Below are 57,671 nucleotides of genomic sequence, written 5' to 3' on the forward strand. Positions count from 1 at the left end.
GACCCGCAGCAGCCGCCTCACGCGGTCACCTCGCGAGCCACGGGCCGCGCGGGGGCGTCGGCGTCCTCGACGATCGCGATGTAGGCGTCCTCCAGGGTCGGTTCGCGGGTGACGACGCGGCCGACGCGGATGCCGTCGAGCGAGGCGAGCACCTGTCCGTGCACGTCGGCGCCCCGGTCGGTCTGTACGGTGACGGCCTGTGCGGCGCCCCGTTCCTCGGCGGCGACGCCGCGCACCCCGGGCAGCCGCCGCAGCCGCTCAAGGGCCGCCTCGTCCGCGCCGTACGCCTCCAGCTCGACGACGTCCCGTTCCCGGATACGGGACTTGAGCTCGTCGGGGGTGCCGAGCGCCCGGATGGCGCCGCCCGCGATGACGGCGATCCGGTCGCAGAGTTCGTCGGCCTCGGCCATGTAGTGCGTGGTGAGCAGGACCGTGGTGCCCGCCGCCTTCAGGTCGGCGACGGTGCGGCGCAGGTCGCGCGCGGCGACCGGGTCGACGCCGATGGACGGCTCGTCGAGGAAGAGCACGTCGGGGCGGTGCAGCAGGCCGCGTGCGATGTGCAGCCGCTGCCGCATGCCGCGCGAGTACCCCTCGACGCGTTCGCGTTCGCGTCCGTCGAGTCCGACCAGTTCGAGCAGTTCGGCGATCCGCGCCTTCTGTTCGCGCGGCTCGACGCCGTACAGCTCGGCGAAGTACCGCAGGTTGTCGAGGGCGGACAGCCGCTCGTACAGGCCCCGGTCGCCGCCGAAGACGTATCCGATGCGTCTGCGGACGGCGACGGGGTCGCGGGCGACGTCGTGGCCGAGCACCCGGGCCGTGCCGGAGGTCGGCAGCAGCAGGGTGTTGAGCATCTTGATGGTGGTGGTCTTGCCCGCGCCGTTGGGCCCGAGCAGCCCGAACAGCTCCCCCTCTCCGACGTCGAAGCTGACCCCGCGCACCGCCTCGGTCTCCACCCGGCGGGGCCGCAGCCAGCCCGTACGGGAGGTGTACGTGCGGCGCAGTTCACGCACTTCAATCGCTGTCATGTCCGCGACGCTAGGGGCCCGTATCGCCCCCGGCCATTGATTCGGCGCGCCCCGAATCGTCGCCCGCGCGCGTCCTCAGCCGACCGCCCGCAGCACGTCCTCGCCCGACAGCAGGGCGAGCAGCGAGCGGCCCGTGTCCGTCAGCTGGTAGTAGACGCTGCGGCCGACCCGGTGCCGGGTGACCACCCCGGCCTCGGCCAGCCCGGACAGATGTTCCGAGACGGTGCTCGGGGCCAGCGAGAGCCGGTCCGCGAGCCCGGCCGTGGTCAGCGGGCCGCCCAACTGCCGCAGCACCGCCGCCCGGCCGCGCCCGAGGAGCATCCCCAGCCGGTCCTCGGCGGACGCCAGGGGCTCGGCCGGTTCCCGCAGCGCGCCCGCGCCGCGCGCCTGGAAGGAGACCGCCAGCACCTCGGGGTCGTCCGTCGAGTAGAGCCGGCAGCCCTCGGCGAAGACCAGCGGCACCAGGAGCAGCCGCCGCTCCCCGGCCCGGTACTCGGCGTCTATGTGCTTGGTCAGCTCAAGGACCGGCGGCTCCCAGCGGGCCCGTGACTCAAGACCGGCGAACAGCGCGTCGACGCCCTCGGTCGCGAACGTCCGGGCCCGGACGAGGACTTCGTCCTCGACGAGGCGCCGCATGGTCGGCCACAGGTCCGCCAGCGCCCCCTCCCAGTACGCCTCGTACGCGTCGGCGAGCGCCGCGCAGGCCGCCTGCGGGTCCTCGCGGTAGGGCCGCGCCACCGGGTGGTCGTCCAGGCCCGCGTAGTGCTCGGCGAGCTGCGCACGGACGACCTCCGGCGGGGTGGCCCGGACCTGGGCCGTCTCCTCGTACACCGAGTGGGTGCCGGTCGGCTGCGGCAGGATGAAATCGGGGAAGTTCAGCGGCCCCTCAAGGAGCTCGCGCAGCGGGCGCACGCGCTCGTCCTCCCGGATCACCTCACGCGCGCGCAGCGCCCACTCCTGGTACGGCCAGGAGGGCCGGCGGTGCGGCAGCAGGAGATGCAGGCTGCAGAACGCCTCCCACAGCGGGCTGACGGCTATGCGGGTGGCCCCGAGCGCCGCCTCGTCCAGCTCGATCCGGATCATGCGTGTCCCCTCCCGTCAGTCCGGCCTCGGTCCATCCCGTCGGTCCGCCGAGTCGGCCCGCCGCTCCCCCGCGCGGCCGCCCGTCAGTCGTCCATCGGCTCCAGGAAGCCCTGTCCGACCAGCATCCGGATCGCCTCCGGAGTGCGGTCGCGCAGCAGCACCGCGTCCTCGCCGAGCAGCTGGGCGATGGCGTCCAGGATCCGGCCCGCGTCCAGCTGGCCGTCGCAGACGCCCGCGAAGCCCGCGCCGACCGTGTCCACCGTGGTGGCCCGGCGCATGCCCCGGTTCTGCCGGAGCACCACGTGCTCGGGGTCCTCGGCGCCCGGCAGCCCGACCTGCTCCTGGACCACCTCGTCGGCGAGGCGGAAGCGGGAGGCGAGCAGCGCCGCGTCGTCGTGGGTGCGCAGGTACTCCTGGCGGGTGAAGTGGGTGCGCACGGTGTCGCCCAGCGGCTGCTCGACCGGGTGCGGCCACTCCTCGACCGTGATCGACGGCTGTTCGGAGCCCGACTTGTACAGGGTGATCCAGCCGAACCCGACCGCCTTGGTCTTGCGCGCCTCGAACTCCTCAAGCCACGCCTCGTAGCGCGCCGCGTACTGCTCCGGGTCGGTGCGGTGGTCCCCGGCGTCCCGCAGCCACAGCTCCGCGTACTGCGTGATGTCCTGGACCTCGCGCTGCACGATCCAGGCGTCGCAGCCGCGCGGCACCCAGGAGCGCAGCCGCTCCTGCCACTCCTCGCCCTCGACGTGCTGCCAGTTGGCGAGGAACTGTGCGTATCCCCCTTCGTTCAGCCGGGCTCCCGACTGCTGAACGATCGTGCGGCACAGATCGTCCCCGCCCATGCCGCCGTCCCGGTACGTCAGACGCGCGCCCGGCGAGATGACGAACGGCGGGTTGGAGACGATCAGGTCGTACGTGGCGGAGCCCACCGGTTCGTAGAGCGAGCCCTCGATGAGCTCCGCCTCGGGCGCGCCGGACAGGGCGAGGGTGAGCCGGGTGAAGGACAGCGCGCGCGGGTTGAGGTCGGTGGCGGTGACCCGGGTCGCATGCTGTGCCGCGTGCAGTGCCTGGATGCCGGAGCCGGTGCCGACGTCAAGGGCGGACGCCACCGGCGTACGCACGGTGAGCCCGGCGAGCGTGGTGGACGCGCCGCCGACCCCGAGCACCATCCCCTCGTCGCGGCCGCTCGCGCCACCGGCGCCGCCGACGGCGCAGCCGAGGTCGGAGACGATGAACCAGTCCTCGCCCGCCGGGCCGCCGTACGGACGCACGTCAACCGCGGCCCGCACCTCTCCACCCGTGCGGGTGATCCAGCCGTCCTCCAGGGCCTCGTCCCCGGGCAGGGCCGCGCGGGCGGCCTCGTACGCGACGGGCTGCTGGAGCAGGAAGAGCCGCACCAGCGTGTCGAGCGGCGATCCGCCGCGCGTGGCGCGCAGGGCGGGCACCGTCTCACTGCGGGCCAGCGCGGCGTAGGCGGGCGCGCCGAGCAGGTCGAGCAGCCCGTCGGCGGTGAAGTCGGCCGCGAGCAGGGCGTCGCGGAGCCGCGCGGCGCGGTCGGGCACGGGCAGGCCGGCGGGCGAACTGGCGGAAACACTGGTCGTACTCACCCGGCCATTGTGGCGGCTGGCACTGACAAACACCCACGGCCCGGCACCCACATGGGTCCGGGCCGTCCGAAAAGGGCGTGCGCGCGGGGCGTCGAGCCGCTCCACGCGCGCGTGGCGGCCGCCGCACAAGGCACGGGGCCGGCGCGGCGGACGCGCGCGTTGCGCTGGTCGCCGCTGGAGCTACTGGCCGCTCGACGAGGACGAGGGCTTCGCCGAGTCGGACGGCTTGGCCGACTCCGACGGCTTCGCGGAGTCCGAGGGCTTGGCCGACTCCGACGGCTTGGCGCCCTTGGCGGCGGAGGCCGCCGGGGACGCGTCCTTGGAGGCGCCGCCGCCGGCCGCGGGCGAGGCGGAGGAGGACGCGGAAGGCGTCTGCTTCTGGCAGCCGGGCTGCTTCTGCATCGCCTTGCCGAGGTCGCCCGACTCCAGCTTCTTGAGGGCGTCGTCACTGCTCTTGCTGATGGTGTTCAGCTGGTCGGCGACGCCCTTGAGGCCGTCGGCGAACTTCGCCTGGTCGCCGGTGTCGAGCGCGTCGACCTTCTTCTTGAGGTCGGCGTACGAGGCGGAGGAGGCGGCCAGCTCCTTGGCGGCCTCCTGCTGCGTCTTGTCGCCGTCCTTGACGGGCGGGGCACCGGCCTTGTTGATGCTGGCGGCCAGCTCCTTGTACGCGTCCGAGATCTGCTGGAAGGCCGTCGAGTCCGTCTTCTGGACATCGGCCGGCTTGCTCTCGTCCGCCGTCTGCTTCTCGATGGCGGCGTTGGCGTCAGTGATCTTCTTGATCTGCGGCTGGGCCTGGTCACAGAAGGTCTTGGCCCAGTCCTTCACCTTCTTGTCCGAGTCGTCGCTGCTGCACGCCGACAACGCGAGCACCAGTACCGCACCGCCGGACAGTGCGGCCGCAAGCTTCTTGTTCACCGGATCGGTCCCTTCCAAGGCTCTCGGCCCCGGAACATACACGCCAAGTGGGCGACAACCGCGTGTCGTACGCCGGATCTGCTGGCATTTGCAGCCATTTGCACCAAGGGAGACAAGGCTCACGGCCACAACGCGACGGGCGGACAGCGCGTCAATTCGCACTGCCCGCCCGCTCTTGCCGAGGTGTCGCTAGGAAACGACCGCAGGGTCAGGTGACTTGGCGGTCATCTCGTGGTTGCCCTCGTCGCCCACGGCCACTCCGCGCCGCTTGGACACGTACACCGCGCCGATGATGACGGCCGACGCGAGCACCGCGACGACCGCCCGCACACCGGCGCTGGCGTTCGCCCCGTAGCTGAACTTGACCACGGCGGGCGCGATGAGCAGCGCCACCAGGTTCATCACCTTCAGCAGCGGGTTGATGGCCGGTCCGGCGGTGTCCTTGAACGGGTCGCCGACGGTGTCGCCGATCACGGTCGCGGCATGGGCCTCACTGCCCTTGCCGCCGAAGTTGCCGTCCTCGACCATCTTCTTGGCGTTGTCCCACGCGCCACCGGAGTTGGCGAGGAAGACGGCCATCAGCGTGCCGGTGCCGATCGCGCCCGCGAGATACGAGCCGAGCGCGCCGACGCCGAAGGTGAAGCCGACCGCGATGGGCGCGAGCACCGCGAGCAGACCGGGGGTGGCCAGCTCGCGAAGCGCGTCCTTCGTACAGATGTCGACGACTCGCCCGTACTCCGGCTGCTCGCTGTAGTCCATGATCCCGGGGTGCTCGCGGAACTGGCGCCGCACCTCGAAGACCACCGCGCCCGCCGACCGGGAGACCGCGTTGATCGCGAGGCCCGAGAAGAGGAACACGACGGCGGCGCCCAGCATCAGGCCCACCAGGTTGTTGGGCTGTGAGATGTCCATGCTGAGCGTCATCGAGTCGGTCTTGGCGCCCACGTCGCTCACCGCGGTGGCGATGGCGTCGCGGTACGAGCCGTACAGCGCCGCCGCCGCGAGGACCGCCGTGGCGATCGCGATGCCCTTGGTGATGGCCTTGGTGGTGTTGCCCACGGCGTCCAAGTCGGTGAGGACCTGGGCACCGGCGCCCTCCACGTCGCCGGACATCTCCGCGATGCCCTGCGCGTTGTCGGAGACCGGGCCGAACGTGTCCATGGCGACGATCACACCGACCGTGGTGAGCAGACCGGTGCCGGCCAGCGCCACCGCGAACAGCGCGAGCATGATCGACGTGCCGCCGAGCAGGAAGGCGCCGTAGACGCTCAGACCGATCAGCAGGGCCGTGTAGACCGCGGACTCCAGGCCGATGGAGATACCGGCCAGGACGACCGTCGCAGGGCCCGTGAGCGACGACTTGCCGATGTCGCGGACCGGGCGCCGGGTGGTCTCGGTGAAGTACCCGGTCAGCTGCTGGATCACCGCGGCGAGCACGATGCCGATGGCCACCGCGACGAGCGCGAGGACGCGCGGATCGCCGCCGTGGTTCTTGATGGCGGCGTCGGAGACCCCGTCCAACTTGGCGTACGTCGACGGGAGGTAGACGAAGACCGCCGCGGCCACCAGGGTGAGCGAGATCACCGCGGAGATGAAGAAGCCGCGGTTGATGGCCGACATCCCGCTGCGGTCGGCGCGCCGCGGGGCGACCGCGAAGATGCCGATCATCGCGGTGACCACGCCGATCGCCGGAACGATCAGCGGGAAGGCCAGGCCCGAGTCGCCGAAGGCCGCCTTGCCGAGGATGAGTGCCGCGACCAGCGTCACGGCGTACGACTCGAAGAGGTCGGCCGCCATGCCTGCGCAGTCGCCGACGTTGTCGCCCACGTTGTCGGCGATGGTGGCGGCGTTCCTCGGGTCGTCCTCCGGAATGCCCTGTTCCACCTTGCCGACGAGGTCGGCGCCGACGTCGGCGGCCTTGGTGAAGATGCCGCCGCCGACACGCATGAACATGGCGATCAGTGCCGCGCCGAGACCGAAGCCCTCCAGCACCTTCGGGGCGTCGGCCGCGTAGACCAGGACGACGCAGGAGGCACCCAGCAGGCCGAGGCCCACCGTGAACATGCCGACCACGCCGCCCGTACGGAAAGCGATCTTCATGGCTTTGTGCGAGACGGCCGTGAGATCTTTTTCGGGTTCGCCTTCCCCGGGGGTCGCCTCGCGGGCGGCGGCCGCCACGCGCACATTCGCGCGAACGGCAAGACGCATGCCGACGTATCCGGTCGTCGCCGAGAAGAGCGCGCCGATCAGGAAGAAGGCCGAGCGGCCGGCGCGCTGCGACCAGTTGTCGGCCGGCAGCAGGAACAGCAGGAAGAACACCACGACGGCGAACATGCCGAGGGTGCGCAACTGCCGGGCCAGATAGGCATTCGCGCCTTCCTGTACGGCCGCCGCGATCTTCTTCATCGATTCGGTGCCCTCGCCTGCCGCCAGCACCTGACGGACCAGCAGTTGGGCCACGACCAGGGCCGCGAGGGCCACGGCCGCGATGACGATCACGATCAACCGGTTGTCGTCGGTCAGAACCGCGGCCGCGAGTGAAGTGGGGTGATCGAGTTCTTGTGGGTTGAAGAGCCCCGCCATTCGTCCTCCTTGACGCTCAGAGCTCAAGATGTGGACGGATTGTAGGGAGCGGAACACGATCAAAACAGGGCGCGGCCAGCGGAATTGACCTTCAGTTGCTACTCAGCAAATGATCGCGCCACACAAAGGCCCCCGAAAGCGGTAATGGGGCAAAAGCATTGACGCCTCATCCGGGATCGCGAAAATAATCTTTACAACAGAAAAAGGCCCTGCTCAGCAGGGCCTCCACAGTGGGGATCAAGAAAACGGTCGGGCAGGGTCAGGGCATGGCCGGGGCCGGAGTCGTCGGCCAGGTCATGCGGATGACGCCGCCGGACTCGTCCGAAGTGACCTCCACGTCGTCGACGAGGCCGCTGATGACCGCGAGGCCCATCTCGTCCTCGCCGGTGTCGTCCAGCTCGTCCTCGGACTCCCGCGCGCCGGGAGCCGCGCCCCCGGGGCCCGAACCGGGCACCTCGTCGCCGACCTCGATGGAGAACGCCTTCTCCTCCTCGGTCAGCACGACCCGCACCGGCGCGGACACCCCGTACGCACGGTGCAGCCCGACGGCGCGTGTGCACGCCTCGCCGACGGCCAGCCTCACCTCGTCGAGGACCGCCTCGTCCACTCCAGCCCGGCGCGCCACGGCGGCCGCCACCAGGCGGGCCGTACGGACGTGTTCGGGCTGGGCGCTGAAGCGGAGTTCAACGGTGGCCATGCGATCCCCCTCGGGCATACGGGCGTACGTCTCAGAGGCCCCGGGCCTTGGTGAGGCCCGGTGCCCCTGTCCTTCCTCCGGAGCCGTCCTGGGACGGCCGCCGTCAGTCGGTCGCGTTGACGGCCTCATCGACCGAGCTGTGGATCGGGAACACCTTGGTGAGCCCGGTGATCCGGAAGATCTTCAGAATGCGCTCCTGGTTGCAGACGAGCCGCAGCGAGCCCTCGTGGGCACGGACACGCTTGAGTCCGCCCACGAGCACGCCGAGACCGGTGGAGTCGAGGAAGTCCACGCCCTCCATGTCGACAACCAGGTGGTAGCTGCCGTCGTTCACCAACTCGACCAACTGCTCGCGCAGCTTGGGCGCGGTATACACATCAATCTCGCCACCGACCTCGACGACCGTACGGTCGCCACCAGGGCCGGACACATTGCGAGTCGACAGGGACAGGTCCACGGATCCTCCAGCACCTTGCTATCGAGCGGCCGCCCCCTGAGTCTCCCCGGCGGAGCCAGAGAACGGATCGCCAGCCGCGATGGCATTCAATCACTTACCAGCAGCCATGCACGACGCCTTCGGACCATTGTCCGTCACGCCAGTGACACACTCGGTGCCGATGGCCAGGAATCAGCACCCCAGAACACCCGCCACGGGCACGGGTGAACGACCCGACCCGGGCACGGTCCTGCACCGGCTCGCCGCGGGTGCGGACCGGGCTGCGCGCATCACTCATACGGAGCACTTGCCCCCGCGCGAGGGCCGCCATGCCGTCTGGCCCCACCGCATCCGCCCAGAAGTGATCAACGCCATTCAGCTGGCCGGTGTGGAGCACCCCTGGGCCCACCAGGCGGCCGCCGCCGAGCACGCCCTGGACGGCGAGTCCGTGGTCATCGCCACCGGCACCGCCTCCGGCAAATCCTTGGCGTACCTCGCCCCCGTCCTCACCGCCCTGCTCGACGGCTCCGAGGCCCCCAACGGACGCGGCGCCACCGCCCTCTACCTCGCCCCCACCAAGGCCCTGGCGGCCGACCAGCGCCGCTCGGTGAAGGCCCTCGCGGCGCCCCTGGGCAACGCGGTCCGGCCCGCCGTCTACGACGGCGACACCCCGGTCGAGGAGCGCGAATGGGTACGCCAGTACGCCAACTACGTCCTCACCAATCCGGACATGCTGCACCGGGGCATACTCCCCTCCCACCCCAAGTGGTCCTCCTTCCTGCGCGCACTGCGCTACGTCGTCATCGACGAGTGCCACACCTACCGGGGCGTCTTCGGCTCCCATGTCGCCCAGGTCCTGCGCCGCCTTCGCCGCCTGTGCGCCCGCTACGGCGCCGATCCCGTCTTCCTCCTCGCCTCCGCGACGGCGGCGCAGCCCTCCGTCGCCGCCCACCGCCTCACCGGCCTGCCCGTCGTCGAGGTCTCCGACGACGCCTCCCCGCGCGGCGAACTGGTCTTCGCCCTGTGGGAGCCGCCGCTCACCGACCTCCACGGCGAGAAGGGCGCGCCGGTACGCCGCACCGCCACCGCCGAGACCGCCGACCTCCTCACCGACCTGGCCGTCCAGGGCGTACGCACGGTCGCCTTCGTACGCTCCCGGCGCGGCGCCGAGCTGATCTCCGTCATCGCCCAGGAACGGCTGTACGAGGTGGACCGCGCCCTCGCCCGCCGGGTCGCCGCCTACCGGGGCGGCTACCTCCCCGAGGAGCGCCGGGCCCTGGAGCAGGCCCTGCACTCCGGGGAGCTCTTGGGCCTCGCCGCCACCTCCGCCCTGGAACTGGGCATCGACGTGTCGGGCCTCGACGCCGTGATCATCTCCGGCTACCCCGGCACCCGGGCCTCCCTGTGGCAGCAGGCGGGCCGGGCCGGACGGTCGGGCGAGGGCGCGCTGGCCGTACTGGTCGCCCGCGACGACCCGCTGGACACCTACCTCGTCCACCACCCCGAGGCGCTGTTCCAGCAGCCCGTCGAGTCGACCGTGCTCGACCCGGACAACCCCTACGTCCTTGCCCCGCACCTGTGCGCGGCCGCCGCCGAACTCCCGCTCACCGAGGCCGACCTTGAGCTCTTCGGCCCGGCGAGCCCCGGACTCATGCCGCAGCTGGAGGCCGCGAAGCTGCTCCGGCGACGGGCGTCGGGCTGGCACTGGACCCGCCGCGAGCGGGCCGCCGACCTCGCCGACATCCGGGGCGAGGGGGGCCGCCCGGTCCAGATCGTCGAGGCCTCGACGGGACGGCTGCTCGGCACGGTCGACGCGTCCGCCGCCCACACCACCGTCCACGACGGCGCCGTCCACCTCCACCAGGGCCGTACGTACCTGGTGAAGCATCTGGACCTGGAGGATTCCGCCGCCCTCGTCGAGGAAGCCAATCCGCCCTATTCGACTGTCGCCCGGGACACCACCTCCATCTCCGTCCTCGAAACCGACACCGAGATCCCATGGGGAGCCGGCCGCCTCTGCTACGGCTCCGTCGAGGTCACCAACCAGGTCGTCTCCTTTCTGCGCCGCAAACTCATCACCGGCGAGGTGCTCGGCGAGTCCAAGCTGGACCTGCCGCCGCGCACACTGCGCACCCGGGCCGTGTGGTGGACGGTCACCGAGGACCAGCTCGACGCCGCCCGGATCAACCCGGAGATCCTGGGCGGCGCCCTGCACGCCGCCGAGCACGCCTCCATCGGGATGCTGCCGCTCTTCGCCACGTGCGACCGCTGGGACATCGGCGGCGTCTCGGTCCCGCTCCACCCGGACACCCTGCTGCCGACGGTCTTCGTGTACGACGGCCACCCCGGCGGCGCCGGGTTCGCCGAGCGCGCCTTCCACACCGCGCGGGAGTGGCTGACCGCGACCCGCGAAGCCATCGCCTCCTGCGAGTGCGAAGCGGGCTGCCCGTCGTGCGTGCAGTCCCCGAAGTGCGGCAACGGCAACGACCCCCTGCACAAGCGGGGCGCGGTGCGCCTGCTCACCGAACTGCTCCGGGAGGCCCCGGGCCCAGAGCCCGTTCCGCGAGCCGGTACGGGGGCGGAGCCGCCGGGCCCGCCCGGGACCTGACCGCCGGGCCGTACGGGCCGAACCTCGCCCGTACGGTCACATCGGCGATCTCCCCGGTCACCGCGCACCGCACCACCTCGCCGCCCTGCGCACCGGCGACCCGGGCCGCCGCGCCGCACGCGTCGGTCGTGCCCCACAGCGCCCGGTCGGCCGCAGCCAGCGCGGCCAGGTCCGCGGCGCCACCCGCCCGGTGCCGGGCCGCGACGGCCTGCCCCAGCGCGAGGACGCCCGCGAACACCACACAGAGCGCGGAGACGGCGACAGCCACCCAGACGGCCGCGAAGCCCTGGTCGTTGCGGCGGGGGCCGGGGCGAGCGTGGTGGCGGGAGCCGGGAAGGATGCGGTGGCTGCGGCGGTTCCGCTCCCGGCGCCAAGACCAGCGCCAGAGCCGGTGCCAGGACTGGTGCCACGGCCAGTGCCAGGGCTGGTGCCAGGGCTGGTGCCAGCGCGTTCGCCGAGCCGGATCCGGATCACGGCCCCGGCAGCGGTTCCGGAATCCGCTCAGTGCCCGGCGCACCCCCGCCCTCATTGCTCCTCCCCGACCGTGTCCTCGGCAAGGGCGGCGGCATCGGCCCTCAGCGTGAGGGCCAGCGCGCCGGGACCGGGCGTCGGCGCCTCCACCCGCACGCGCCACAGGTCGCCGCTCCGGTCGAGCGTGACCCGCGCCCCGTCCGGCGCCGCCGAGCGCGCGGCTGCCAGCACCGCGCCCTCGGCCTCGGACCGCGCGGCCGCCCGCGCCCCCGCCCGGGCCGCGTCCACGCACTCGATCTGCGCGGCGGCCGCCATCACCGCCCAGAGCAGGGCCAGGGCGAACACCGCCAGCGCTGGTATCGCCACGGCCGCCTCGGCCGTCACAAAGCCCCGGTCAGCTCCTCGGCCCGGTTCGGCCGAATGGGCGCGCCCATCCTCAGAACGGGACATGGAGCGCCCTCTCCACCACCGACTGGAGCGCCGAGGAAACAGCCCCGCTCGTCACCACCTTGTAGAGCACCGCCGCGAAGCCGCACGCGGCGATCGTTCCCACGGCGTACTCACTGGTCGTCATCCCGGCGTCCCCGCGCAGCCCGTGCGCGGCACGCCACATCCATGCCTTCATCTCAACTCCCGTGTCGGTTCGTGTTGTGGAGTGCTTGTTCGCTTGCCTGTTGTTGCTTGTTCGCTTGCCTGTTGCTTGCTTGCCTGTTGTTGCTCGCGTGCGGTGAATCGCCCGCTGGGGGGGTGCTCGCCGTGGATTGCCCGCCGCGGACTGCCGTCGCGTATCCCGTTCGAGCGACCGTTCGCGTCGCCCCGCTCAGTGCTTGAGCAGCCCGCTCGCCAGGCCGATGACCACCGGGGCCACCCCGGCCGCGAGAAACGCGGGCAGGAAGCAGAGCCCCAGCGGGCCGGTGATCAGTACGCCCGCCTGTCTGGCCCGGGCCGCCGTCTCCCGGGCCCGCTCGGCCCGGCAGCGCTCGGCCACCCGCCCGACCGGACCCGCCGCGGGCGCCCCCGACGAACCGGCCCGCTCCAGACAGCGGGCCAGCCCCGCCGCGCCCGGTATCTCCCCCAACCTCCCCCACGCCTCGGCCGGTTCGCCGCCCAGCCGCAACTCCGCGGCGATCTGCGCCAGCCGCCGTCCCACCGGGCCGTCCAGCGACTCCCCGACCGCGCCCGCCGCCTCGCGGGGTCCGGCCCCGGCGGAGAGGCAGGCGGCCAGCAGGTCGGCGGCGAGCGGTAGTTCGGGGTCCGGCGCCCCGGACCCGGCACGCGGCCCCTCCGGCTTTCGGCGCCGCCCCCAGCGCCTCACCCCGTACGCCCCCGCCAGCCCGGCCAGCGCCCCGGCCGCCCCGCCGATCAGTACGTACGCGCCGGCCAGGACCCCCAGGGGCTCGATCCAGTTCCGCAGCGGCATCGACCGCCCCGACTCCCGGCCGGGCAGCCACACCCGCAGCCGGTCCCATGCCCGGCCCCGCCCCCTGGACATCGGCGCCGCGTCCCCGGTCGCCGCCAGCAGGGCCGCGCCCCTTCGCCGGACCGCCCGTTCACGTTTGCGGCTTGCCGCCTCCAGCCCTGTCCACAGGAGCAGGGCAACGATCGCCGTCACCACCCCCAGCCTGTGGAAAACATCCCGCAGAACTTCCTCACCCGAGCCCGCGAGCCCGGCACTCGCGAGCCCGGCGCCGACGAGTCCGGCACCCCCGCCGCCCCCTGGCCCGGCGGCGGCCGCCCACACCCCGCTCACCCCTTCTCCCCCGTCCTGACGATCCGTGCCGTCCAGCACAGCCCCGCGATCTCCAGCGCCCCGGCCACCACCAGGCAGCCGAATCCGGCCGGGGTGTGCAGCAGTACGCGCAGCGGGCTCGCGCCCATCGCCGTGCCGAGCAGCAGGCCGAGGACCGGAAGCAGGGCCAGCAGCACGGCCGTGGTGCGCGGGCCCGTCAACTGGGCACGCAGCTCCTCCTGTTGCTCCCGGTCGGCACGTAACGCGGCTTCCAGGCGCTCCAGGCCGGCCGCGAGTCCCGTGCCGCCGTCGACCGCCACCTGCCAGCACGCAGCCACCCCGGCGAGTCCTTCCGCACCCGGCTCCCGGGCCGCCACCCGCAGCTCCAACGCGACATCGCCGCCGAACCTCGCCGCCGCCAGCACCTGCGCCTCGGCCTCGCCCAGCGCTCGCGTGTCCCGCGCCGCCACCGCCAGCGCCTGGCCCGGCTGGCGTCCCGCCCGCAGCTCCCCGGCCACCACCCCGCACCACGCGACCACCTCGTCGCCGCGCCGCCACTTCGCCCGCTCGCGCTCCCGGGCCCGCAGCCACCGCCCCACCAGCGGCACCGCCAGCACTCCGGCGGCCAGCGGCAGCACCGAGTCCGCCAGCACCGCCACGATCACCGCGACCGGCAGGCACAGCCATTCCGGACGCGCCCGGCCGCGCAGCCGCTCCCGAAGCCGCCCCCACAGCGGCTCCTCCGGCTCGACCGCCGCCCCCACGAGCAACAGCCGTGCCCTGCGCAGTCCCTGGTCCCGCCCCACCGAGAGCCAGGCCGCCGCGAAGGCGCACACGGCCGCCGCCGAGGCCGGAGCGACCAGCGCTGTCGAGTCCGTCACCGTCCAGTTCGTCACCACGCACCTCCGAGCAGCGTCCGCAGCCGTTCCCAGCCGCGCTCCTGCGCGAAGCCGCCCATGGCCCAGCGCAGCGCCGGGACGGCGACCACCAGTCCCGCCTCGTCGCGCTCCAGCACCCGCACCTCGGCGACCCGGCGCCGCCCGGCCCGGTCCCGTACGAGATGGAGGACCACCGACAGCGCCGCCGCCAACTGGCTGTGCAGGGCCGCCCGATCGAGCCCGGCCGCCGTGCCCAGCGCCTCCAGGCGGGTGGGCACATCCGCGGCCGTGTTGGCGTGCACCGTGCCGCAGCCGCCCTCGTGCCCGGTGTTGAGCGCGGCCAGCAGATCGGTGACCTCGGCGCCGCGCACCTCGCCCACGACGAGCCGGTCCGGGCGCATCCGCAGGGCCTGGCGCACCAGGTCCCGCAGGGTCACCAGTCCCGCGCCCTCCTGGTTGGCGGGCCGCGACTCCAGCCGCACCACATGCGGATGGTCGGGCCTCAACTCGGCCGAGTCCTCCGCCAGTACGATCCGCTCGCGCTCGCCGACCAGGCCGAGCAGGGTGGACAGCAGGGTCGTCTTGCCCGTGCCCGTGCCCCCGCTCACCAGGAACGAGACCCGGGCCTCGATGAGCGCCCGCAGCACCCCGTCCCCGCCCGGCGGCACCGTCCCGGCGGCGACCAGTTCGTCCAGCGAGAACGCCCTGGGCCGCACCACCCGCAGGGAGAGACAGTCCGCCCCGACGGCGACCGGCGCGAGCACCGCGTGCATCCGCGTCCCGTCCGGCAGGCGCGCGTCCACCCACGGCCGGGCGTCGTCGAGGCGCCTGCCCGCGACCGCCGCGAGACGCTGGGCCAGTCTGCGCACCGCGGCCGTGTCGGTGAAGCGGACCCCGGTGAGTTCCAGTCCGGAGCCCCGGTCCACCCACACCCGGTCGGGCGCGGACACCAGGACGTCGGTGACGGCGGGATCGGCGAGCAGAGGCTCCAGCGGCCCCGTCCCGACCAGCTCGGAACGCAACCGCTCGGCGCCGCCCAGCACTTCCGCGTCGCCGAGGAGCCGGCCCTGGGCCCGCAGCGCGGCCGCGACGCGCGCGGGGGTCGGCTCGGCGCCGCTCTCCGCGAGCCGTCGGCGCACCGCGTCGAGGAGCGGCCCTGGCGAGCCTCCGAGCCCGCTCGCGGTGCCGTCCGGGGACACATCGGCAGTCATGAGACCGCACCTCCCGTCAGCGCCTGCTCCCAGAAGGCCGTGCAGAAGCGGGAGAGGGGTCCGCGTGACTGGCTGCCCGGCGGCGCCCCGTTCTCCTGGGACTCCAGGAGGCCGTACTCCATGGGCAGTTCGCCTGCCAGGGGCAGGCCCAGCGCGGCCGCCACCCACTGTTCGTCGAGGCCCGCCGCGTACGGACCGCGCACCACCGCGCGCAGGTCCCGCAGGACCATGCCGACCGAGGACGCGACCCGGTTGGCGGCGGCGACCGCGCGCAGTTCGCCGGGGACGACCAGCAGGCCGAGGTCGAGCTGGGCGAGCGCCTCGGCCACCGCGTCGTCCACCCGCCTGGGCAGGTCGACGACCACCACACCGCCGCGTCTGCGCGCGGCCGCGAGGACCGCCCGCATCGCCTCGGCCGGGATCACCACCGAGTCGCCCCGGTCCCAGCTGAGCACCCGCAGCGAGTGCAGCCAGGGCAGGGACTCCTCAAGGGCGCCCCCGGCGACCCGGCCCCGGGAAGCGGCGAAATCCGGCCATCGTCTGCCCTCGGCCTGCTCGCCCCCGAGCAGCACGTCCAGACCGCCGCCCAGCGGGTCGCCGTCGACCAGCATGGTGCGCCGACCGGCCTTGGCGGCCGTCACCGCGAGGGCGCAGGCCAGCGTGGACGCGCCGGCGCCGCCCCGCCCGCCGATCACTCCGACGGTCAGCGCCTGGCGGCCCACACCCTCCGCCGCGTCCGCGATCCGGTCGACGAGCCACTGCTCCGCGTCGGGCAGCCGCAGCACATGGTCGGCGCCGATCTCCACCGCGAGCTGCCACACCCAGGGGTCGTCCTGGTCCCGCCCGACGAGCAGTACGCCGCGCCTTCGGGCGGCGCCGCGCACCCGGGGCGCCGCGTCGTCCCCGACCAGAATCAGGGGCGCGCTCTCCCATCCGGCACTGCGCTCGGGGACCGCGTGGCGCACCTCCGGCTCGGCGCCGGCGGCGGCGCACAGCCGCAGCAGATCGTCGAGTAACGCCTCGTCCTCGGTGACGATCAGGGGCCTCGCGCGGCGCCCCTCCGCGCCCGCCGACCGGTCGGACGTCATGGGTCCGTCCATGATGTCCGCCTCCTCTCACTGCGATTCCAGGCGTCCGCGGACTTCGCGAACTGGAATCACGGTGGAGGCGTTCCGGAAATAAAGTGGATCTTGGTCAAAAGCTGTGGATAACTCGCCGGTTGTGAATATTCCGTTCACCTATACCGGTGACTTCCAGAGCGCACCGGAACCGTTACGCTCCGTGACGAGTCAGACCATGCGGAGGGAGGAGCCATCGCGGCCCGACAGAGGGGGGAATGATCATGCGCGGGACCCGAAAATGCATCCGGACATGCGACGACCCCCGCCGGGGGGGAGAGCGGGGGTCGTCTCTCCGGCCGACTCGGGGGGGGAGGAGCCGGACCGGGTTAGCACGGTCGCGAACGATCCGTGACTTCCATGGTGTACCCGAGAGCCTTCTCAGGCAAACCCACACGCCCCAGCGTACGCCGAATGGTGGGCGCCTATGCTCGCCTTCGTGGAAAACCACTCCTTGCCGCGGACCGCCGCCTTCTTCGACTTGGACAAGACAGTCATTGCCAAGTCGTCGACTCTCACGTTCAGCAAGTCCTTCTATCAAGGAGGGCTCATCAACCGCCGGGCCGTGCTGCGCACGGCGTACGCACAGTTCGTGTTCCTCGCCGGTGGCGCGGACCACGATCAGATGGAGCGGATGCGCGAGTACCTGTCGGCGCTCTGCAAGGGCTGGAACGTCCAGCAGGTCAAGGAGATCGTCGCCGAGACCCTGCACGATCTGATCGATCCGATCATCTACGACGAGGCCGCCTCCCTGATCGAGGAGCACCACACCGCGGGCCGCGACGTCGTGATCGTCTCGACCTCGGGCGCCGAGGTCGTCGAGCCGATCGGCGAGCTGCTCGGGGCCGACCGCGTGGTGGCCACCCGTATGGTCGTCGGCCCGGACGGCTGCTTCACCGGAGACATCGAGTACTACGCCTACGGCCCCACCAAGGCGGAGGCGGTCAAGGAGCTCGCCGCGTCCGAGGGGTACGACCTGGCGCGCTGCTACGCGTACAGCGACTCGGCAACCGATGTGCCGATGCTGGAATCGGTGGGCCACCCCTTCGCGGTCAACCCGGACCGGGCGCTAAGGCGCGAAGCGGCCATTCGGGATTGGCCTGTTCTCGTCTTTAACCGACCCGTTCGGCTCAAGCAGCGGCTCCCCGCGATCTCCATGCCGCCCCGCCCGGCACTGGTCGCGGCGGCGGCCGTCGGAGCGGCGGCCGCCACCGCCGGGCTCGTCTGGTACGCGAGCCGTCGCCGCGCGGGCGCCGCGAGCTGACTCGCGTGGGCCGCGCGCGCCCGGCCCACGGATACCGCTGAACACCGCCGGATACGGCCGCTCGACCAGACGTGACCGTTTAGTCCTGTTTGAAGGTAAAAGTAAAGAAGTGCAGCCAGGGGTTCCGCTTCACCGCGGTCAGGAGTACAAATAAGGCAACGGCCCGCGAGACCTGGGACATCCGAGAGGATCACCTTCTACGCAACACGGCCCCACGGACCGAGCATGAACATCGAGCACCCACGCGACGTCGACCCGTCGATTACGGGCCAGCCGCACCAGGTGACGGGCAGAAGTTCCCGACCTGATGGGCAACTATCGAGGACGCTTGGTAACACGGTGGACATGCCAGCGGCGGTACCGATCCGGTACCGCCGCAACCCTTTGTGGGCTCTGCCTTCGCAGGCTGCCTTTCATGGCGCCCGCGCCGCAGACCCCCGCCCCGGCTCCTAGGCCGCTCCGCGCTGCAGCGCCTCGCAGACCGCCGTCGACTCCCGTACGCCGAGCTCGACCGAGCGGCCGCAGAAGGTGATCCAGGCTGCCATGCCCTCGGGGGTCCCCGACACATAGCCGTCGAGCGCCGCCGCGTACGCCGCGCGCCCCTGCTCCGCATGGCCGACCTCGGCCGGGCAGATCGCCTTCGGGTCGAGGCCGCTGCCGATCAGCACGATCCGCTCGGCGGCCCGCGCCACCAGCCCGTTGCAGGAGCCGAACGGGCGCAGCGCCAGCAGCTCGCCGTGCACCACAGCGGCGGTGACCAGCGCCGGGGCCGAGGATCCGGCGATGATCAGCTGGGACAGGCCCTCCAGCCGGCCTGCCACCTCGTCCGCGTCCGGAACCGGCAGTTCGATCAGCAGCTCGTCCACCGGCTCGCCGTGCAGCCGGGGCCGGCCCACCGTGTCGCCGGAGTCGGCGGCCGCGACCAGGTGCAGCCGGGCGAGCACCCGCAGGGGCGACTGGCGCCAGATGGAGAGCAGCTGACCGGCCTCCGCCGTCAGTCGCAGAGCCGCGCCGACCGTACGGGCCTCGGACTCCGAGCCGAAGTCGGTGCGCCGGCGCACCTCCTCCAGCGCCCAGTCGGCGCCGGAGAGCGCGGCGCTCGCGCGCGCCCCGCGCAGCGCCGCCTCCGAGGTGATCTCGTTGCTGCGACGCCGCATGACGCGGTGGCCGTAGACCCGGTCGACGGCTTTGCGTACGGAGTCCACGGCGTCCGGTACCCCCGGCAGCGAGCCCAGGGCGACAAGCGGATCGGCGGCCGACGAGGCGTTCGTACTCATAAGTAGGGAGGCTACGCGCCCCGGGCCCACACCCCACCTTCGAGTGGTCTTCTTCACTCGATACCCCTACTTTCCGCAGCGATGCGATTACCGTTGGTGAACATGAAGATCGCTTTCGTGGGCAAGGGCGGCAGCGGAAAGACCACGCTGTCCTCGCTCTTCATCCGTCACCTCACCGCCAACGAAGCCGCCGTCCTGGCCGTCGACGCCGACATCAACCAGCACCTGGGAGCCGCGCTCGGGCTCGACGACGCGGAGGCCGCGGCGCTGCCGGCGCTGGGCGCGCACCTGCCGCTGATCAAGGACTACCTGCGCGGCACCAACCCCCGGATCGCCTCCGCCGAGACCATGATCAAGACCACGCCCCCCGGCCGGGGCTCACGGCTGCTGCGGATCCGCGAGTCCAACCCGGTGTACGAGGCGTGCGCGCGGCGGGTCGTGCTGGACGACGGGGACATCCGGCTGATGGCCACCGGCCCGTTCACCGACTCCGACCTGGGGGTGGCCTGCTACCACTCGAAGGTCGGAGCGGTCGAGCTGTGCCTGAACCACCTGGTGGACGGCCCGGACGAGTACGTGGTCGTCGATATGACGGCGGGCTCCGACTCCTTCGCCTCCGGCATGTTCACCCGGTTCGACATGACCTTCCTGGTGGCCGAACCGACCCGCAAGGGCGTGTCCGTCTACCGCCAGTACAAGGACTACGCGCGCGACTTCGGGGTCGCGCTGAAGGTCGTGGGCAACAAGGTGCAGGGCCAGGACGACCTGGACTTCCTGCGCGGCGAGGTCGGCGACGACCTGCTGGTCACGGTCGGCCACTCCGACTGGGTGCGCGCGATGGAGAAGGGTCGCCCGCCGCGCTTCGAGCTCCTGGAGGCGGACAACCGCCTCGCCCTGCAGGCGCTCCAGGACGCGGCGGACGACTCGTACGAACACCGCGATTGGGAGCGGTACACGCGTCAGATGGTGCACTTCCATCTCAAGAACGCGGAGAGCTGGGGGAACGCGAAGACGGGCGCCGACCTGGCGGCGCAGGTCGACCCCGTCTTCGTCCTCAACGAGGAACTGGCGGTTCCGCAGCCGAGCTGACAGCTCCCCGGCGCGGGCCGGCTCCCGACCGGCCAGCCGGTCAGTGCGCCGCGGCCTGTCAGCCGGTCAGTGCGCCGCGGCCTGCTTGAGGCCCGGCTGCTGCTGCGGCTTGACCGGCTGGACGGGCACGGCCGGTACGGCGGGCTGGGCGGCCAGGAAGGCCGTCCAGCCGCCCTTCGGCGCCTCGCCGACCTTCAACTGACGGAACTTGTCGAGTGTCGACGGGTCCTGGGCGTCCAGCCAGTCGGCGAGCTGACGGAACGACACACAGTGGACGTCACGCTTGACGCAGACCGTCTTGATCGTGTCCTCGACGGCCCGCATATAGGTGCCGCCGTTCCAGGACTCGAAGTGGTTGCCGATGATCAGCGGGGCGCGGTTTCCGTTGTACGAGCGGTCGAAGGCCTGGAGCAGGCCGTCGCGCATCTGGTTGCCCCAGTAGTCGAACTGGTCGGCCTCACCGGTCATCGCGTTCGACTGGTTCATGTAGAAGTTGTAGTCCATCGACAACGTCTGGAAGCCCCGGCCCGGGACGGGGACCAGCTGCATCGACAGGTCCCAGACGCCGTTGTCGTTCTTCTTGGGCCACACCTGGTCGTCGACGGCGCTGGTGTCATAGCGCCAGCCGAGTTCGCCGGCGGCCCGCACGAAGTTCTTGCGGCCCTCCAGGCAGGGCGTGCGGCCGCCGATGAGCTCCTTGTCGTAGTCGAACGGAAGCGGCGCCTCCGACTTGAGGCCGGAGTGCGACTTCCAGTTCTTCACAAAGGACTTGGCCTGCGCGATCTCGCTCTTCCACTCGTCCACCGACCAGGTGCCGACGCCGCCGTCGTTACCGCAGAAGTGGCCGTTGAAGTGGGTGCCGATCTCGTTGCCCTCCTGCCACGCGTCGCGCAGCTGGGTGACGGTGTCCTTGATCCCCTTGAGGTCGTTGAAGCCGATGTCGCTGCTGCCCGGGGAGTGCTTGGGCGCGGTGTAGAGCTCGCGCTTCTCCTCCGGGAGCAGGTACACGCCGCTGAGGAAGTACGTCATGGTCGCGTTGTACTTCTTGCCGACCTCGCGGAAGTGGGAGAACAGCCGCTGACTGTCCTCGCCCGCGCCGTCCCAGGAGAACACCACGAACTGCGGCGGCTGCTGACCGGCCGCCAGCTTGCGGGGCTTGAGCAGATGGGGCTGCTGCCCGGTGAACGCGGTGGAGCCGTCCCCGATCAGACGTACGGCGCTCTTCGGGGCGGCGGCGCCGGCCTGGCCTGCGCCGTGAGAGCCCGCCTTGGTGGGGTTGCCCACCGAACACCCGGCGGCCCCCGCGACCAGCGCGGCGGCGACGACCCCGGTGGTGATCCTCTTCGTGGCGGCCATCATCCGCCCACCCTCTTCCTCGCAGATCAGCTGATCCGAAGACCCGCAGACCCGCAGATCTCTCGCGCTGAAAGCCATCAAATCGCCGCAAAAGTGACATGCAGCGTGAGGGAAGAGGCCGCGACGTGCCGAACGAAAAGCTGCTTATTCACCGTTACGAGTGAATCGTTGCCCTATTTGCCGCGATTGCGCAGCATCGATCTTTACTCTGCATTACGATTCATTTACCGAGAGTTGAGAATCCCGCCGCTGCACGCCGTGACCCACGGCCGCGACCCCACATCCGCGACCGCGCTGCCCCGGAGGAGACGGGAACCATGTCTGCCTGCGTCCCCACCCGCACCCAGCCCCTCACTCACACCGATCGCACGCACCGCCCGCACAGCCCGCCACCCCCCGGAGGCCGCCGCCGCTTCCGGATCGCGGGCCGTGACCTGTCCGCATCCGTCACCGTCTTCCTGCTCGCCGTGCCGATGTCGCTCGGTCTCGCCGTCGCCATCGACGCCCCGCTGGAAGCCTCCCTGATCGCCGCCGGTGTCGGCGGAATCGTCGCCGGGCTGCTCGGCGGCTCACCGCTCCTTGTCAGTGGCCCATCCGCCGGACTCACGGTGGTGACGGCCGAGTTGATCCAGAATTACGGCTGGCGCACCACCTGCGCCATCACCGTTCTCGCGGGTCTGCTCCAGATCGCACTCGGCTCACTCAAGACCGCGCGCTCCGCGCTCGCGGTGAGCCCCGCCATCGTGCACGGCACCCTCGCCGGCATCGGTGCCGCCATCGCGCTCGCCCAGCTGCACATCGTCCTGGGCGGCTCCCCGCAGAGCTCGGCCGTCGACAACGCCCTTGCCCTGCCCGGCCAACTGGCCAAGGTCGGCCCTGCCGCACCCCTCGTCGGGGCGCTCACCATCGCCGTGCTCATCACCTGGCCGCGCCTTCCGGGGCGGATCGGAAAGGCGGTGCGCAGAGTCCCGGCCGCGCTGGCCTGTGTGGTGGTCGCCACCGGAGTGGCCGCCGTCGCCGCGCCGAGCGTCGCGCGCGTCCAACTGCCCTCCTGGGACGCGCATGTACTGCCCGAGCTGCCACAGGGGCCGGTGGCCGGGCTGGCCGCCGCCGTGCTGACGGTGACGCTCGTCGCCAGCCTGGAGTCGCTGCTCTCCGCCGTCGCCGTGGACAGGCTCGCCGCCGAGCGGCCGGGCGCCGCGCCGCCCCGGGCCGACCTCGACCGGGAGCTGCGCGGGCAGGGCATCGCCAACGCCGTCTCCGGCCTGCTCGGCGGCATGCCGATCTCCGGAGGAGCGGTGCGGGGCAGCGCCAACGTACGGGCCGGAGCGGTCGGCCGGGCCTCCACCGTGCTGCACGGAGTGTGGGTGCTGCTCGCCGCCGGGCTGCTCGTGGCCGTCCTGGAATGGATCCCGCTGGCCGCGCTCGCCGCACTGGTGATGGTCGTCGGCATCCAGATGGTGTCCTTCGCGCACATCCGCAACGTCCACAAGCACCGCGAGTTCCTGGTGTACGTGGCGACGGTGGCCGGGGTGCTCCTGTTCGGGGTGCTCCAGGGCGTGGCCATCGGGATCGCGGTGGCCGTCATGGTCGCGCTGCACCGGCTGACGCGCACCCGGATCACGGTGCGGCCGCTGGACGACGGGACGTATCTGGTGTGCGCCCGGGGCCAGTTGACGTTCCTGGCCGTGCCGAGGCTGACCCGGGCACTGACCCAGGCGCCCCATGGGGCCAGCGCCGTGGTGGAGTTGAACGGGTCCTTCATGGACCACGCGGCCTACGAAGCGCTCCAGGGCTGGCAGGACGCCCACATCGCGCGGGGCGGTGAGGTGCGCATCACCGGGCGCTCCGGGATCGGGGCCTCGCCCGCCCGCCACGGGACTGCCGCCCGGCTCGGCCCGGCCGACCGGGTCGAGCCGGGGGCCAGGGAGAAAGCCACGGGCCAGGCTCGGGGGAACACCGTCGAGGCCGCGACAGGCGGGCACGGCTGCTGTCGGCCGTGGACGCCGTGGCGCAACCACCACTGCCACGACAAGGCGCCCGCGCAGCGGTCGCACGGTCATCAACTGGCCAGCGGGCTGAGCGCGTTCCAGCGGAACACCGCGCCGCTGGTGCGGGACGAGTTGGCGAGGCTGGCGCGGGAGGGGCAGAAGCCGTCCCAGCTCTTCCTCACCTGTGCGGACTCGCGGCTGGTCACCAGCATGATCACGTCCAGCGGCCCGGGCGATCTGTTCACGGTGCGCAACGTGGGCAACCTGGTGCCCCCGCCCGGCACGGAGAGCGCGGACGATTCGGTGGCGGCGGCGATCGAGTACGCGGTGGAGGTGCTGCGGGTCGAGTCCATCACGGTGTGCGGACACTCCGGGTGCGGCGCGATGCAGGCGCTCCTCAACACCCGGCCGGGCGCCCCGCAGACGCCGCTGGGGCGCTGGCTGCGGCACGGGCTGCCGAGTCTGGAGCGGATGGCCAGCCGCAGGCACTCCTGGGTGCGGATCGCCGGACGACTGCCCGCCGACGCGGTCGAACAGCTCTGCCTCACCAATGTGGTGCAGCAGCTGGAGCATCTGCGCCGCCATGAATCGGTGGCTCGGCGGCTCGCCGAGGGCACGCTGACGCTGCACGGGATGTACTTCCATGTGGCCGAGGCCCAGGCGTACTTGCTGGCGTACGACGACGTCCAGGAGGTCTTCGAGGGGGTGGGGCCGACGACACCGGCGCAGTCGCACGTCTGAACCCACGGCATCCGCGTCAGCCCACGGCATCCCTGTCCTGAGAACACCCCAGGAAACTTCCGGGGCAATGTCAGGAACCATGTCAGGGGGATCGTCTGGCGAACGGTCCGGGGAAATGTCCGAAAGAACGTGCCTGAGTGTGTGCGTGAGAGCGTTCATGAGAACGTCTGACGACGCGCCGACGATCCGGAACGCTTACAGGTCTAAACCAATTTTCGGGAGACTCTTGTCACCCGGCGATTGGCCTGATGAGCTATGGCCCGGGACACATAGGCACATAGGACGCCCTGGGAAAGGGAGATGTCGTGAGCAACGAAAGCCTGGCCAACCTGCTCAAGGAGGACCGGCGGTTCGCACCGCCGGCCGAGCTGGCCGCGAACGCCAACGTGACGGCGGAGGCGTACGAGCGGGCCGAGGCGGACAGGCTGGGGTTCTGGGCCGAGCAGGCCCGGCGCCTGACCTGGGCCACCGAGCCGACCGAGACGCTGGACTGGTCGAACCCGCCGTTCGCGAAGTGGTTCGCCGACGGGCGGCTCAATGTCGCGTACAACTGCGTGGACCGGCACGTCGAGGCCGGCCACGGTGACCGGGTGGCCATCCACTTCGAGGGCGAGCCGGGTGACAGCCGCGCCATCACCTACGCGGAGCTGAAGGACGAGGTCTCGCGGGCCGCCAACGCCCTTACCGAGCTGGGTGTCCGGGCCGGTGACCGGGTCGCGGTGTACATGCCGATGATCCCCGAGGCGGCCGTCGCGATGCTCGCCTGCGCGCGGATCGGCGCGGCGCACTCCGTGGTCTTCGGTGGCTTCTCGGCCGACGCCGTCGCCTCCCGTATCCAGGACGCCGACGCCAAGCTGGTCATCACGGCCGACGGCGGTTACCGCCGGGGCAAGCCGTCCGCGCTGAAGCCCGCGATCGACGAGGCCGTGGCGAAGTGCCCGCAGGTCGAGCATGTGCTGGTGGTGCGGCGTACGGGGCAGGAGACCGCGTTCACCGAGGGCCGGGACGTGTGGTGGGACGACATCGTCGGGCGGCAGTCCGCCGAGCACGCCCCGCAGGCGTTCGACGCGGAGCACCCGCTGTTCATCCTGTACACGTCCGGGACGACGGGGAAGCCGAAGGGCATCCTGCACACGTCGGGCGGCTATCTGACGCAGGCCGCGTACACGCACCACGCGGTCTTCGACCTCAAGCCCGAGACCGATGTGTACTGGTGCACCGCCGACATCGGCTGGGTGACCGGCCACTCGTACATCGTCTACGGGCCGCTGGCGAACGGCGCGACGCAGGTCATGTACGAGGGCACCCCGGACACCCCGCACCAGGGGCGGTTCTGGGAGATCGTGCAGAAGTACGGGGTGACGATCCTGTACACGGCGCCGACGGCGATCCGTACATTCATGAAGTGGGGCGACGACATCCCCGCGAAGTTCGACCTGTCGTCGCTGCGGGTGCTGGGGTCGGTGGGCGAGCCGATCAACCCCGAGGCGTGGATCTGGTACCGCAAGCACATCGGGGCCGACAACTGCCCGATCGTGGACACCTGGTGGCAGACCGAGACCGGGGCGATGATGATCTCGCCGCTGCCGGGGGTGACCGAGACGAAGCCGGGTTCCGCGCAGCGCGCGCTGCCGGGCATCTCGGCGACCGTCGTCGACGACGAGGCGCGCGAGGTGCCGAACGGGGGTGGCGGCTATCTGGTCCTCACCCAGCCGTGGCCGTCGATGCTGCGCACGATCTGGGGCGACGACCAGCGGTTCATCGATACGTACTGGTCGCGGTTCGAGGGCAAGTACTTCGCCGGTGACGGGGCGAAGAAGGACGACGACGGGGACGTCTGGCTGCTCGGGCGCGTCGACGACGTGATGCTGGTGTCCGGGCACAACATCTCGACGACCGAGGTCGAGTCGGCGCTCGTCTCGCACCCGTCGGTCGCCGAGGCGGCGGTGGTCGGTGCGGCCGACGAGACGACCGGGCAGGCGATCGTGGCCTTCGTGATCCTTCGGGGTTCGGCGGCGGAGTCGGACGGGCTGGTGGAGGAGCTTCGGGCGCACGTCGGGGCCACGTTGGGGCCGATCGCCAAGCCGAAGCGGGTGCTGCCGGTGGCGGAGCTGCCGAAGACCCGGTCGGGGAAGATCATGCGGCGGTTGCTGCGGGATGTTGCCGAGAATCGGGAGCTGGGGGATGTCACGACGCTCACGGACTCGTCCGTGATGGACCTCATCCAGACGAAGCTGCCGAGCGCGTCCAGCGAGGACTGACGCGCTCTGGGGGTGTGGTGGAGGCCTGGCTGCGCGGTGTGCGTGGCCGGGCCTCCGGAGTTTTTCCCCACCCCACCCCACCCCTTCCCTGAACCCTCCGGGGGTGGGTGGGGGCTGAGGAGCGTTTCCCGGGGGCTTCGCCCCCGGCCCCGAGCGGGGCTGCGCCCCTGCACCCCAGCGGGGCCTGCGGCCCCTGAACCCCGCCCGGGCCCGGCGCCGGACCCCGGCCGAGGGTGGGTGGGGAGGCCAGGCTGCGCCCCCGCACCCCGCCCGGGCTCCGCGCCGGACCCCGGCCGAGGGTGGGTGGGGAGGCCAGGCTGCGCCCCCGCACCCCGACGCGGGGCCTGCCGCCCCCGCACCCCGCCCAGGCTCGGCGCCCGATCACAGCGCTGAGGGGAGGGATGGGCGGGGAGGCTGGGCTGTACCCCGCCTCGGGCTCCGCGCCGGACCCCGGCCGAGGGTGGGTGGGGAGGCCGGGGTGCCCCCTGCACCCCCTCGGGGCTCCGCCCCCCTGGGCCCCGGCAGCACCCCGCTTCGTGGCTCCGCCCCGTACCCCAGCACCCCGACAGGCCTTCGGCCCCCACCCCGCCACCCCCGCACCTCGACAAGGCCTTCGGCCCCTACGCCGCCACCCCCTCATCCCGAGAGGGCTCCGCCCCCGCGCCCCACCCCTCGCTTGCCCATAAAGTGAAGATCGCCGGATTCATCCCTGCGGCCGCGTAAAGAGTTAGGTAAAGTAAGGATCGCGTCAATGGCGCGACAAGAGAGATCCCCCGAGAGGGGGACCGTACGACGCGGGTTCGGGAGAGGGATCCGTTCGTGGGACCCAGGTGCGCCGGGAAGTCTGGTCGGCAATGTGATGAGTCATGTCCGCCGAACCGACCGGAGGTCGTCCCCTGTGGCCGCGCCCGTATCCCGTAATGACAGCACCGGCAGCGACAACGGCCGTGGCCGGAAGTTTCTGGGGCGGCTCTCGTTGCCCGAGCGGAACTTCGTCGCGGATGCGCTGCGGGCCGAGACCGTCGGTGGTGTGCTGCTGCTCGTGGCCGCCGTCGCCGCGCTGATCTGGGCCAACACCCTGGGTGGGAGTTACGCCGCCGTCCGGGACTTCCATGTCGGGATCGGGGCTCTCGGGCTGGATCTCTCGCTCCAGCACTGGGCCGCCGACGGGCTGCTCGCCGTCTTCTTCTTCGTCGCCGGGATCGAGCTCAAGCGCGAGCTGGTCGCCGGGGAGCTGCGGGATCCCAAGGCCGCCGCGCTGCCCGTGATCGCCGCGATCTGCGGTATGGCCGTGCCGGCGCTCGTCTACGGGCTGGTCAACACCGTGGGCGGCGGGTCGATGGACGGCTGGGCGGTGCCGACCGCCACCGACATCGCGTTCGCGCTCGCCGTGCTCGCCGTCATCGGGACCTCGCTGCCCAGCGCCCTGCGCGCGTTCCTGCTCACGCTCGCCGTCGTCGACGACCTTTTCGCCATTCTGATCATCGCCGTCTTCTTCACCAAGGAGATCGACTTCGCCGCGCTCGGCGGGTCCGTCGTCGGCCTCGCCGTCTTCTGGCTGCTGCTGCGCAAGGGCGTACGCGGCTGGTACGTGTACGTACCGCTGGCGCTGGTCATCTGGGGGCTGATGTACAACAGCGGCGTCCACTCCACCATCGCGGGCGTCGCCATGGGCCTGATGCTGCGCTGCACCCGGCGCGAGGGCGAGGAGCACTCGCCCGGCGAGCACATCGAGCACCTGGTGCGGCCGCTGTCCGCCGGACTCGCCGTACCGCTGTTCGCGCTGATGTCGGCCGGGGTAGGGGTCACCGGCGGGGCGCTCGCCGACGTCTTCACCAGGCCGGAGACGCTGGGCGTGGTGCTCGGTCTGGTGGTCGGCAAGGCGGTGGGCATCTTCGGCGGTACGTGGTGCGCCGCGCGGTTCACCAAGGCGGAGCTCAACGAGGACCTCGCCTGGCCGGATGTGTTCGCCGTGGCCACCCTCGCCGGGATCGGCTTCACGGTCTCCCTGCTCATCGGCGAGCTGGCCTTCGACGGCGCCGGGGCGCTGACCGACGAGATCAAGGCCGCCGTTCTCATGGGGTCGTTGATCGCTGCGGCCCTCGCGACAGTGCTGCTGAAGCTGCGCGTGAAGCGGTACCAGGCGCTGGTGGCCGAGGAGGAGCGCGACGAGGACCACGACGGCATCCCCGACGTGTACGAACAGGGCAATCCGGCCTACCACCTGCGGATGGCCGCGATCCACGAGGAGAAGGCCGCCGAGCACCGCCGCCTGGCGCAACTGGCGGGGGCGGGAAGCGACGAGGGCGGCCGTCCGGCATGATCTGACATCTGGGCCGGAGCACGACATCCGGACCCGGGACGACGGGACCGCAGAAGAGGAGAGGGAGTCAGCGAATGAGCGACCCCAGCAACACCGCCGGCGGCGCCGAGCGCAGTCTCGGCCAGCTGGTCGCCTCGGCGACCGCCGAGATGTCCGCGCTGGTGCACGACGAGATCGCCCTCGCCAAGGCGGAGCTGCGCCAGGACGTCAAGCGCGGCGCGATCGGTGGCCTCGCCATCAGTACCGCGGGCGTGTTCGTCCTGTTCTCGCTGCCGGTGCTGAGCTTCGCGGCGGCGTACGGGATCCACAACCTGGGGCTGGGGCTCGCCTGGTCGTTCCTGATCGTGGGCGGGGCGTATCTGCTGCTCGCGGGGCTGCTCGCGCTGCTGGCGGTGACCAAGTTCAAGAAGGTCAAGCCGCCGGAGAAGTCCATCGCCTCGGCCAAGCAGACGGCCTCGGTGCTCGGGAGCGTCAAGCCGCATCCGCGCCCGGTCACGGAAGCGGCCCCCGCTGTGGCACGCTCGTCTGCATGACCGCACCCGATACCGGTAACGGCGCCACAGGCAGTCCCGGCGGCAACGGCAGCCCCGTCCGCATCGACGGCCCCTGGACGCACCGGGACGTGGCCGCCAACGGTGCGCGCTTCCACATCGCGGAGCTGGGCGACGGGCCCCTGGTACTGCTGCTCCACGGCTTCCCGCAGTTCTGGTGGACCTGGCGCCACCAGCTGACGGCGCTCGCCGACGCCGGCTTCCGGGCGGTCGCCATGGACCTGCGGGGCGTCGGCGGCAGCGACCGCACCCCCCGGGGCTACGACCCGGCCAACCTCGCGCTGGACATCACCGGGGTCGTACGGTCGCTCGGCGAGCCGGACGCGGCGCTCGTCGGGCACGACCTGGGCGGCTATCTGGCGTGGACGGCGGCCGTGATGCGGCCCAAGCTGGTGCGCCGGCTGGCCGTGTCGTCGATGCCGCACCCGAGGCGCTGGCGCTCGGCGATGCTCTCCGACGTCTCGCAGTCGCGGGCGGGCTCGTACGTCTGGGGCTTCCAGCGGCCGTGGGTGCCGGAGCGTCAGCTCGTCGCGGACGACGCGGCGCTGGTGGGGCGGCTGATGCGGGAGTGGTCGGGTCCGGTGGCGCCGGAGGACGACGCGGTGGAGGTCTACCGGCGCGCGATGACCATTCCGTCGACCGCGCACTGCTCGATCGAGCCGTACCGCTGGATGGTGCGGTCGATGGCACGGCCGGACGGCATCCAGTTCAACCGCCGGATGAAGCGTCCGGTACGGGTGCCGACGCTGCATCTGCACGGTTCACTCGACCTGGTGATGCGCACCCGCAGCGCGGCGGGCTCCGGCGAGTACGTCGAAGCGCCGTACCGCTGGCGGCTGTTCGACGGCCTCGGGCACTTCCCCCACGAGGAGGACCCGGTGGCGTTCTCGACCGAACTGGTCAACTGGCTGAAGGATCCCGAACCCGACCGCTGATTCGGCCAAACGTTCCCGTGAGCGGACAGGAACAGTTGTCTGACGAACAGCCAAATGCCCGGCGCATAGGCCAATTGGCCCCCCGAGAGGCGGTTACCGACCTTGGGGCACGGGCAGACGTCGGGGTATGGGCTGGACGCACGACTACGGTGACGCAGCACGCAACCGCCGCTCGGCCACCGCGCCGATTTCGTACGAGAGGGGCGGCCCGCAAGGTCAGGGCCATGATCCCCAACTCGGGATTCCGCGTATCCTCCGCCGCCGGGCCCGCTGGGTCTCGGCCCGGCTGCGCCATACGCGTACGTAACGAGAGCGTACGCAACGAGGGCGTACGCAACGAGGGCGTGCGCGGCAGGGCGTGGGCGACGGGGCTTACGGGCGCAGATAGGCGAGGCCCGGATGGGCCGCGCGGTAGCCGTCCAGGAGCCGTCGGGCGACCTGGACCGAGTCGACCAGCGGATGCAGGGCGAACGCCTTGACCGCCGTCCGCGCGGACCCGCTGTCGGCCGCTTCCAGGACGCACCGCTCGACCGCCTTCACCGCGCTGACCAGGCCCGCCTCATGGCCGCTCAGCTGGGTGACGGGCAGCGGGCGCGGCCCTGCCGCGTCGACTCGGCACGGGATCTCGACGACGGCCTCGGCGTCGAAGGCGTCGAGGGACGCGCCGTTGCGCACGTTCAGGATCAGCGTCGCCGCCTCGTCGCGCGCGATGGCCCGCATCAGCGCGAGGGCGACGTTCTCGTACCCGCCCGACTCCAGGTCGTCGGCGGCGCGCTCGCCCGCGCCCGAGACCTCCCGGTTCTCGGACATGTACGTGGCCTCGCGCTCGGCCCGTGTACGGTCCCACGCGTCCCACGCGTGCGTGCCGTCGGCCACCGTGGCGTAGAAACGCGCCTGCTGGTCGAGGAGGAACGCGCCGCGGGTGCGCTCGGCCTGCTGATACGCGGCCACGGCCTCGCGGTTGAAGTAGTAGTAGTGCAGGTACTCGTTGGGCACCGAGCCGAGCGAGCGCAGCCACTCGGCGCCGAAGAGGCGGCCCTCCTCGAACGAGGTCAGCAGCTTGTCGTCGGCGAACAGGCGCGGCAGTACGTCCTGTTCGCCCTCGTACAGACCGTGCAGCCAGCCCAGGTGGTTGAGACCCGCGTAGTCCAGGCGTACGGCGTCGGGGTCGGCGCCGACCGTGCGGGCCACGCGGCGGGCCAGGCCCACCGGCGAGTCGCAGATGCCGATGACGCGTTCGCCCAGGTGGCGGGCCATGGCCTCGGTGACGAGACCGGCCGGGTTGGTGAAGTTGATGACCCAGGCGTCCGGGGCGAGCGCCTTGACGCGGCGGGCGACGGCGTCGGCCACGGGCACGGTCCGCAGCCCGTACGCGATGCCGCCCGCGCCGACCGTCTCCTGGCCCAGGACCCCCTCGGCCAGCGCCACGCGCTCGTCGGCCGCCCGGCCCGCGAGGCCGCCGACGCGGATCGCGGAGAAGACGAAGTCGGCGCCGGTCAGCGCCTCGTCGAGGTCGGTGGTGGCGCGCACGGCGGGCGCGTCCGGGACGTCGCGCGCCTGGTCGGCGAGGACCTTGGCGATGGCGGCGAGGCGGGCCGCGTCCACGTCGTACAGCGTGACCTCGTCGACCCGGCCGGGCGCGTGGTCGCGCAGCAGGGCGCCGTACACCAGCGGGACGCGGAAACCGCCGCCGCCGAGGATCGTCAGTCGCATTCCGGCCTCTCCAGGGTCCCAGGGGCGGGCAGGGCGTCAGAGGGCCGCCGGGGCGACCGTACGGCGGGTCACAGGGCGCACTGCTGGCTGTCGACCTGCTGGTTGGCGGTGCGGCCCAGCTGGATGTCCTCGCGGATCTCGGCGGCCGTCAGCGCGTATCCGGTGTTCGGGTCGTCGAGGGACTTGGCGAAGACGACGCCGTAGACCTTGCCGTCGGGGGTGAGCAGCGGGCCGCCGGAGTTGCCGGGGCGGACCGTGGTGAACAGCGAGTAGACCTCGCGGGTGACGGTGCCGCGGTGGTAGATGTCGGGGCCGGGCGGGGTGATGCGGCCGCGCACGCGCGCGGCGCGCACGTCGTACGGCTGGTCCTCGGGGAAGCCCGCCACGATGGCGCCGTTGCCGCTGTGGGCGGCCTCGGAGGAGAAGTGCAGCGCCGGGGCCCGCAGGTCGGGGACGTCCAGGACGGCGATGTCGCGGCGCCAGTCGTAGACCACGACCGTCGCGTCGTACGTCCGGCCCTGACCGCCTATCTGGATCTTCGGGTCGTCCACACCGCCCACTACGTGGGCGTTGGTCATCACCCGGCGGTCGGCGAAGACGAAGCCGGTGCCCTCCAGGCGCTTGCCGCAGCTGGGCGCGGTGCCGGTGATCTTGACGATGGAGCTCTTGGCGCGGGCCGCGACCGGGCTGCCCGCGAGCGCCGGGTCGGGGGCCGGGACCTGCGTGATCGACTCGTGCGTGAACGGGGCGAAGACCTGCGGCAGCCCGTTCTTCGCCAGCATCGAGGAGAAGTCCGAGAACCAGGTGTGCGCCTGCTTGGGCATCGCCTTGTCGACGCCGTGCAGGATCCGCGAGTCGTCGACGGCCCTGCCCAGCGCGTTGCCGGGCCGTTGCGGGTCCTGCTGGGGGTCGGCCAGCGGGGAGAGCGCGGTGCCGATCAGCCAGGCGACCAGGAGCATCGCGAGGACGTTGACCAGCGCGCCGCCCGTCGCGTCCAGGGCGCGCGCGGGCGACCAGGTGATGTGCTGGCGCAGTTTGTTGCCCAGATGGGTGGTGAAGGCCTGCCCCACGGAGGCGCAGACGATCACGACCACGACCGCGACGATCGCGGCGGTGGTCGACACCTCCCGCTTGTCGGTGAGCTGGTCCCAGATGACCGGCAGCAGATACACGGCGATGAGACCACCGCCGAGGAAGCCGATCACCGACAGGATGCCGACGACGAAGCCCTGGCGGTAGCCGACGATCGCGAACCACACGGCGGCGACCAGCAACAGGATGTCCAGCACGTTCACGGGGTCAGCCTGTCACGCGTGCCAGTCGAGCGGGACCCGCCGGGTGCGATCCCAGGGCCGCTCCCAGCCCGAGAAGTGCAGCAACCGGTCGATCACCCCGGCCGTGAAGCCCCAGACGAGGGCGGATTCGACCAGAAAGGCCGGTCCTGCGTGCCCGCGCGGGTGCACGGCGGTCGCACGGTTGGCCGGGTCCGTGAGATCCGCCACGGGGACCGTGAAGACCCGGGCGGTCTCCGCCGCGTCCACCGCCCGCACCGCGCTCGGCTCGCGCCACCAGCCGAGGACGGGCGTGACCACGAAGGCGCTCACCGGGATGTAGAGCCGGGGCAGCACACCGAAGAGCTGGACCCCTTCGGGGTCGAGGCCGGTCTCCTCCTCGGCCTCGCGCAGGGCGGCGCGCAGCGGGCCGGTGGTCTGCGGGTCGCCGTCCTCGGGGTCGAGGGCGCCGCCCGGGAAGGAGGGCTGGCCGCCGTGCGAGCGGAGCTGGCTGGCGCGCTCCATGAGCAGCAGCTCGGGCCCGCGCGGGCCCTCGCCGAACAGGATGAGGACGGCGGACTGCCGCCCGTCCCCGCTCTCCGGGGGCAGGAACCGGCTCAGCTGGAGCGGCTCGATGCTGTCGGCGGCGCGCGCGACAGGGTCCAGCCAGTCGGGCAGCCCGTCGCGGCTGACGGCGGGGCCGGACCGGCCGTCGGCGCCGTCGCCACCGCCGGATCCGCTGCCGGATCCGCTGCCGTTGAGCCTGTCGTACGTCTTGCTGGTGTCGCTCGCGTGCGTCATGGGCACCCCCGTCGTTCCACCGGTCACAACGTGCGGGCCGGTCGCATTCGTTCCGTCGCCGTCATCGGGCCTTCGCGATGAGGCCTTTCGCGCCATGGGGCCTTCGCCGTCGGGGCTGGGGTCATCCGGCCCCCAGCGGAGGCGCGGGCAGGCCCGGGTAGTCCGGCGGCGGGGCCAGGCGCTGGCCCGGGAAGCCGCCCTTCTCGTACTTCAGGAGCTTCTTCGCCTTCTCCGGGTCCGTCTCGCCCTCCCCGTACGCCGGGCAGAGCGGGGCGATGGGGCAGGCGCCGCAGGCGGGCTTGCGGGCGTGGCAGATGCGGCGGCCGTGGAAGACGACGCGGTGCGAGAGCATCGTCCACTCGCTCTTCGGGAAGATCTCGGCGACCACGGCCTCGACCTTGACCGGGTCCTCCTCGTCCGTCCACTTCCAGCGGCGCACGAGACGGCCGAAGTGGGTGTCGACGGTGATGCCGGGAACGCCGAAGGCGTTGCCGAGCACCACGTTCGCCGTCTTGCGGCCGACGCCCGGGAGCTTCACCAGGTCGTCGAGACGGCCCGGCACGTTCCCCCCGAAGTCGTCGCGGAGGGCGGCCGCGAGACCCATGATCGACCTGGTCTTGGCCCGGAAGAAACCGGTCGGCCGGATCAGCTCCTCGACGGCCTCCGGATCGGCCGCCGCGAGGTCCTCCGGAGTGGGATACGCGGCGAACAGCGCGGGCGTGGTCTGGTTGACCCGCAGGTCGGTCGTCTGGGCCGACAGGACGGTGGCGACCAGCAGCTCGAAGGGGTTACGGAAGTCGAGCTCGGGGTGGGCGTACGGGTACACCTCGGCGAGCTCCCGGTTGATCCGCCGGGCGCGGCGGACCATGGCGAGGTGGGACTCGGGAGTGGCGGCCGTGTTCTGGGTGACCGTGTTCTTGACGGCCGTCTTCTTGGCGGTGGTGGGCTTGGGGACGGCCTTCTTGGCGGCGGCGCTCTTGGCGGCAGGCTTGGTGGCGGGCCTGGTCGCGGCGGCCTTCTTGGTGGCGGCCTGGTTCGCCGGCGCGGCCTTCTTCGCGGCCGGAGCCTTCTTGGCCGCTGCGGCCTTCTTCACTACTGCGGCCTTCTTCACCGCCGCGGCCTTCTTCGCCGGGGGCTTCGCGCGCGTGGCCGGGGTCGGCGACGCGCCCGGGGCGGACGGCGGCGTGGACGCCGTCGACGCGGCCCGATTGGCTGATTTTGATTCTTTCGCGGCTTTTTTCGGTTTACCCGCGGGCTGTTCGCCCACAGCGGAATCACTGCCTGCGGACACTCGTACGGCCCCCCTGGCCTGCGCTCTCACCGGCGAATTGGACACCCGGCCAGCCTAAAGCCACGCACTGACATCCGCCCCGGCCACAGCGAATCACCACCCCAATCGGCCCCCTGCCGCACAGTCCGGAGCTCGGGTGCGTCATCCTTGTGATTGATCGCACTGTTTACCCCGTCCGGCAAAATGGGGAGCACGGTCCCCTGTACCGGTCGACAAGGAGAGAACTCGTGGACGACGTTCTGCGGCGCGCCCCGCTCTTCGCGGCGCTCGATGATGAGCAGGCCGCGGAGCTCCGCGCCTCGATGAGTGAGGTGACGCTCGCCCGCGGCGACGCCCTCTTCCACGAGGGCGACCCCGGCGACCGCCTGTACGTGGTCACCGAGGGCAAGGTCAAGCTCCACCGCACCTCGCCCGACGGCCGCGAGAACATGCTGGCCGTCCTCGGCCCCGGCGAGCTCATCGGCGAGCTGTCGCTGTTCGACCCGGGCCCGCGTACCGCCACGGCGACCGCGCTGACCGAGGTCAAGCTGCTCGGCCTGGGCCACGGCGACCTCCAGCCCTGGCTGAACGCGCGCCCGGAGGTGGCCACGGCGCTGCTGCGTGCCGTCGCCCGCCGACTGCGCAAGACCAACGACCAGATGTCCGACCTGGTCTTCTCGGACGTCCCGGGCCGCGTGGCCCGTGCGCTCCTCGACCTGTCGCGCCGCTTCGGCGTGCAGTCGGAGGAGGGCATCCACGTGGTGCACGACCTGACGCAGGAGGAGCTGGCCCAGCTGGTCGGCGCGTCCCGCGAGACGGTCAACAAGGCCCTCGCCGACTTCGCCCAGCGCGGGTGGCTGCGGCTTGAGGCGCGTGCGGTGATTCTGCTGGACGTGGAGCGGCTGGCGAAGCGGTCGCGCTGACGCGGCGGGTGTTTGTGCCTGAACGTGCTGACGGGCCCGTTTCCCCTCGGGGAGGCGGGCCCGTTCGCGTCGCGTTGTCAGTGGTCGGGGTTAGCTTGGGTTACGTGGTCGGCCGCGGACCGTGCGTGGCTGGTCGCGCAGTGCCCCGCGCCCCTTTGGGGGGCTAGATGAGGCCGTGCTCGCGCAGGTATTCCAGCTGGGCGCGTACGGAGAGTTCGGCGGCCGGCCACAGGGAACGGTCGACGTCCGCGTAGACACGGGCCACCACGTCCGCCGCCGTGGTGTGGCCGTCCTCCACGGCCGTCTCCACCTGGGCCAGCCGGTGGGCCCGGTGGGCGAGGTAGAACTCGATGGCGCCCTGGGCGTCGTCGAGGACCGGACCGTGCCCGGGCAGTACGGTGCGCACGCCGTCCTGGACCGTCAGCGAGCGGAGCCGCCGAAGCGAGTCGAGGTAGTCGCCGAGTCGGCCGTCGGGGTGCGCCACGACGGTCGTGCCGCGCCCGAGGACCGTGTCCCCCGTCAACACGGCCCGGTCGGCGGGGAGATGGAAGCAGAGGGAGTCGGCGGTGTGGCCGGGGGTGGGCACCACCCACATCTCCAGACCGCCGGTGGTGATCACGTCGCCGGCGGCCAGGCCCTCGTCGCCGAGGCGCAACGCCGGGTCGAGGGCGCGTACATGCGTACGCGTCAGCTCGGCGAAGCGGGCCGCGCCCTCGGCGTGGTCGGGGTGGCCGTGGGTGAGGAGGGTGAGCGCGACGCGCTTGCCCATGCGTTCGGCGGTCGCGACCACGGCGCGCAAATGGGCGTCGTCCAGCGGCCCGGGATCGATGACGACCGCGAGGTCCGAGTCGGGCTCGGCCACGATCCAGGTGTTGGTGCCGTCGAGGGTCATCGCGGACGCGTTGGGCGCGAGCACGTTGACGGCACGGTCGGTGGCGGGGCAGGAGAGCACCCCGCCGCGCGGCTGGCCGGGGAGGGCGGCTGCCTCGGTCATGCCTGGACACCTTCCATCGGGAACGGGCCGGACCGCCGGCCGGAGGCCGGCGCAGCGCCGCGAAGCCCGCGCAGCGGTGCGAGGGGCGCACGGAGGAAACGGCCCCCGCCGCGCGGCTGGCCGGGGAGGGCGGCTGCCTCGGTCATGCCTGGACACCTTCGATCGGGGACGGGGTCAGCGGGAGGGCGGCGGCTGGTTCGGTCATGGGGCCGTTCCTCCGGCGGCGTGGATGTGCTTGGTGAACTCGTCGTGGCCGGGCCAGCTCAGCACGATCTCGCCGTCGTCGCCGAGGCTCGCCCGGGCGAGTACGGGGGTGAGGTCGCGGGTGGCCGAGGCGGCGACGGCCTGGGCGGGGGTGGCGTACGGGAGGAGGTCGCGCAGGGTCGAGACGGTCGGGGGCATCATCAACAGCTCGCCCCGGTCGTACCCGGCGGTGGCCTCGGCGGGGTCGATCCACACGGTCCGGTCGGCCTCGGTGGAGGCGTTGCGGGTGCGCTGGCCCTCCGGGAGCGCGGCCACGAAGAACCAGGTGTCGTACCGCTTCGGCTCGAACTCGGGGGTGATCCAGCGCGCCCACGCGCCGAGCAGGTCCGAGCGCAGGACGAGGCCGCGGCGGTCCAGGAACTCGGCGAAGGAGAGGTCGCGGGCGACGAGGGCGAGGCGGTCGGCCTCCCAGTCGTCGCCGGTGGTGTCGCCGACGACGCTCGTGGCGTCGGGGCCGGCGAGGAGGACGCCGGACTCCTCGTACGTCTCGCGGACGGCGGCGCAGACGATCGCCTGGGCGTCGTCGGGGCCCACGCCCAGGCGTTCCGCCCAGGTCTCGCGTGATGGACCGGCCCAGCCGATGCGGCGCGCGTCGTCGCGGGGGTCGACGCCGCCGCCGGGGTACGCGTACGCGCCTGCGGCGAAGGCCATGGAGGTGCGTCTGCGGAGCATGTGCACGGCGAGGGCGGTGCGCTCTGCGCGCAGGAGGAGGACTGTTGCGGCGCGGCGCGGGGGTACGGGGACGAGGTCGCCGTGGGCGAGGGCGCGGATCCGGTCGGGCCATTCCGGCGGGTACCACTGACCATTGGGCATGGCGGGAGGCTATCCGCTGACGCGCGCATGTTCGAGGCCCCGCAGGTCCGTGCCCGGGGCCGCGCCCCCGGGGCCCCTGCCGGGGCTGCGCCCCGAACCCCGTTTCCGCCTCCGGCGGGCATTCCCCACCCCGCCCCTTCCCGAAAGCCTCCGGCGGTGGTCGTTCGTCTGCGGCCCGGTGGGGGCTTGTCGCGCAGTTCCCCGCGCCCCTGAAGGAGGGCCCGAAGGGCCCATCTAAGGGGCGCGGGGCTGTGTCGATTTGCGGCTCCGCCGCGTGGGCGCGAGCAACCCAGCACGGCCCGCAGGCGAACGCTTCCGAAGGGGGTCTTTATATCGGGCAAACACGGTTCTGCCGGGCTTCTCACCGCGTCCTCAGACGGCTCTCATCAAGCGCCGCGAAGGTGAAGGACATGAGCCTCCCCGAGCACCAGCCGCAGCAGCCGCAGCCGTATCCGCAGGCGTCCGGGGCCTACCCGCCCCCGCCGCCGTACGAGCCCAGCGCGCCCGTGCACACCGGCCCCGGGAACGGCAACGGGAGTGGGGACATTCCTCCCGGCGGCGCCGGGAACGGCATCCCCGGCACCCCGCCCGCCGCCCACCGCCGCGCCCGCCGCTCCGTCGGGCTCATCGCCGCCGTCGCCATCGCCGCGGCCGCCGTGGGCGGCGGGACCGCCACGCTCATAGAGCGGTGGGCCGGCAGCGGCACCACCGCCAGCGCCCCCGGCGTCAGCGGCACCAACGCCTCCAGGAGCACCAACGGCACCGTCGCCGGGGTCGCCCAGGCCGTCTCGCCCAGCATCGTGGAGATCAGCGCGACCTCGTCCTCCGGCGAGTCCACCGGCTCCGGGGTGATCGTCACCGCGGGCGGGGAGATCGTCACCAACAACCACGTCGTCGCCGGGTCCGACCAGGTCAAGGTGCGTACCAGCGACGGCAGGACGTACAACGCGAGCGTCGTCGGCACCGACCCGGACAAGGACCTCGCGCTCATCAAGGTGCAGGGTGCCAGTGGGCTCAAGCCAGCCAGCCTCGGCAACTCCGACAACCTCAAGGTCGGCGACCAGGTCGTCGCGATCGGCTCCCCCGAGGGCCTGACCGGCACCGTCACCAGCGGCATCGTCTCCGCCCTCAACCGCGATGTCACCGTCGCCAAGGAGCAGGGCCAGGGCCAGGGAGACACGCAGGGGCAGGGGCAGGGGCGTGGACGCGGCGGCTGGCCGTTCGAGTTCGGCGGGCAGCAGTTCAACGGCGACACCGGCTCCTCGAAGACCACGTACAAGGCGATCCAGACCGACGCCTCGCTCAACCCGGGCAACTCCGGCGGCGCGCTCATCGACATGAACGGCAACATCATCGGCATCAACTCGGCCATGTACAGCCCGAGTTCCGCCAATGCCTCCAGCTCAGCGGCCGGTAGTGTCGGGCTCGGGTTCGCCATCCCGATCAACACCGTGAAGGCCGACCTCGACAGCCTGCGGTCGGGCAGCGGCGGCTCCGGCGGCAACAACGCCAACAGCTGACGCCCCGCCCCCGCCCGGCGTGCGACGCTGGACAGCGCGAACCGGCACCACCCCGACAACCGGCACCACCCCGACACCTGGCCCACCCCGAGGAAGACCCCACACCGATGAGCCCCGCACCCGCCGAGGACGACACCCAGCGCATCCTGATCGTCGACGACGAGCCCGCCGTCCGCGAGGCGCTGCAGCGCAGTCTCGCCTTCGAGGGGTACGGGACGGAGGTCGCCGTCGACGGTCTGGACGCGCTGGCCAAGGCGGAGGCGTACCAGCCGGACCTGATCGTCCTCGACATCCAGATGCCCCGGATGGACGGGCTCACGGCCGCCCGGCGGCTGCGCGCGGCCGGGTCCACCACCCCGGTGCTGATGCTCACCGCCCGCGACACCGTCGGCGACCGCGTCACAGGGCTCGACGCGGGCGCCGACGACTACCTGGTCAAGCCGTTCGAGCTGGACGAGCTGTTCGCCCGGATCCGCGCCCTGCTGCGCCGCAGCTCGTACGCGGCGCCGACCGGCGCGGGCGAGCAGCCCGACGCCAACGTGCTGACCTTCGCGGACCTCCGCATGGACCTGGCGACCCGCGAGGTGACGCGGGGCGAGCGGGTGGTGGAGCTGACCCGTACCGAGTTCACGCTCCTGGAGATGTTCCTGGCCCATCCGCGCCAGGTGCTGACCCGCGAGCAGATCCTCAAGGCGGTCTGGGGCTTCGACTTCGAGCCGTCGTCCAACTCCCTCGACGTGTACGTCATGTACCTGCGCCGCAAGACCGAGGCGGGCGGCGAGCCGCGCGTGGTGCACACCGTGCGCGGTGTGGGATACGCGCTGCGCGCGGGCGGGGCGGAGTGAGGGGCCCGGTGCGGTGGTTCCGCGAGCTGCCGCTCAGATCCCGGCTCGCGCTGCTCGTGGCGACAGCGGTGACGGTGGCCGTGGCCGCGGTGGCCGCCGCGTGCTGGTTCATCACCCAAGGGGTGCTGACGAGCCAGCTCGACAACCGGCTGCGCAACCAGGCGGCCAGCTCCGCCAGCGCGGAGTACGCCACGGTCCTGATCCGGACCTGCCGCAGCCCCAACCCCGAGCCGATCCGGCTGCCGGGCAACACCCCGCTGACGCAGGTGGTCTTCCCGGACGGCACGGTGTGCGCCAACCCCAGGTCCGCGCATCTGCCGGTACGGGAGGCGGACATCGCCGTCGCCACCGGTCCGCGCGGCGACGCCCTGCACACCACGACGGACGGGTCCGGGGTGGAGCGCCGCGTCTACACCCAGGCGGCCCACATCAGCGGCCTCGGCCAGCAAGGCCGGGTCGCCGTCTCCATCGCGGTACCGATGTCCGACGTGACGACGCCGCTCAACAAGCTGGCGATCGTCCTGCTGATCGTCTCCGGCATAGGAGTCATCGGCGCCGGGGCCGCCGGCCTCTGGGTCGCGCGTGCGGGACTGCGCCCCGTCGACCAACTGACCGGCACCGTCGAGCACGTGGCCCGTACCGAGGACCTGACCGTCCGCATCCCCGCCGAGGGCGAGGACGAGATCGCCCGGCTGTCGCGGTCGTTCAACGCGATGACCGCCGCCCTCGCCTCCTCCCGCGACCGCCAGGCGCAGCTCATCGCCGACGCGGGCCACGAACTGCGCACCCCGCTGACCTCGCTGCGTACCAACATCGAGCTGCTGGCGCGCAGCGACGAGACCGGGCGGGTCATCCCGCCGGCCGACCGCAAGGCGCTGATGGTCTCGGTCAAGGCCCAGATGTCCGAGCTCGCCTCGCTGATCGGCGACCTGCAGGAGCTGTCCCGGCCGGACGCGGTCCGCGAGGGGCCCCTCGAAGTGGTCGGCTTCCACGACATCACCCGCATCGCCCTCGACCGCGCCCGGCTGCGCGGCCCCGAGCTCACCATCACGGCCGAGCTCGCGCCCTGGTACGTACGGGCCGAGCCCGCGAAGCTGGAGCGCGCGGTCGTCAACGTGCTGGACAACGCGGTGAAGTTCAGCCCGCCGGGCGGCACGATCACCGTCGCCCTGGACCGGGGTGTGCTGACCGTGCGCGACCAGGGTCCGGGTATCCCGGCCGATGAACTCCCGCACGTCTTCGAGCGGTTCTGGCGCTCCCAGTCGGCCCGTTCGCTGCCCGGCTCGGGCCTCGGGCTCTCGATCGTGGCCCGTACGGTCGAGCACGCGGGCGGCACCATCGCCCTCGGCCCCGCCCCGGACGCCCCCGGCACGGTCGCCACCATCCGCCTCCCGGGCGCCCCGACCCCGCCGCCCGAGTACACGTGAGAACAGGTGAGGGGCGGTGGGCCGACCGGCCCACCGCCCCTCACCGCACGCGCACGCGACTACTTCACGCGAGTCTCGTACTCCTACTTCACGACCGTGATCCGGTCCTGGGCCGGCGGCGCGATCGGCTTGGACGCCGACGAGTTCGCCGCCAGGTAGGCGTTGAAGACGTCCAGGTCGGACGCGCCGACCAGCTTGTTCGTGCCCTGGCCGAGCGCCGTGAAGCCGTCGCCGCCGCCCGCGAGGAACGCGTTCATCGCGACGCGGTACGACTTCGCCGGGTCGATGGCGACGCCGTTCAGCCTCACCGTGTCGACCAGGACCCGGGCCGCGCCCGTCTTGGTCATGTCCAGCGTGTAGGTGAAGCCCTTCGAGACCTGGAGGATCTTGGGCTCGGCCGTGTTGCCGCCGCTGACCTGCTGCTGGAGGCCCTGGATCAGCTGGGCGCCGGTCAGGGAGACGACGTTCATCATGTTGGTGAACGGCTGGACGGTGAACGCCTCGCCGTAGGTGACCACCCCGTCGCCCTCACTGCCGCTCGCCTTGTAGACGAGGTCGGAGCGGATGCCTCCGGGGTTCATGAACGCGATCTGCGCGCCGCCCTTGTCGCTCGGGGCGAGCCCCGCGAGCTGCGCGTCCGCGATCAGGTCGCCGAGCGGCTTCTCGGGGGCCTCGGAGCCGCGGCCGTTGATGTCGGCCGAGATGTAGCCCTGCGGCCGGTTCGCGACCGGCGCGGCCAGCTTGTTCCAGCGGGCGATCAGCGCGCTGATGTCCGGCGCCTTGGCCTGGTCGCGGCTGACGATGTGGTTCACGGACTTCGGCGACTTCACGGCCGTACGGACGATGTCCTTGGTCCGCTTGTCGTACGTCAGCGTCGTCTCGGTGAACAGCTTGCCGTAGGAGGCGGCCGAGGTGACCATGCGCGGGTTGCCCGCCGGGTCCGGGATGGTGCAGGCGTACGCGGTGTGGGTGTGGCCGGTGATCAGCGCGTCCACCTTGGGCGTGACGCCCTTGGCGATGTCGACGATCGGGCCGGACAGACCGCTGCCGGGGCCCGCCGAGTCGCAGTCGTAGTTGTACGCGTTGCTGGTCGGCAGCCCGCCCTCGTGGATCAGGGCGACGATGGACTTCACGCCCTGCCGGTCGAGCTCCTTGGCGTACTTGTTGATCGTCTCGATCTCGTCGTGGAACTTCAGGCCCTTGACGCCCTCGGCGGTCACCACGTCCGGCGTGCCCTTGAGGGTCACACCGATGAAGCCGATCCTGACGCCGTTCTTCTTCCAGACCGTGTACGGCTTGAGGATCGGCTTCCCGGTCTTCTCGCTGGTCACATTGGCCGCGAGATACGGGAAGCCGGCGCCCGGGAACTTCCTGCCCTTCTCGTAGCAGCCCTCGACCGGGTGACAGCCGCCGTTCTGCATCCGGGCGAGCTCGACGGCGCCCTCGTCGAACTCGTGGTTGCCGACCGAGGTGACATCCAGCTTGATGTCGTTCAGCGCCTCGATGGTCGGCTCGTCGTGGAAGAGCCCCGACAGCAGCGGGCTGGCGCCGACCATGTCACCGGCGGCGGCGGTGATCGAGTACGGGTGGCCCTTGCGCGCGTCGCGCAGCGAGGTCGCCAGGTACTCGACACCGCCGGCCGGTATGGACTTCACCGTCCCGTCGGGCTGCTTCTGGGCCACGGTGCCGGCCGAACCCGCCGGCGGCTCCAGATTGCCGTGCAGGTCGTTGAAGGAGAGAAGCTGGACGTCCACCGTCCGCGCGGGCTTCGGGTGGCCGTGCCCCTTGTCGTGGGCGTCGGCCGCGGGCATCGCGGCGACGAGCGCGCCGAGCGTGGTGAGTCCCGCGGCGGCCGCCAGGACCCGGCGGCCGGTCCGGCCGCCGCGGTTCTTCCGGGGTGTCGCTGACATCTCTCCCCTAGGTGGTTCATGGGTGGTTCGGTGGTCGTTCGGCGTGACGGACGAGGTCCGCTGCCTGCGGCAGCCTAGGGTCAACGCGCGTAGCGCGACAGGGGGATGGGGTTACGGGATGGTTGCCGTTTGGCGGTACGTCAGGTTTTGCCCCCGCTCACCGTACGCTCGTACACATGACGACTGACCCCGCCGGCCCCGGCCCCTCCGGACGTGAGATCCAGACCCTCGACGAGCTGACCCACCCCCAGGCCCAGGAGGTGCTCGCGCTGCTCGCCGAGGCCGCCCGGAGCGACGGGCAGCAGGCCGTCTCCGAGCAGGGACGGCTCCAGCTGCGCGGCGGGCGGCGGCCCGGGATCCGCCACTTCCTGCTCACCGTCACCGGCTCCGAGGGCACCGAGCTCATCGGCTACGCGCAGCTGGAGGACACCGACCCGATCGAGGCACCGGCCGCCGAACTCGTCATCCACCCCGCGCACCGCGGCCGCGGCCACGGGCGGGCGCTCGGCTCGGCGCTGCTCGGCGCGTCCGGCAAGCGGCTGCGGGTCTGGGCGCACGGTGGGCACTCGGCGGCGCGCCACCTCGCCCAGGTCCTGGGGCTGACCCTGTTCCGCGAACTGCGCCAGATGCGGCGGCCGTTGGCCCCGCTCGACATCCCCGAGCCGGTCTATCCGCCGGGCGTCACCGTACGGACCTTCGTGCCCGGCGAGGACGACACGGCGTGGCTCGCGGTGAACGCGGCGGCCTTCGCGCACCACCCCGAGCAGGGCTCGCTCACCCAGCGCGACCTCGACGACCGCAAGGCCGAGCCGTGGTTCGACCCGAAGGGCTTCTTCCTGGCCGAGCGGGACGACCGCATCGTGGGCTTCCACTGGACGAAGGTGCATGCCGAGGAGAGGATCGGGGAGGTGTACGTCGTGGGGATCCGGCCGGATGCCCAGGGCGGCGGCCTGGGCAAGGCCCTCACCGCGACGGGGCTGCGCCACCTTGCGGCCGAGGGGGTGCCTGTGGCCATGTTGTACGTGGACGCCGACAACACGGCCGCCGTGACCGTGTACGAACGTCTTGGGTTCACCACGCATGAGGTGGATCTGATGTACCGGACCGAGTCCTAGAGGCGAGTGAGGGCTCGGCGGGACCGGCAGTCGCTCGTCCGCGGACCGTGCGTGGCTGATCCCCGCGCCCCTTGACGGTTGCCCGGTAACGTCACGTGCGCCGGACCTGACAGCCACGTCAGGTCTCATATTCCCGCACGTCATGTCCTCGTTACCGGGCATTCAGACACGCTTGCGACGCTCGGCTAATGCAGCCCGAGGTGCCCCCCTCCCGGAACGGGACCGCCGCCCGCCCCAAGACGCTGGCTCCTGCCCGCTCCGACGTGCTCTCCGACGCGCCTGACAGCGCCCGGGCGCGGAAGAATGGGTTCATGAGCCAGCAGCCCAGCGCCGAGGTCCACCTCCAGCCCTCCTCCCAGCCGTCGGTCGGTTCCATCGCCGCCCACCGGCCGCACACCCTGGCGGCCGCGGTCTCCGACCTGGAGCCGGACATCGACGCGGATCTGGACGCGTACGAGGGCTACGAGCGGGACGGGAACCCCGGCGACGGGGGCGAGGAGCTGCCGTCCGGGCGGTTCCTGGACCGGGAACGCAGCTGGCTCGCCTTCAACGCGCGCGTCCTGGAGCTCGCCGAGGACCCGGCGACGCCGCTGCTGGAACGCGCCAATTTCCTGGCCATCTTCGCGTCCAACCTGGACGAGTTCTTCATGGTCCGGGTGGCCGGTCTCAAGCGCCGTATCGCGACCGGGGTCGCCACCCGGTCCGCCTCCGGGCTCCAGCCGCGCGAGGTCCTGGACCTGATCTGGAACCGTTCGCGCGAGCTCATGGCCCGGCACGCCGCCTGCTTCCAGCAGGACGTGGCCCCGGCGCTGGCCGACGAGAACATCCATCTGATCCGCTGGCCCGACCTCACCGAGAAGGAGCAGGCGCGGCTCTTCACGCTCTTCCGCCAGCAGATCTTCCCGGTGCTGACCCCGCTGGCCGTGGACCCCGCGCACCCCTTCCCGTACATCTCGGGGCTCTCGCTCAACCTCGCGGTCGTCGTGCGCAACCCGGTCAGCGGGCATCGCCACTTCGCGCGGGTCAAGGTGCCGCCGCTGCTCTCGCGGTTCCTGGAGGCCTCGCCGCAGCGGTACGTCCCGCTTGAGGACGTCATCGCGGCGCATCTGGAAGAGCTCTTCCCGGGCATGGAGGTGCTGGCCCACCACATGTTCCGGGTGACCCGGAACGAGGACCTTGAGGTCGAGGAGGACGACGCCGAGAACCTGCTCCAGGCGCTGGAGAAGGAGCTCATGCGGCGCCGCTTCGGGCCGCCGGTGCGCCTTGAGGTCGAGGAGTCGATCGACCCGTACGTCCTCGACCTGCTGGTGCGCGAGCTGAAGATCAGCGACGCCGAGGTGTATCCGCTGCCCGGTCCCCTGGACCTCACGGGTCTCTTCGGTATCGCGGCCCTCGACCGTCCCGAGCTGAAGTTCCCCAAGTTCGTGGCCGGAACCCATCGGGACCTGGCCGAGGTCGAATCGGCGTCCGCGCCCGACATCTTCGCCGCGCTGCGCGAGCGGGACGTGCTCCTCCACCACCCGTACGACTCGTTCTCCACCTCGGTCCAGGCGTTCCTTGAGCAGGCGGCCGCCGACCCGGACGTGCTCGCCATCAAGCAGACGCTGTACCGCACTTCCGGCGACTCGCCGATCGTCGACGCGCTGATCGACGCCGCCGAGTCCGGCAAGCAGGTGCTCGTCCTGGTCGAGATCAAGGCGCGCTTCGACGAGCAGGCCAACATCAAGTGGGCCCGCAAGCTGGAGGAGTCGGGCTGCCATGTGGTGTACGGCCTGGTCGGCCTGAAGACGCACTGCAAGCTGTCCCTGGTGGTGCGTCAGGAGGGCGAGACCCTGCGGCGCTACTCGCACGTGGGCACCGGCAACTACCACCCCAAGACCGCCCGCCTCTACGAGGACCTGGGCCTGCTCACCGCCGACCCGCAGGTCGGGGCGGACCTGTCCGACCTGTTCAACCGGCTCTCCGGGTACTCGCGCCGCGAGACCTACCGCCGCCTCCTGGTCGCCCCCAAGTCCCTTCGGGACGGCCTGGTCTCGCGGATCAACAAGGAGACCGCGCACCACCGCGCCGGACGCCCCGCCTACGTACGCATCAAGGTCAACTCGATGGTCGACGAGGCCGTGATCGACGCCTGCTACCGGGCCTCGCAGGCCGGGGTGCCGGTCGACATCTGGGTGCGCGGCATCTGCGCGGCGCGCCCCGGCGTCAGCGGGCTCTCCGAGAACATCCGGGTGCGGTCGATACTGGGGCGCTTCCTGGAGCACTCCCGGGTCTTCGCCTTCGGGAACGGCGGCGAGCCCGAGGTCTGGCTGGGCAGCGCCGACATGATGCACCGCAACCTCGACCGCCGTATCGAGGCACTGGTCCGGGTCGTCGACCCGGCCCATCGCGCGGCTCTCACCCGGCTTCTGGAGACCGGCATGGCGGACACCACCTCGTCCTGGCACCTGGGCCCGGACGGGGAGTGGACCCGGCACGCCACCGACGCCGACGGAGCGCCGCTGCGGCACGTACAGGAGATGCTGATAGACGCCCGGAGGCGCCGGCGTGCTACGCCCTGAGAAATCCCCGGGACCGGAGACCGCGGGGGATGTGCTCGCCCCCTATCTCCACGCGCAGGCGGGGGAATTCCTGCGCAGTCTCCGCCTCCACCGTGAGGCGGGACCCGACAACGACGGCACCGAGGAGGCCGCGCGGGCGCTGCGCCGCGCCGGCCGCCGCATCGGCGCCACCCTGCACACCTTCCGCCCGCTGCTCGACCCGGCCTGGGCCGACACTTTGCGTACGGAACTGGCCTGGCTCGGCGTGACGCTGGGCGGCGAGCACGCCTGCGCGGCGCGGCTCGCCCGGCTGCTGGACGGGCTGCAGCGGCTCTCCGGGACCCCGCAGGTGCCGCCGCCGCGCGGTGAGTCGGCGGCGGGGGCGCTGACCGTGGGCGCCGCCCGGGCCGGGGCGCTGCTCGAACGCCAGCTCACCCTCGCCCGGACCCGGGCGCACTCGGCGGCGCTCCAGGCGCTGGGCTCGTCCCGGTTCCACGCGGTGGCCGACGCGGTGGCGCTGCTGGCCAGCGAGGTGCCGCTGTCCAGCTCGGCGGCCGCGTACGCGGTGGAGGTGCTGCCGCCGGCCGCCGACTTCGCGGGAAAGCGGCTGGCGGAGGCGGTGGCCGCGCTGCCGCTGGCCCGCGCGGCCCATCCGTACAACGCGGAGGCGCTCGTCCAGTCCGGCGAGGCGCAGGACGCGCCCTGGCACCAGGTGCGGCTGCTGCTGCGGCTGCACCGGTACGCGCAGGAGGTGCTGCGGACGGGCCGGCTGCCGCACGAGGCCGACGACCGGCTGGTGCGGGCCGCGGCCGCCCTGGACCGGCACCGGGACGCCGCCGAGGCGGCCGCGGCCGCCGCCGCGGCCGCCCGCACCCCGCGCATCGCCCCGGCGACGGCGTACGCGCTCGGTGTGCTCCACGCCGACCAGCGCCACGACGTGGAGGCGGCCCGGTTCGCCTTCCAGCGGATCTGGCAGCCGGTGTCGGCGGTGACCGCGCCATGACGGGGGTGAGTGCCCCATGAGCCAGGCGGGCACGGTCCTCGCGGCCGGGTGCGTGCTGTGGCGGCGCTCGCCGTGGGGCGACGGCGGGCTGGAGATCTGTCTGGTGCACCGGCCGAAATACGACGACTGGTCGCTGCCGAAAGGCAAGCTCAAGCGGGGTGAGGACCCGCTCGCGGGGGCGCTGCGGGAGGTCCTGGAGGAGACTGGGCACATGTGCGCGCCCGGTGCCCGGCTGCCCTCCGTCCACTACGTCGACGGGCAGGGCCGCCCCAAGGTGGTCGACTACTGGGCCGCCGAGGCGCGGGCGGGGAGTTTCGTGCCGAACGACGAGGTCGACCGGCTGCTCTGGCTGCCCCCGGCGGCGGCCCGCCTGCGGCTCACCCAGGCCCGCGACCGCCATCTGGTGGACGCGCTCCTGGACGCCCTGCACCGGGCGTGACGGGCGCATGGCAGGGGCGCGAACGGCAGGGAAGGGCGCTCCGGAAGCCCCTGACCGGCGCCGGCGCGCTCCCCCCGATCAGTTGAACACAAACCGGTAACGGCCGGCACCGCACTGACCGACACGGTTCACCTTCCGTTAACTCTCTCCCGTCGGCGGCTTCACCTGTTCTGCCTAATTTCGGCCTTACACGGTGCGCGGCGTCCCGCCCCACCGGACACCTCTTCGCACGCCGCCGTACAACGAACGGACACCGGCGGCTCCTGGAAGGAACACCCGAAAGTGAAGCTTCAGCGCAAGAACCGGCTCCGCGCCACCGCCCTCGGCGTCATCGCCGTGTCCAGCGCCCTGGCCCTCACGGCGTGCGGCAGCGACAACAACAACGACAACTCCTCCAGCAGCACCGGTGGCACCGGCAAGACGAGCGCCGCGTCGAACATCAAGTGCGACGGCGCCAAGGGCCAGCTCCTGGCCTCCGGTTCCTCCGCGCAGAAGAACGCCATGGACCTCTGGGTCAAGAACTACATGGCGGCCTGCAAGGGCGTCGAGATCAACTACAAGGCCTCCTCGTCCGGTGAGGGCATCATCGCCTTCAACCAGTCCACGGTGGGCTTCGCCGGTTCCGACTCCGCGCTGAAGCCGGAGGAGGTCGCCAGCTCCAAGAAGGTCTGCACCGGCGGCGGCCAGGGCGTCAACCTCCCGATGGTCGGCGGCCCGATCGCGATCGGCTTCCACCTGGAGAACGTCGACAGCCTGGTCCTGGACGCCCCGACGATCGCCAAGATCTTCAACGGCAAGATCAAGAACTGGAACGACGAGGCCATCGCCAAGCTGAACCCGGGCGCCAAGCTCCCGGACAAGGCGATCCAGGCCTTCCACCGCTCCGAGGACTCCGGCACCACGCAGAACCTCGGCAAGTACCTCGGCGCCACCGCCAAGGCCGACTGGCCGTACGCCGCCGAGAAGAAGTGGCCGGCCCCGGGCGGCCAGGCCGCGTCCGGCTCCGCCGGTGTCGCCGCCCAGGTCAAGCAGACCGACGGCGCGATCGGCTACTTCGAGCTCTCCTACGCCACCGCCCAGTCGATCAAGACGGTGGACATCAACACCGGCGCCGCCGCCCCGGTCAAGGCCACCCCGGAGAACGCCTCCAAGGCGATCGCCGCCGCCAAGATCAAGGGCACCGGCAAGGACCTGGCCCTGGGCCTGGACTACGCCACCAAGGCCGACGGCGCCTACCCGATCGTCCTGGTCACGTACGAGATCGCCTGCGACAAGGGCAACAAGGCCGACACCCTCGGCACGGTCAAGTCCTTCCTGACCTACACCTCGGGCGACGAGGGCCAGAAGATCCTCTCGGACGCCGGCTACGCGCCGATCCCGGCCGAGATCAACGCCAAGGTCCGCGAGACGGTCGCCTCCCTCTCCTGACCTGTCGGGCCGACAGCCGGCGACTGATCCGCCGGCTGGACGCCCCCGGGGCGGGGGCCCCGTCCGGCCCCCGCCCCCTCCATCCGGTGCACCGCCGCCAGGGGATCCATCCACTCCCCGCCCACAGACCGGAAAGATCATGGCTTCCATAACCACCGACACACCACCACCGGCGCCCCCCGCGCCGGCCCTGCGCCACCGGTCCACCGGCCGCGCGGGCGACAAGGTCTTCCTCGGCCTGTCCCGGGGATCCGGCATCCTGCTGCTGCTCCTTATGGCGTCGATCGCCGCCTTCCTGAGCGTCCGGGCCGGGATCGCCATCTCCAAGGACGAGGGCAACTTCTTCACCACGTTCGACTGGAACCCGGCCGCCGACAAGCCGGTCTTCGGCATCGCGGTGCTGCTCTTCGGCACCATCGTCAGCTCGGTGATCGCGATGGTCATCGCGGTCCCGGTCGCCGTCGGCATCGCCCTGTTCATCTCGCACTACGCGCCGCGCAAGCTGGCCGCGCCCGTCGCGTACGTCGTCGACCTGCTGGCCGCGATCCCCTCGATCATCTACGGCATCTGGGGCGCCCTCTTCCTGGTGCCCTACCTCGACGGCCTGAACTCCTGGCTCGACACCTACCTGGGCTGGACCTTCGTCTTCCACAAGACCGAGGTCGGCGTCGCGCGCTCGCTGTTCACCGTCGGCATCCTGCTCGCGATCATGATCCTGCCGATCGTGACCAGCGTGAGCCGCGAGGTCTTCCTCCAGGTCCCGCGGATGAACGAGGAGGCCGCGCTGGCGCTGGGCGCCACCCGCTGGGAGGTCATCCGGCTGTCGGTGCTGCCCTTCGGCCGCTCCGGCGTGATCTCCGCCTCGATGCTGGGCCTCGGACGCGCGCTCGGCGAGACGATGGCCGTCGCCACGGTCCTCTCCCCGAGCTATCTGCTCTCCCTGCACATCCTGAACCCGGGTGGCGGAACCTTCGCCCAGAACATCGCGGCGAAGTTCGACGAGGCCAACGAGCTGGGCCGGGACGCCCTGATCGCCTCCGGCCTGGTCCTCTTCATCCTCACCCTGCTGGTCAACGGCGCGGCCCGCCTGATCATCGCGCGCCGCAAGGAGTACTCGGGGGCGAACGCCTGATGTCCAACGCAGTTGTCCAGGACGCCCGCCCGGCCACCCCGGCCCCCCGCAAGGGCAGCCTGAGCCGCCGGGGCCTGCCCCGCTGGGCCGGGGCCGCCTTCGGCGCCGCCGGCATCGCGCTCGGCTGCGGCATCGGCCTCGTCTTCGGCCTGTCGAGCAAGGTCCAGTGGGGCCTGATCTCCGCGGTCCTGTTCGTGCTCATCTCGTACGTGGTCACCTCGGCCGTCGAGAACAAGCGCCAGGCCAAGGACCGCGTCGCCACCTCGCTGGTGTGGGTCTGCTTCATCCTCGCCCTGATCCCGCTGCTCTCCCTGCTGTGGACGACGATCAGCCGCGGCACGAAGGTCCTCAACGGGAACTTCCTCAGCCACTCGATGGCCGGCGTCCCCGGCTTCCAGCCCGGCGGCGGCGTCTACCACGCGCTGATCGGCACCCTGGAGCAGGTCGGCATCGCCACCCTGATCTCCGCCCCGCTCGGCCTGCTGACCGCGGTCTACCTCGTGGAGTACGGCAAGGGCGCGCTCGCCAAGGCCGTGACGTTCTTCGTCGACGTCATGACCGGCATCCCCTCCATCGTGGCGGGTCTGTTCATCCTCACCCTGATGCTGATGTTCGAGCTCAAGCCGTCCGGCTTCATGGGCTCGCTCGCGCTGGCGATCCTGATGATGCCGGTCGTGGTCCGCTCCACCGAGGAGATGCTCAAGCTCGTCCCGAACGAGCTGCGCGAGGCGTCGCTGGCCCTCGGCGTGCCGAAGTGGCGCACGATCCTGAAGGTGGTCCTGCCGACCGCGATCGGCGGCATCACCACCGGCGTCATGCTCGCCATCGCCCGTATCGCCGGTGAGACCGCCCCGATCATGCTGCTCGTCTTCGGCAGCCAGCTGATCAACACCAACCCGTTCGACGGTGCTCAGTCCTCGCTCCCGTTCTACATCTGGGAGCAGTACCGGGTGGGCAGCGAGGCGTCGTACGACCGCGCCTGGGCCGCCGCCCTGGTCCTGATCGCCTTCGTCATGATCCTCAATCTGGTGGCCCGCGGCATCGCCCGCTGGAAGGCCCCGAAGACCGGCCGCTGACGCGGTCAACGAAAGAAGCAGTGATCCCCATGGCCAAGCGAATCGACGTCAGCGGCCTGACCGCGTACTACGGCGCCCACAAGGCGATCGAGGACATCTCGATGACCGTGGAGCCCCGCTCCGTGACCGCCTTCATCGGCCCGTCCGGCTGCGGCAAGTCCACGTTCCTGCGCACCCTGAACCGGATGCACGAGGTCACCCCCGGTGGCCGCGTCGAGGGCAAGGTGCTCCTGGACGACGAGAACCTGTACGGCAAGGACGTCGACCCGGTCGCCGTGCGCCGTACGGTCGGCATGGTCTTCCAGCGCCCCAACCCGTTCCCCACCATGTCGATCTTCGACAACGTGGCGGCCGGGCTGCGCCTGAACGGCTCGTACAAGAAGAGCCAGCTGGCGGACGTCGTCGAGAAGTCCCTCAAGGGCGCGAACCTCTGGAACGAGGTCAAGGACCGCCTCAACAAGCCCGGCTCGGGCCTGTCCGGCGGCCAGCAGCAGCGTCTGTGCATCGCCCGCGCGATCGCGGTCGAGCCCGACGTCCTGCTGATGGACGAGCCCTGCTCCGCCCTGGACCCGATTTCGACCCTCGCGATCGAGGACCTGATCGGCGAGCTGAAGGAGCGCTTCACGATCGTCATCGTGACGCACAACATGCAGCAGGCGGCGCGCGTCTCGGACCGTACGGCCTTCTTCAACCTGGCGGCCGTGGGCCAGCCGGGCCGACTGGTCGAGATCGACGAGACCGCCCGGATCTTCTCCAACCCGTCCGTCCAGGCGACCGAGGACTACATCTCGGGCCGCTTCGGATAGACCCCCCGACGTCTGCGGTGCTGCATGGCGGTGCCACCGCAAGACGAAGGGCCCGCCCCCTGGTGTCAGGGGGCGGGCCCGCTTTTTTGCGGGCGCGGCCTCCGCCTGCGGGCCGGCGGGGGCGCCCCCACAGGGTTGCGTTTCGTCTGCGGGCCGGTGGTGGGCTGGTCGCGCAGTTCCCCGCGCCCCTAGGTAGTCCGCCTGAGCCCGGCAGCGTGGCTCAGCCACAGGCCTTAAGGGGCGCGGGGCTGTGACACCTGCGGCTCCGCCGCGCGGGCGCGACCAGCCCACGGCGGTCCGCAGACGAACAAAAAAGGGGGCCCGGGGCAGATGCCCCGAGCCCCAGCCACGCGCGGCGGCTCAGCCGAAGAAGATCCGCACCACGTAATAGCTCGCGGCAGCCACCAACGCCGCAGCCGGCATCGTGATGAACCACCCCAGGATGATGTTCTTCGCAACGCCCCACCGAACGGCGTTGACACGCTTCGTCGCACCCACACCCATGATCGCCGAGGTGATGACATGCGTCGTGGAGATCGGCGCCTTGAACAGGAACGCCGTGAGGAACATGATCGACGCGCCGGTGGTCTCCGCGGCGAACCCCTGCGGCGGATCCAGCTCGATGATCTTGCGCCCGAGGGTCCGCATGATCCGCCAGCCGCCCGCGTACGTACCGAGCGAGAGCATCACCGCACAGGCGATCTTCACCCACACCGGAATCGGCGCGTCGGCGCCCTGCACATCGCCGATGACCAGCGCCATCACCACGATGCCCATCGTCTTCTGGGCGTCCTGGAGGCCGTGGCCGAGCGCCATGCCGGCCGCCGAGACGGTCTGCGCGATACGGAAGCCGCGCTTGGCCTTGTGCGGGTTGGCGTTGCGGAAGAGCCACATGATCAGGCACATCACCAGATAACCGGCGATGAGGCCGACGATCGGTGACAGGAACATCGGGATGACGATCTTCTCCAGGACACCCGACCAGATGACCTCCGTGCCGCCCGCGAGCGCCGCGCCCACCATGCCGCCGAACAGGGCGTGCGAGGAGGACGAGGGAAGACCGAAGTACCAGGTGACGAGGTTCCAGACGATCGCGCCGAGCAGCGCGGCGAAGAGGATGCCCATCCCCTTGTCGCCGGTCGGCGTCTCGATCAGGCCCTTGCTGACGGTGTGCGCGACGCCCTGACCGAGGAAGGCGCCGGCGAGGTTCATCACGGCCGCCATCGCCAGCGCCGCGCGCGGGGTCAGCGCCCGCGTCGAGACGGAGGTCGCGATGGCGTTCGCCGAGTCGTGGAACCCGTTCGTATACGTGAATCCGAGCGCGACCGCGATGGTCACGACCAGTGCAAAGGTGTCCACGGAGGTCAGGACTCCTTGACGGCGATGGTCTCCACCGTGTTCGCCACGTGCTCGAAGGCGTCGGCGGCCTCTTCGAGTACGTCCACGATCTGCTTGAGCTTGAGCACCTCAATGGCGTCGTACTTGCCGTTGAAGAGATGGGCGAGCAGCTTGCGGTGGATCTGGTCGGCCTGGTTCTCCAGCCGGTTGACCTCGATCCAGTACTCGGTGAGGTTGGACATCGTCCGCAGGTTCGGCATGGCCTCGGCGGTCAGCTCGGCCGCCCGGGCCAGCACCTCGATCTGCTGCTCGACGCCCTTGGGCAGCTCCTCGATGTTGTAGAGGACGACGAGGTCGACGGCCTCCTCCATGAAGTCCATGATGTCGTCGAGGCTCGATGCGAGGTTGTAGATGTCCTCGCGGTCGAAGGGCGTGATGAACGAGGAGTTCAGCTGGTGGAAGATCGCGTGGGTGGCGTCGTCCCCCGCGTGCTCCGCTGCCCGCATGCGCTCCGCGATCTCGGCCCGGGACGCGGAATCCGCTCCGAGCAGTTCCATCAGGAGCTTCGAGCCCGTGACGATGTTGTCCGCGGATGCGGAGAACATGTCGTAGAAGCTCGTCTCCCTGGGGGTCAGACGAAAGCGCACGTGGGGTCCTCGGGGTGCTCTGGATTCGGTCAGGCTGATGCTAGGCGCATCATCCGGCCACGGCTAACCGGCGTACTTCAGTGTCGCCCATCAGGCACAGTGATCAGCACGGGCCCCCGGCCCGTTTCCGAGCCACCGGCGGGCCCGCTTCCACGGGGTTCGCTACCCTATACCCACGAGGGGTATACGCCCCCAGGGGCAGCCACCCCTCTTCGCACCCCGGGAGGACGCGATGACGACCACCGAGCCCGCCGAGCCGGAAGCCGTCCTCACGGCCGAGCCGCACGCGGTCCACGGCTACCACAAGCAGAAGGACGAGCACCTCAAGCGGCTGCGCCGCATCGAGGGCCAGATCCGCGGGCTCCAGCGGCTCGTCGACGAGGACGTCTACTGCATCGACATACTCACCCAGGTCTCCGCGTCCACCAAGGCGCTGCAGTCCTTCGCCCTCCAGCTCCTGGAGGAACACCTGCGCCACTGCGTCGCGGACGCGGCGGTGAAGGGCGGCAACGAGATCGACGCGAAGGTCGAGGAGGCCACCAAGGCGATCGCCCGCCTGCTGCGCACATAGCGACGCGCACGTAGCGACGCGCCTGCGGCGCACGCCGACCCGACACCCCGGCCGCCGCCCGGCACAACGCCCCGGCCACATGGCCGAATCGCGTCGGGCGGGCCCGGGAACGGCAACCGGCCGCGCGGGGTTGGCCGGAATCAGTCCCCCGGCCCCGCCCGCCGCTCCGGCTCGACGTTGAGCACCTCGTCGATCCGGTCGGGACTGAGCCGGTCCTCGTCCGCCCCCGCCGCCGCGATCATCAACTCACCGCAGAGCTCGATCTCGACGAGGGCCACGTGGTCCTGGACGGTTGCGCTGCGGAGCCCGGCCACGCACCTCACCCCTCTACCCCTCTTTCTGCCGTCGTCGACTTCCTAGAGTAGGAAGAGGGACACACACCGCGCATGGCACGGACGGACCATTTACGCCACCGTCCATGACTGGATCGCGGACCGCCGCCGACTCCCCCGCACCCGATCCCTACGACTCGATGCGCCTCGATTCGACTCGATACACCTCGATACCGACCGCTTACGACTCGATCTTCCCCGCGTAGATGTCCCGGTCCGCCGGCAGCCGTACGGCCGCGGGCACCCCGAACCCGTACAGCAGCGTCGTCGAGGCGACCGCGACCGTACGTCCCTGATTGACGTAACTGAACTGCTGGCGCAGCTTGCGCAGCAGGCCCTGCGCGTCGAAGTACGCGTCGAACGGCACCGCGGCTTTCTGGCTGCCGAACCCTTTCGCCGCGGCGGCCAGCGAGTCGCGCGCGTGCGGACCGGCGGCGCTCGCGGCCCTGCGGATGTCGGCGGTGCCCCGGTAGTGCCGCACCCGGACGCCCGCCAGGTCCTCCTCTCCCACGTACGTCACGCCCCCGGCGCCGCGCAGGAGTTCGGCGGCGACCATCGGGTCGGTGACGCCGCCGGTGACCAGATTGCCGTCGGGCAGCGAGGCCGTGTCGACGCGGACCCATTTGTCGGCGGGCACGCCCGCGCCCCGGTTCTTCATGTACAGCTCGCCCGGCGCGAGCAGTTCGGTGATCGGCAGATGCTCCTCGGCGCCCGCCGCGTCCTTGGGCAGCACCACCTTCAACCGGCCCGTGCGGTGCGTGAAGTCGTACACCCCCTCGCCCCGGATGGTCACCCTCGTACCGCCCGAGGCCATCTCCATGGAGGTGCTGGCCTTGGAGCTACGGGCGGCCACCAGCCCCTCGACCGCGCCCGCCACCACCCGGCCCGGGTCGGCCGGGTGCCCGTCGGAGCCACCGGCGCCACCGGATCCGCCCGAGCCGCACCCGGTCACCAGTACCCCGGCGGCGGTCACCCCGGCCACGACGACACCGGCGAACCCCGCTCCCCCACGCCCTGGCCGCCGTACCGTCATCGCCGCTCAACCCCCAAACGCCATCCACAACCGACGCACCACCCGCCTCGCATAACGACCGCGTCCCCGCCCCGGTCACGCCCGGCCCCGTCCCGGGGGTCCGCCCGCCCGGCGCCCTCGGTTACCGTTGCGATGTGCCCCAGCAAGCCTCGGACTCCGAGCACCGCACCACGACGACCGAGCGCGGCAGCTTCGCGCATGCCCGCTGTTCCTGCGGCTGGATCGGCCCGGCCCGCCGCTCCCGCGACAAGGCGCGTACGGACGCTACCGCCCACGAGTCCTCGGGGTAGGCCCCTGGGCCCCGCGCCCCT

51 protein-coding genes (1 of these 51 cut by a window edge) are annotated in these 57,671 nt (G+C 71.7%); 23 read left to right on the top strand and 28 right to left on the bottom strand.

Features of this window, described 5'->3' with window-relative positions; genetic code table 11:
* The 8 genes from ACGFRG_RS29240 to ACGFRG_RS29275 all read right to left on the bottom strand — a co-directional run.
* On the bottom strand, positions 1–21 hold the start of the coding sequence (locus ACGFRG_RS29240; RefSeq protein WP_361429538.1) for an ABC transporter permease. 762 nt of this gene lie to the left of the window's left edge; only the first 21 of its 783 coding nucleotides appear in the window; it begins with the start codon at positions 19–21; its stop codon lies off the left edge, out of view.
* Positions 18–1,025 carry an ATP-binding cassette domain-containing protein gene (locus ACGFRG_RS29245; RefSeq protein WP_393268687.1) on the bottom strand — a complete coding sequence of 336 codons (1,008 nt, stop codon included), beginning with the start codon at positions 1,023–1,025 and terminating at the stop codon, positions 18–20. Before ACGFRG_RS29245 ends, ACGFRG_RS29240 begins: the two co-directional genes overlap by 4 nt.
* A 75-nt stretch (positions 1,026–1,100) precedes the next feature.
* On the bottom strand, positions 1,101–2,108 hold the full coding sequence (locus ACGFRG_RS29250; RefSeq protein ID WP_361429534.1) for a helix-turn-helix domain-containing protein: 1,008 nt from the start codon (positions 2,106–2,108) through the stop codon (positions 1,101–1,103).
* A gap of 83 nt (positions 2,109–2,191) precedes the next feature.
* The gene (locus ACGFRG_RS29255; protein WP_393268690.1) at positions 2,192–3,715 is read right to left on the bottom strand and encodes a methyltransferase; all 1,524 of its coding nucleotides are present in this window, start codon (positions 3,713–3,715) and stop codon (positions 2,192–2,194) included.
* A 180-nt stretch (positions 3,716–3,895) separates the two neighbouring features.
* Positions 3,896–4,630 carry a small secreted protein gene (locus tag ACGFRG_RS29260; protein WP_361429530.1) on the bottom strand — a complete coding sequence of 245 codons (735 nt, stop codon included), beginning with the start codon at positions 4,628–4,630 and terminating at the stop codon, positions 3,896–3,898.
* Between the two features lie 189 nt (positions 4,631–4,819).
* Positions 4,820–7,213, bottom strand: a complete 2,394-nt coding sequence (locus ACGFRG_RS29265; protein ID WP_361429528.1) for a sodium-translocating pyrophosphatase — start codon at positions 7,211–7,213, stop codon at positions 4,820–4,822.
* A 259-nt stretch (positions 7,214–7,472) separates the two neighbouring features.
* The gene (locus tag ACGFRG_RS29270; RefSeq protein ID WP_361429526.1) at positions 7,473–7,910 is read right to left on the bottom strand and encodes an ATP-binding protein; all 438 of its coding nucleotides are present in this window, start codon (positions 7,908–7,910) and stop codon (positions 7,473–7,475) included.
* Between the two features lie 103 nt (positions 7,911–8,013).
* Positions 8,014–8,367, bottom strand: a complete 354-nt coding sequence (locus ACGFRG_RS29275; RefSeq protein WP_188272881.1) for an STAS domain-containing protein — start codon at positions 8,365–8,367, stop codon at positions 8,014–8,016.
* 79 nt (positions 8,368–8,446) lie between these two features.
* Between ACGFRG_RS29275 and ACGFRG_RS29280 the strand changes: the two genes are divergently transcribed.
* On the top strand, positions 8,447–10,954 hold the full coding sequence (locus ACGFRG_RS29280) for a DEAD/DEAH box helicase (RefSeq protein WP_361429524.1): 2,508 nt from the start codon (positions 8,447–8,449) through the stop codon (positions 10,952–10,954).
* On the opposite strand, the gene ACGFRG_RS29285 is transcribed toward ACGFRG_RS29280, so the two are convergent.
* The 7 genes from ACGFRG_RS29285 to ssd form a co-directional block, all read right to left on the bottom strand.
* Positions 10,866–11,471, bottom strand: a complete 606-nt coding sequence (locus ACGFRG_RS29285) for an Rv3654c family TadE-like protein (protein ID WP_393268695.1) — start codon at positions 11,469–11,471, stop codon at positions 10,866–10,868. The two genes, ACGFRG_RS29280 and ACGFRG_RS29285, sit on opposite strands and share 89 nt — an antisense overlap.
* An 8-nt stretch (positions 11,472–11,479) precedes the next feature.
* Complete coding sequence (locus ACGFRG_RS29290; protein WP_393268698.1) at positions 11,480–11,809, bottom strand: TadE family type IV pilus minor pilin; 330 nt, start codon at positions 11,807–11,809, stop codon at positions 11,480–11,482.
* Between the two features lie 52 nt (positions 11,810–11,861).
* A complete protein-coding gene (locus ACGFRG_RS29295) occupies positions 11,862–12,050 on the bottom strand; it encodes a DUF4244 domain-containing protein (protein ID WP_361429520.1) in 189 nt (62 codons plus the stop codon).
* A gap of 195 nt (positions 12,051–12,245) precedes the next feature.
* Positions 12,246–13,040, bottom strand: coding sequence for a type II secretion system F family protein (locus tag ACGFRG_RS29300; RefSeq protein WP_393268804.1), 795 nt, complete (start codon positions 13,038–13,040; stop codon positions 12,246–12,248).
* 131 nt (positions 13,041–13,171) lie between these two features.
* Positions 13,172–14,035: a type II secretion system F family protein gene (locus tag ACGFRG_RS29305; RefSeq protein ID WP_361429516.1), complete on the bottom strand. Its 864-nt coding sequence runs from the start codon at positions 14,033–14,035 to the stop codon at positions 13,172–13,174.
* An 11-nt stretch (positions 14,036–14,046) separates the two neighbouring features.
* A complete protein-coding gene (locus ACGFRG_RS29310) occupies positions 14,047–15,243 on the bottom strand; it encodes a TadA family conjugal transfer-associated ATPase (RefSeq protein ID WP_393268702.1) in 1,197 nt (398 codons plus the stop codon).
* Positions 15,240–16,343 (bottom strand): septum site-determining protein Ssd, encoded by a 1,104-nt coding sequence (gene ssd, locus ACGFRG_RS29315; protein ID WP_393268704.1) that lies wholly within the window; start codon positions 16,341–16,343, stop codon positions 15,240–15,242. Before ssd ends, ACGFRG_RS29310 begins: the two co-directional genes overlap by 4 nt.
* 445 nt (positions 16,344–16,788) lie before the next feature.
* Between ssd and ACGFRG_RS29320 the strand changes: the two genes are divergently transcribed.
* Positions 16,789–17,625: an HAD family hydrolase gene (locus tag ACGFRG_RS29320; RefSeq protein ID WP_393268708.1), complete on the top strand. Its 837-nt coding sequence runs from the start codon at positions 16,789–16,791 to the stop codon at positions 17,623–17,625.
* A gap of 449 nt (positions 17,626–18,074) precedes the next feature.
* Here the strand turns inward: ACGFRG_RS29320 and ACGFRG_RS29325 are convergent, their stop codons facing one another.
* Positions 18,075–18,902 (bottom strand): oxidoreductase, encoded by an 828-nt coding sequence (locus tag ACGFRG_RS29325; RefSeq protein WP_393268710.1) that lies wholly within the window; start codon positions 18,900–18,902, stop codon positions 18,075–18,077.
* A 102-nt stretch (positions 18,903–19,004) separates the two neighbouring features.
* Here ACGFRG_RS29325 and ACGFRG_RS29330 point away from each other — a divergent pair, with 102 nt between their 5' ends.
* Positions 19,005–19,991: an ATP-binding protein gene (locus ACGFRG_RS29330; RefSeq protein WP_361429508.1), complete on the top strand. Its 987-nt coding sequence runs from the start codon at positions 19,005–19,007 to the stop codon at positions 19,989–19,991.
* A gap of 66 nt (positions 19,992–20,057) precedes the next feature.
* Here the strand turns inward: ACGFRG_RS29330 and ACGFRG_RS29335 are convergent, their stop codons facing one another.
* A complete protein-coding gene (locus tag ACGFRG_RS29335; protein WP_361429573.1) occupies positions 20,058–21,350 on the bottom strand; it encodes a hypothetical protein in 1,293 nt (430 codons plus the stop codon).
* Between the two features lie 314 nt (positions 21,351–21,664).
* Between ACGFRG_RS29335 and ACGFRG_RS29340 the strand changes: the two genes are divergently transcribed.
* The 6 genes from ACGFRG_RS29340 to ACGFRG_RS29365 all read left to right on the top strand — a co-directional run bounded on the left by ACGFRG_RS29340 (position 21,665) and on the right by ACGFRG_RS29365 (position 30,456).
* Complete coding sequence (locus ACGFRG_RS29340) at positions 21,665–24,079, top strand: bifunctional SulP family inorganic anion transporter/carbonic anhydrase (protein ID WP_393268714.1); 2,415 nt, start codon at positions 21,665–21,667, stop codon at positions 24,077–24,079.
* A gap of 305 nt (positions 24,080–24,384) precedes the next feature.
* Positions 24,385–26,340, top strand: a complete 1,956-nt coding sequence (gene acs / locus ACGFRG_RS29345; protein WP_393268717.1) for an acetate--CoA ligase — start codon at positions 24,385–24,387, stop codon at positions 26,338–26,340.
* 859 nt (positions 26,341–27,199) lie between these two features.
* A complete protein-coding gene (gene nhaA / locus ACGFRG_RS29350) occupies positions 27,200–28,663 on the top strand; it encodes a Na+/H+ antiporter NhaA (protein WP_393268719.1) in 1,464 nt (487 codons plus the stop codon).
* A gap of 74 nt (positions 28,664–28,737) precedes the next feature.
* Complete coding sequence (locus ACGFRG_RS29355; protein WP_361429500.1) at positions 28,738–29,196, top strand: phage holin family protein; 459 nt, start codon at positions 28,738–28,740, stop codon at positions 29,194–29,196.
* Positions 29,193–30,149, top strand: a complete 957-nt coding sequence (locus ACGFRG_RS29360; protein ID WP_393268722.1) for an alpha/beta fold hydrolase — start codon at positions 29,193–29,195, stop codon at positions 30,147–30,149. Before ACGFRG_RS29355 ends, ACGFRG_RS29360 begins: the two co-directional genes overlap by 4 nt.
* Positions 30,150–30,276: 127 nt before the next feature.
* Complete coding sequence (locus ACGFRG_RS29365) at positions 30,277–30,456, top strand: hypothetical protein (RefSeq protein WP_361429496.1); 180 nt, start codon at positions 30,277–30,279, stop codon at positions 30,454–30,456.
* Positions 30,457–30,521: 65 nt separating this feature from the next.
* Here ACGFRG_RS29365 and ACGFRG_RS29370 read toward each other — a convergent pair whose 3' ends face one another.
* From ACGFRG_RS29370 to nth, 4 genes are all read right to left on the bottom strand, one after another.
* Positions 30,522–31,862 (bottom strand): 6-phospho-beta-glucosidase, encoded by a 1,341-nt coding sequence (locus tag ACGFRG_RS29370; protein WP_393268725.1) that lies wholly within the window; start codon positions 31,860–31,862, stop codon positions 30,522–30,524.
* Between the two features lie 68 nt (positions 31,863–31,930).
* Entirely contained in the window at positions 31,931–33,157 is a 1,227-nt protein-coding gene (locus tag ACGFRG_RS29375; protein WP_361429492.1) for a MarP family serine protease, read from the bottom strand.
* 12 nt (positions 33,158–33,169) lie between these two features.
* Positions 33,170–33,934: an NUDIX hydrolase gene (locus ACGFRG_RS29380; protein ID WP_393268728.1), complete on the bottom strand. Its 765-nt coding sequence runs from the start codon at positions 33,932–33,934 to the stop codon at positions 33,170–33,172.
* A gap of 121 nt (positions 33,935–34,055) precedes the next feature.
* The gene (nth, locus tag ACGFRG_RS29385; protein WP_393268731.1) at positions 34,056–35,045 is read right to left on the bottom strand and encodes an endonuclease III; all 990 of its coding nucleotides are present in this window, start codon (positions 35,043–35,045) and stop codon (positions 34,056–34,058) included.
* A gap of 407 nt (positions 35,046–35,452) precedes the next feature.
* Between nth and ACGFRG_RS29390 the strand changes: the two genes are divergently transcribed.
* Positions 35,453–36,127, top strand: coding sequence for a Crp/Fnr family transcriptional regulator (locus ACGFRG_RS29390; RefSeq protein ID WP_017947815.1), 675 nt, complete (start codon positions 35,453–35,455; stop codon positions 36,125–36,127).
* A 163-nt stretch (positions 36,128–36,290) separates the two neighbouring features.
* Here the strand turns inward: ACGFRG_RS29390 and ACGFRG_RS29395 are convergent, their stop codons facing one another.
* Both ACGFRG_RS29395 and ACGFRG_RS29400 read right to left on the bottom strand, forming a co-directional pair.
* Positions 36,291–37,121 (bottom strand): MBL fold metallo-hydrolase, encoded by an 831-nt coding sequence (locus ACGFRG_RS29395; protein WP_393268734.1) that lies wholly within the window; start codon positions 37,119–37,121, stop codon positions 36,291–36,293.
* 201 nt (positions 37,122–37,322) lie between these two features.
* Positions 37,323–38,198 carry an NUDIX hydrolase gene (locus ACGFRG_RS29400; RefSeq protein WP_393268737.1) on the bottom strand — a complete coding sequence of 292 codons (876 nt, stop codon included), beginning with the start codon at positions 38,196–38,198 and terminating at the stop codon, positions 37,323–37,325.
* Positions 38,199–38,608: 410 nt separating this feature from the next.
* On the opposite strand from ACGFRG_RS29400, the gene ACGFRG_RS29405 reads away from it, so the two are divergent.
* From ACGFRG_RS29405 to ACGFRG_RS29415, 3 genes are all read left to right on the top strand, one after another.
* Entirely contained in the window at positions 38,609–39,718 is a 1,110-nt protein-coding gene (locus ACGFRG_RS29405) for a S1C family serine protease (RefSeq protein WP_393268740.1), read from the top strand.
* Between the two features lie 107 nt (positions 39,719–39,825).
* A complete protein-coding gene (locus ACGFRG_RS29410) occupies positions 39,826–40,563 on the top strand; it encodes a response regulator transcription factor (protein WP_361429483.1) in 738 nt (245 codons plus the stop codon).
* A gap of 8 nt (positions 40,564–40,571) precedes the next feature.
* Positions 40,572–41,990, top strand: coding sequence for a sensor histidine kinase (locus ACGFRG_RS29415; RefSeq protein ID WP_393268744.1), 1,419 nt, complete (start codon positions 40,572–40,574; stop codon positions 41,988–41,990).
* Between the two features lie 83 nt (positions 41,991–42,073).
* Here the strand turns inward: ACGFRG_RS29415 and ACGFRG_RS29420 are convergent, their stop codons facing one another.
* Positions 42,074–43,900: a bifunctional metallophosphatase/5'-nucleotidase gene (locus ACGFRG_RS29420; RefSeq protein WP_393268746.1), complete on the bottom strand. Its 1,827-nt coding sequence runs from the start codon at positions 43,898–43,900 to the stop codon at positions 42,074–42,076.
* A gap of 176 nt (positions 43,901–44,076) precedes the next feature.
* Here ACGFRG_RS29420 and mshD point away from each other — a divergent pair, with 176 nt between their 5' ends.
* From mshD to pstB, 8 genes are all read left to right on the top strand, one after another.
* Positions 44,077–45,015 (top strand): mycothiol synthase, encoded by a 939-nt coding sequence (gene mshD, locus ACGFRG_RS29425; protein ID WP_361429477.1) that lies wholly within the window; start codon positions 44,077–44,079, stop codon positions 45,013–45,015.
* 311 nt (positions 45,016–45,326) lie between these two features.
* Complete coding sequence (locus tag ACGFRG_RS29430; RefSeq protein ID WP_361429475.1) at positions 45,327–47,576, top strand: RNA degradosome polyphosphate kinase; 2,250 nt, start codon at positions 45,327–45,329, stop codon at positions 47,574–47,576.
* Positions 47,563–48,558, top strand: a complete 996-nt coding sequence (locus ACGFRG_RS29435) for a CHAD domain-containing protein (RefSeq protein ID WP_361429473.1) — start codon at positions 47,563–47,565, stop codon at positions 48,556–48,558. The genes ACGFRG_RS29430 and ACGFRG_RS29435 overlap by 14 nt, the downstream gene beginning before the upstream one ends.
* Positions 48,559–48,574: 16 nt before the next feature.
* Positions 48,575–48,997, top strand: a complete 423-nt coding sequence (locus tag ACGFRG_RS29440; protein WP_361429471.1) for an NUDIX hydrolase — start codon at positions 48,575–48,577, stop codon at positions 48,995–48,997.
* A 282-nt stretch (positions 48,998–49,279) separates the two neighbouring features.
* Complete coding sequence (gene pstS, locus ACGFRG_RS29445; RefSeq protein WP_361429469.1) at positions 49,280–50,425, top strand: phosphate ABC transporter substrate-binding protein PstS; 1,146 nt, start codon at positions 49,280–49,282, stop codon at positions 50,423–50,425.
* A gap of 139 nt (positions 50,426–50,564) precedes the next feature.
* Positions 50,565–51,557 (top strand): phosphate ABC transporter permease subunit PstC, encoded by a 993-nt coding sequence (gene pstC / locus ACGFRG_RS29450; RefSeq protein ID WP_361429467.1) that lies wholly within the window; start codon positions 50,565–50,567, stop codon positions 51,555–51,557.
* Positions 51,557–52,633: a phosphate ABC transporter permease PstA gene (gene pstA / locus ACGFRG_RS29455; protein WP_361429465.1), complete on the top strand. Its 1,077-nt coding sequence runs from the start codon at positions 51,557–51,559 to the stop codon at positions 52,631–52,633. Before pstC ends, pstA begins: the two co-directional genes overlap by 1 nt.
* A gap of 29 nt (positions 52,634–52,662) precedes the next feature.
* Positions 52,663–53,439: a phosphate ABC transporter ATP-binding protein PstB gene (gene pstB, locus ACGFRG_RS29460; protein ID WP_361429463.1), complete on the top strand. Its 777-nt coding sequence runs from the start codon at positions 52,663–52,665 to the stop codon at positions 53,437–53,439.
* A 360-nt stretch (positions 53,440–53,799) separates the two neighbouring features.
* Here pstB and ACGFRG_RS29465 read toward each other — a convergent pair whose 3' ends face one another.
* Positions 53,800–54,798 (bottom strand): inorganic phosphate transporter, encoded by a 999-nt coding sequence (locus ACGFRG_RS29465; protein ID WP_361429461.1) that lies wholly within the window; start codon positions 54,796–54,798, stop codon positions 53,800–53,802.
* 5 nt (positions 54,799–54,803) lie between these two features.
* Positions 54,804–55,424 (bottom strand): DUF47 family protein, encoded by a 621-nt coding sequence (locus ACGFRG_RS29470; RefSeq protein ID WP_361429459.1) that lies wholly within the window; start codon positions 55,422–55,424, stop codon positions 54,804–54,806.
* A 232-nt stretch (positions 55,425–55,656) separates the two neighbouring features.
* On the opposite strand from ACGFRG_RS29470, the gene ACGFRG_RS29475 reads away from it, so the two are divergent.
* Complete coding sequence (locus ACGFRG_RS29475) at positions 55,657–55,995, top strand: metal-sensitive transcriptional regulator (protein ID WP_361429457.1); 339 nt, start codon at positions 55,657–55,659, stop codon at positions 55,993–55,995.
* Positions 55,996–56,135: 140 nt separating this feature from the next.
* Here ACGFRG_RS29475 and ACGFRG_RS29480 read toward each other — a convergent pair whose 3' ends face one another.
* A complete protein-coding gene (locus tag ACGFRG_RS29480; RefSeq protein ID WP_361429455.1) occupies positions 56,136–56,309 on the bottom strand; it encodes a hypothetical protein in 174 nt (57 codons plus the stop codon).
* A gap of 199 nt (positions 56,310–56,508) precedes the next feature.
* Positions 56,509–57,360 carry a hypothetical protein gene (locus ACGFRG_RS29485; RefSeq protein ID WP_393268753.1) on the bottom strand — a complete coding sequence of 284 codons (852 nt, stop codon included), beginning with the start codon at positions 57,358–57,360 and terminating at the stop codon, positions 56,509–56,511.
* Positions 57,361–57,494: 134 nt separating this feature from the next.
* On the opposite strand from ACGFRG_RS29485, the gene ACGFRG_RS29490 reads away from it, so the two are divergent.
* Positions 57,495–57,650, top strand: a complete 156-nt coding sequence (locus ACGFRG_RS29490) for a hypothetical protein (protein ID WP_361429451.1) — start codon at positions 57,495–57,497, stop codon at positions 57,648–57,650.
* Positions 57,651–57,671: the final 21 nt, after the last annotated feature.

This window comes from Streptomyces sp. NPDC048696, assembly GCF_043198895.1.
In the GTDB taxonomy this organism is placed as follows: domain Bacteria; phylum Actinomycetota; class Actinomycetes; order Streptomycetales; family Streptomycetaceae; genus Streptomyces.

Coding starts and splice junctions, on each gene's coding strand:
- ACGFRG_RS29245 (WP_393268687.1), bottom strand. CDS start 1,025: ATGACAGCGATTGAAGTGCGTGAACTGCGCCGCACGTACACCTCCCGT.
- ACGFRG_RS29250 (WP_361429534.1), bottom strand. CDS start 2,108: ATGATCCGGATCGAGCTGGACGAGGCGGCGCTCGGGGCCACCCGCATA.
- ACGFRG_RS29265 (WP_361429528.1), bottom strand. CDS start 7,213: ATGGCGGGGCTCTTCAACCCACAAGAACTCGATCACCCCACTTCACTC.
- ACGFRG_RS29270 (WP_361429526.1), bottom strand. CDS start 7,910: ATGGCCACCGTTGAACTCCGCTTCAGCGCCCAGCCCGAACACGTCCGT.
- ACGFRG_RS29280 (WP_361429524.1), top strand. CDS start 8,447: ATGGCATTCAATCACTTACCAGCAGCCATGCACGACGCCTTCGGACCA.
- ACGFRG_RS29295 (WP_361429520.1), bottom strand. CDS start 12,050: ATGAAGGCATGGATGTGGCGTGCCGCGCACGGGCTGCGCGGGGACGCC.
- ACGFRG_RS29310 (WP_393268702.1), bottom strand. CDS start 15,243: ATGACTGCCGATGTGTCCCCGGACGGCACCGCGAGCGGGCTCGGAGGC.
- ssd (WP_393268704.1), bottom strand. CDS start 16,343: ATGGACGGACCCATGACGTCCGACCGGTCGGCGGGCGCGGAGGGGCGC.
- ACGFRG_RS29320 (WP_393268708.1), top strand. CDS start 16,789: ATGCTCGCCTTCGTGGAAAACCACTCCTTGCCGCGGACCGCCGCCTTC.
- ACGFRG_RS29325 (WP_393268710.1), bottom strand. CDS start 18,902: ATGAGTACGAACGCCTCGTCGGCCGCCGATCCGCTTGTCGCCCTGGGC.
- ACGFRG_RS29330 (WP_361429508.1), top strand. CDS start 19,005: ATGAAGATCGCTTTCGTGGGCAAGGGCGGCAGCGGAAAGACCACGCTG.
- ACGFRG_RS29335 (WP_361429573.1), bottom strand. CDS start 21,350: ATGATGGCCGCCACGAAGAGGATCACCACCGGGGTCGTCGCCGCCGCG.
- ACGFRG_RS29340 (WP_393268714.1), top strand. CDS start 21,665: ATGTCTGCCTGCGTCCCCACCCGCACCCAGCCCCTCACTCACACCGAT.
- nhaA (WP_393268719.1), top strand. CDS start 27,200: ATGAGTCATGTCCGCCGAACCGACCGGAGGTCGTCCCCTGTGGCCGCG.
- ACGFRG_RS29355 (WP_361429500.1), top strand. CDS start 28,738: ATGAGCGACCCCAGCAACACCGCCGGCGGCGCCGAGCGCAGTCTCGGC.
- ACGFRG_RS29360 (WP_393268722.1), top strand. CDS start 29,193: ATGACCGCACCCGATACCGGTAACGGCGCCACAGGCAGTCCCGGCGGC.
- ACGFRG_RS29365 (WP_361429496.1), top strand. CDS start 30,277: ATGGGCTGGACGCACGACTACGGTGACGCAGCACGCAACCGCCGCTCG.
- ACGFRG_RS29370 (WP_393268725.1), bottom strand. CDS start 31,862: ATGCGACTGACGATCCTCGGCGGCGGCGGTTTCCGCGTCCCGCTGGTG.
- ACGFRG_RS29380 (WP_393268728.1), bottom strand. CDS start 33,934: ATGACGCACGCGAGCGACACCAGCAAGACGTACGACAGGCTCAACGGC.
- ACGFRG_RS29395 (WP_393268734.1), bottom strand. CDS start 37,121: ATGACCGAGGCAGCCGCCCTCCCCGGCCAGCCGCGCGGCGGGGTGCTC.
- ACGFRG_RS29400 (WP_393268737.1), bottom strand. CDS start 38,198: ATGCCCAATGGTCAGTGGTACCCGCCGGAATGGCCCGACCGGATCCGC.
- ACGFRG_RS29405 (WP_393268740.1), top strand. CDS start 38,609: ATGAGCCTCCCCGAGCACCAGCCGCAGCAGCCGCAGCCGTATCCGCAG.
- ACGFRG_RS29410 (WP_361429483.1), top strand. CDS start 39,826: ATGAGCCCCGCACCCGCCGAGGACGACACCCAGCGCATCCTGATCGTC.
- ACGFRG_RS29420 (WP_393268746.1), bottom strand. CDS start 43,900: ATGTCAGCGACACCCCGGAAGAACCGCGGCGGCCGGACCGGCCGCCGG.
- mshD (WP_361429477.1), top strand. CDS start 44,077: ATGACGACTGACCCCGCCGGCCCCGGCCCCTCCGGACGTGAGATCCAG.
- ACGFRG_RS29430 (WP_361429475.1), top strand. CDS start 45,327: ATGAGCCAGCAGCCCAGCGCCGAGGTCCACCTCCAGCCCTCCTCCCAG.
- ACGFRG_RS29440 (WP_361429471.1), top strand. CDS start 48,575: ATGAGCCAGGCGGGCACGGTCCTCGCGGCCGGGTGCGTGCTGTGGCGG.
- pstC (WP_361429467.1), top strand. CDS start 50,565: ATGGCTTCCATAACCACCGACACACCACCACCGGCGCCCCCCGCGCCG.
- pstA (WP_361429465.1), top strand. CDS start 51,557: ATGTCCAACGCAGTTGTCCAGGACGCCCGCCCGGCCACCCCGGCCCCC.
- pstB (WP_361429463.1), top strand. CDS start 52,663: ATGGCCAAGCGAATCGACGTCAGCGGCCTGACCGCGTACTACGGCGCC.
- ACGFRG_RS29475 (WP_361429457.1), top strand. CDS start 55,657: ATGACGACCACCGAGCCCGCCGAGCCGGAAGCCGTCCTCACGGCCGAG.
- ACGFRG_RS29485 (WP_393268753.1), bottom strand. CDS start 57,360: ATGACGGTACGGCGGCCAGGGCGTGGGGGAGCGGGGTTCGCCGGTGTC.